Annotated in this window: 52 protein-coding genes and 1 pseudogene (1 of these 53 only partly in view); 30 read left to right on the top strand and 23 right to left on the bottom strand. The window is 72.4% G+C overall.

The window, feature by feature from the left end; genetic code table 11:
- Both ACZ5TL_RS07395 and ACZ5TL_RS07390 read right to left on the bottom strand, forming a co-directional pair.
- Positions 1-691, bottom strand: partial view of a metal ABC transporter ATP-binding protein gene (locus tag ACZ5TL_RS07395; protein WP_468588411.1) — the 5' portion only. The gene continues 158 nt to the left of window position 1, outside the view; the window shows 691 of its 849 coding nt (coding positions 1-691); its start codon is at positions 689-691; its stop codon lies beyond the left edge, outside the window.
- Positions 688-1,608, bottom strand: coding sequence for a metal ABC transporter solute-binding protein, Zn/Mn family (locus tag ACZ5TL_RS07390; RefSeq protein ID WP_468588410.1), 921 nt, complete (start codon positions 1,606-1,608; stop codon positions 688-690). The genes ACZ5TL_RS07395 and ACZ5TL_RS07390 overlap by 4 nt, the downstream gene beginning before the upstream one ends.
- Before the next feature lie 188 nt (positions 1,609-1,796).
- Between ACZ5TL_RS07390 and ACZ5TL_RS07385 the strand changes: the two genes are divergently transcribed.
- The 3 genes from ACZ5TL_RS07385 to ACZ5TL_RS07375 are packed head-to-tail and all read left to right on the top strand — an operon-like array spanning position 1,797 to position 3,875.
- Entirely contained in the window at positions 1,797-2,477 is a 681-nt protein-coding gene (locus ACZ5TL_RS07385) for a helix-turn-helix transcriptional regulator (RefSeq protein ID WP_468588409.1), read from the top strand.
- A complete protein-coding gene (locus ACZ5TL_RS07380) occupies positions 2,474-3,472 on the top strand; it encodes a pyridoxal-phosphate dependent enzyme (protein ID WP_468588408.1) in 999 nt (332 codons plus the stop codon). The genes ACZ5TL_RS07385 and ACZ5TL_RS07380 overlap by 4 nt, the downstream gene beginning before the upstream one ends.
- A gap of 43 nt (positions 3,473-3,515) precedes the next feature.
- On the top strand, positions 3,516-3,875 hold the full coding sequence (locus ACZ5TL_RS07375) for a cupin domain-containing protein (protein WP_468588407.1): 360 nt from the start codon (positions 3,516-3,518) through the stop codon (positions 3,873-3,875).
- Positions 3,876-4,348: 473 nt separating this feature from the next.
- Here the strand turns inward: ACZ5TL_RS07375 and ACZ5TL_RS07370 are convergent, their stop codons facing one another.
- The 6 genes from ACZ5TL_RS07370 to rhaI form a co-directional block, all read right to left on the bottom strand.
- The gene (locus ACZ5TL_RS07370; protein WP_468588406.1) at positions 4,349-4,996 is read right to left on the bottom strand and encodes a LutC/YkgG family protein; all 648 of its coding nucleotides are present in this window, start codon (positions 4,994-4,996) and stop codon (positions 4,349-4,351) included.
- Positions 4,993-6,480: a LutB/LldF family L-lactate oxidation iron-sulfur protein gene (locus ACZ5TL_RS07365; protein WP_468588405.1), complete on the bottom strand. Its 1,488-nt coding sequence runs from the start codon at positions 6,478-6,480 to the stop codon at positions 4,993-4,995. Before ACZ5TL_RS07365 ends, ACZ5TL_RS07370 begins: the two co-directional genes overlap by 4 nt.
- Complete coding sequence (locus ACZ5TL_RS07360) at positions 6,477-7,232, bottom strand: (Fe-S)-binding protein (protein ID WP_468588404.1); 756 nt, start codon at positions 7,230-7,232, stop codon at positions 6,477-6,479. The genes ACZ5TL_RS07365 and ACZ5TL_RS07360 overlap by 4 nt, the downstream gene beginning before the upstream one ends.
- A 139-nt stretch (positions 7,233-7,371) precedes the next feature.
- A complete protein-coding gene (locus ACZ5TL_RS07355; protein ID WP_468588403.1) occupies positions 7,372-8,820 on the bottom strand; it encodes a rhamnulokinase in 1,449 nt (482 codons plus the stop codon).
- Positions 8,817-10,856, bottom strand: coding sequence for a bifunctional aldolase/short-chain dehydrogenase (locus ACZ5TL_RS07350; RefSeq protein WP_468588402.1), 2,040 nt, complete (start codon positions 10,854-10,856; stop codon positions 8,817-8,819). The genes ACZ5TL_RS07355 and ACZ5TL_RS07350 overlap by 4 nt, the downstream gene beginning before the upstream one ends.
- Positions 10,857-10,993: 137 nt before the next feature.
- Positions 10,994-12,154: an L-rhamnose isomerase gene (gene rhaI, locus ACZ5TL_RS07345; protein WP_468588401.1), complete on the bottom strand. Its 1,161-nt coding sequence runs from the start codon at positions 12,152-12,154 to the stop codon at positions 10,994-10,996.
- Positions 12,155-12,415: 261 nt separating this feature from the next.
- Here rhaI and ACZ5TL_RS07340 point away from each other — a divergent pair, with 261 nt between their 5' ends.
- From ACZ5TL_RS07340 to ACZ5TL_RS07290, 11 genes are all read left to right on the top strand, one after another.
- Positions 12,416-13,933, top strand: coding sequence for a sugar ABC transporter ATP-binding protein (locus ACZ5TL_RS07340; protein ID WP_468588400.1), 1,518 nt, complete (start codon positions 12,416-12,418; stop codon positions 13,931-13,933).
- On the top strand, positions 13,930-14,970 hold the full coding sequence (locus ACZ5TL_RS07335) for an ABC transporter permease (protein ID WP_468588399.1): 1,041 nt from the start codon (positions 13,930-13,932) through the stop codon (positions 14,968-14,970). Before ACZ5TL_RS07340 ends, ACZ5TL_RS07335 begins: the two co-directional genes overlap by 4 nt.
- Positions 14,963-15,973, top strand: coding sequence for an ABC transporter permease (locus ACZ5TL_RS07330; RefSeq protein ID WP_468588398.1), 1,011 nt, complete (start codon positions 14,963-14,965; stop codon positions 15,971-15,973). Before ACZ5TL_RS07335 ends, ACZ5TL_RS07330 begins: the two co-directional genes overlap by 8 nt.
- A gap of 30 nt (positions 15,974-16,003) precedes the next feature.
- Complete coding sequence (gene rhaS / locus ACZ5TL_RS07325; RefSeq protein ID WP_468588397.1) at positions 16,004-17,089, top strand: rhamnose ABC transporter substrate-binding protein; 1,086 nt, start codon at positions 16,004-16,006, stop codon at positions 17,087-17,089.
- A 74-nt stretch (positions 17,090-17,163) separates the two neighbouring features.
- Positions 17,164-17,484 (top strand): L-rhamnose mutarotase, encoded by a 321-nt coding sequence (locus ACZ5TL_RS07320; RefSeq protein ID WP_468588396.1) that lies wholly within the window; start codon positions 17,164-17,166, stop codon positions 17,482-17,484.
- A gap of 162 nt (positions 17,485-17,646) precedes the next feature.
- Positions 17,647-19,077 (top strand): BNR repeat-containing protein, encoded by a 1,431-nt coding sequence (locus tag ACZ5TL_RS07315; protein ID WP_468588395.1) that lies wholly within the window; start codon positions 17,647-17,649, stop codon positions 19,075-19,077.
- Positions 19,078-19,167: 90 nt separating this feature from the next.
- Positions 19,168-20,193: a LacI family DNA-binding transcriptional regulator gene (locus ACZ5TL_RS07310; RefSeq protein ID WP_468588394.1), complete on the top strand. Its 1,026-nt coding sequence runs from the start codon at positions 19,168-19,170 to the stop codon at positions 20,191-20,193.
- A 107-nt stretch (positions 20,194-20,300) separates the two neighbouring features.
- Complete coding sequence (locus tag ACZ5TL_RS07305; RefSeq protein ID WP_468588393.1) at positions 20,301-21,602, top strand: alpha/beta fold hydrolase; 1,302 nt, start codon at positions 20,301-20,303, stop codon at positions 21,600-21,602.
- A gap of 50 nt (positions 21,603-21,652) precedes the next feature.
- On the top strand, positions 21,653-22,387 hold the full coding sequence (locus ACZ5TL_RS07300) for a PIG-L deacetylase family protein (protein ID WP_468588392.1): 735 nt from the start codon (positions 21,653-21,655) through the stop codon (positions 22,385-22,387).
- 20 nt (positions 22,388-22,407) lie between these two features.
- Positions 22,408-22,569: a hypothetical protein gene (locus ACZ5TL_RS07295; RefSeq protein ID WP_468588391.1), complete on the top strand. Its 162-nt coding sequence runs from the start codon at positions 22,408-22,410 to the stop codon at positions 22,567-22,569.
- A gap of 110 nt (positions 22,570-22,679) precedes the next feature.
- The gene (locus ACZ5TL_RS07290) at positions 22,680-23,522 is read left to right on the top strand and encodes a pentapeptide repeat-containing protein (protein WP_468588577.1); all 843 of its coding nucleotides are present in this window, start codon (positions 22,680-22,682) and stop codon (positions 23,520-23,522) included.
- A gap of 147 nt (positions 23,523-23,669) precedes the next feature.
- On the opposite strand, the gene ACZ5TL_RS07285 is transcribed toward ACZ5TL_RS07290, so the two are convergent.
- Positions 23,670-25,163, bottom strand: coding sequence for a cytochrome P450 (locus ACZ5TL_RS07285; RefSeq protein ID WP_468588390.1), 1,494 nt, complete (start codon positions 25,161-25,163; stop codon positions 23,670-23,672).
- A gap of 109 nt (positions 25,164-25,272) precedes the next feature.
- Between ACZ5TL_RS07285 and ACZ5TL_RS07280 the strand changes: the two genes are divergently transcribed.
- Complete coding sequence (locus ACZ5TL_RS07280) at positions 25,273-25,881, top strand: TetR/AcrR family transcriptional regulator (RefSeq protein WP_468588389.1); 609 nt, start codon at positions 25,273-25,275, stop codon at positions 25,879-25,881.
- Between the two features lie 85 nt (positions 25,882-25,966).
- A complete protein-coding gene (locus tag ACZ5TL_RS07275) occupies positions 25,967-26,695 on the top strand; it encodes a DUF2470 domain-containing protein (RefSeq protein WP_468588388.1) in 729 nt (242 codons plus the stop codon).
- Here ACZ5TL_RS07275 and ACZ5TL_RS07270 read toward each other — a convergent pair.
- The 4 genes from ACZ5TL_RS07270 to ACZ5TL_RS07255 all read right to left on the bottom strand — a co-directional run bounded on the left by ACZ5TL_RS07270 (position 26,663) and on the right by ACZ5TL_RS07255 (position 31,028).
- The gene (locus ACZ5TL_RS07270) at positions 26,663-27,853 is read right to left on the bottom strand and encodes a lactonase family protein (protein ID WP_468588387.1); all 1,191 of its coding nucleotides are present in this window, start codon (positions 27,851-27,853) and stop codon (positions 26,663-26,665) included. The genes ACZ5TL_RS07275 and ACZ5TL_RS07270 overlap by 33 nt on opposite strands.
- 110 nt (positions 27,854-27,963) lie before the next feature.
- Entirely contained in the window at positions 27,964-29,109 is a 1,146-nt protein-coding gene (locus ACZ5TL_RS07265) for a hypothetical protein (protein ID WP_468588386.1), read from the bottom strand.
- A gap of 45 nt (positions 29,110-29,154) precedes the next feature.
- Positions 29,155-30,408 (bottom strand): FUSC family protein, encoded by a 1,254-nt coding sequence (locus tag ACZ5TL_RS07260; RefSeq protein ID WP_468588385.1) that lies wholly within the window; start codon positions 30,406-30,408, stop codon positions 29,155-29,157.
- A gap of 125 nt (positions 30,409-30,533) precedes the next feature.
- A complete protein-coding gene (locus ACZ5TL_RS07255) occupies positions 30,534-31,028 on the bottom strand; it encodes an FBP domain-containing protein (protein ID WP_468588384.1) in 495 nt (164 codons plus the stop codon).
- Positions 31,029-31,112: 84 nt separating this feature from the next.
- On the opposite strand from ACZ5TL_RS07255, the gene ACZ5TL_RS07250 reads away from it, so the two are divergent.
- Positions 31,113-32,027, top strand: coding sequence for a DUF3626 domain-containing protein (locus ACZ5TL_RS07250; protein WP_468588383.1), 915 nt, complete (start codon positions 31,113-31,115; stop codon positions 32,025-32,027).
- On the opposite strand, the gene ACZ5TL_RS07245 is transcribed toward ACZ5TL_RS07250, so the two are convergent.
- Positions 31,967-32,587 carry a PAS domain S-box protein gene (locus ACZ5TL_RS07245; RefSeq protein WP_468588576.1) on the bottom strand — a complete coding sequence of 207 codons (621 nt, stop codon included), beginning with the start codon at positions 32,585-32,587 and terminating at the stop codon, positions 31,967-31,969. The two genes, ACZ5TL_RS07250 and ACZ5TL_RS07245, sit on opposite strands and share 61 nt — an antisense overlap.
- A 184-nt stretch (positions 32,588-32,771) precedes the next feature.
- Between ACZ5TL_RS07245 and ACZ5TL_RS07240 the strand changes: the two genes are divergently transcribed.
- From ACZ5TL_RS07240 to ACZ5TL_RS07230, 3 genes are all read left to right on the top strand, one after another.
- Complete coding sequence (locus ACZ5TL_RS07240) at positions 32,772-35,960, top strand: bifunctional cytochrome P450/NADPH--P450 reductase (RefSeq protein WP_468588382.1); 3,189 nt, start codon at positions 32,772-32,774, stop codon at positions 35,958-35,960.
- Positions 35,961-35,990: 30 nt separating this feature from the next.
- Entirely contained in the window at positions 35,991-36,965 is a 975-nt protein-coding gene (locus tag ACZ5TL_RS07235; protein ID WP_468588381.1) for a phosphotransferase family protein, read from the top strand.
- 225 nt (positions 36,966-37,190) lie between these two features.
- Complete coding sequence (locus tag ACZ5TL_RS07230) at positions 37,191-37,454, top strand: hypothetical protein (RefSeq protein ID WP_468588380.1); 264 nt, start codon at positions 37,191-37,193, stop codon at positions 37,452-37,454.
- Positions 37,455-37,600: 146 nt separating this feature from the next.
- Here ACZ5TL_RS07230 and ACZ5TL_RS07225 read toward each other — a convergent pair whose 3' ends face one another.
- The 4 genes from ACZ5TL_RS07225 to ACZ5TL_RS07210 all read right to left on the bottom strand — a co-directional run bounded on the left by ACZ5TL_RS07225 (position 37,601) and on the right by ACZ5TL_RS07210 (position 42,086).
- Entirely contained in the window at positions 37,601-38,629 is a 1,029-nt protein-coding gene (locus ACZ5TL_RS07225) for an SDR family oxidoreductase (RefSeq protein ID WP_468588379.1), read from the bottom strand.
- A 301-nt stretch (positions 38,630-38,930) separates the two neighbouring features.
- Positions 38,931-40,046: an FUSC family protein gene (locus tag ACZ5TL_RS07220; RefSeq protein ID WP_468588575.1), complete on the bottom strand. Its 1,116-nt coding sequence runs from the start codon at positions 40,044-40,046 to the stop codon at positions 38,931-38,933.
- A 271-nt stretch (positions 40,047-40,317) separates the two neighbouring features.
- Complete coding sequence (locus tag ACZ5TL_RS07215) at positions 40,318-40,983, bottom strand: HAD family hydrolase (protein ID WP_468588378.1); 666 nt, start codon at positions 40,981-40,983, stop codon at positions 40,318-40,320.
- A 62-nt stretch (positions 40,984-41,045) separates the two neighbouring features.
- The gene (locus ACZ5TL_RS07210) at positions 41,046-42,086 is read right to left on the bottom strand and encodes a PHP domain-containing protein (RefSeq protein ID WP_468588377.1); all 1,041 of its coding nucleotides are present in this window, start codon (positions 42,084-42,086) and stop codon (positions 41,046-41,048) included.
- A gap of 123 nt (positions 42,087-42,209) precedes the next feature.
- On the opposite strand from ACZ5TL_RS07210, the gene ACZ5TL_RS07205 reads away from it, so the two are divergent.
- Together ACZ5TL_RS07205 and ACZ5TL_RS07200 are read left to right on the top strand one after the other, a co-directional pair.
- Positions 42,210-43,019 (top strand): SDR family oxidoreductase, encoded by an 810-nt coding sequence (locus ACZ5TL_RS07205; RefSeq protein ID WP_468588376.1) that lies wholly within the window; start codon positions 42,210-42,212, stop codon positions 43,017-43,019.
- A 194-nt stretch (positions 43,020-43,213) separates the two neighbouring features.
- Positions 43,214-43,450, top strand: a complete 237-nt coding sequence (locus ACZ5TL_RS07200) for a hypothetical protein (protein WP_468588375.1) — start codon at positions 43,214-43,216, stop codon at positions 43,448-43,450.
- Positions 43,451-43,941: 491 nt separating this feature from the next.
- On the opposite strand, the gene ACZ5TL_RS07195 is transcribed toward ACZ5TL_RS07200, so the two are convergent.
- From ACZ5TL_RS07195 to ACZ5TL_RS07180, 4 genes are all read right to left on the bottom strand, one after another.
- Positions 43,942-44,481, bottom strand: a complete 540-nt coding sequence (locus tag ACZ5TL_RS07195; RefSeq protein WP_468588374.1) for a VanZ family protein — start codon at positions 44,479-44,481, stop codon at positions 43,942-43,944.
- A gap of 165 nt (positions 44,482-44,646) precedes the next feature.
- The gene (locus ACZ5TL_RS07190; protein ID WP_468588373.1) at positions 44,647-45,309 is read right to left on the bottom strand and encodes a DUF4230 domain-containing protein; all 663 of its coding nucleotides are present in this window, start codon (positions 45,307-45,309) and stop codon (positions 44,647-44,649) included.
- Between the two features lie 105 nt (positions 45,310-45,414).
- Positions 45,415-45,792 (bottom strand): anti-sigma factor antagonist, encoded by a 378-nt coding sequence (locus tag ACZ5TL_RS07185; protein WP_468588372.1) that lies wholly within the window; start codon positions 45,790-45,792, stop codon positions 45,415-45,417.
- A 224-nt stretch (positions 45,793-46,016) separates the two neighbouring features.
- A complete protein-coding gene (locus tag ACZ5TL_RS07180; RefSeq protein WP_468588371.1) occupies positions 46,017-46,454 on the bottom strand; it encodes a MarR family winged helix-turn-helix transcriptional regulator in 438 nt (145 codons plus the stop codon).
- Positions 46,455-46,572: 118 nt separating this feature from the next.
- Between ACZ5TL_RS07180 and ACZ5TL_RS07175 the strand changes: the two genes are divergently transcribed.
- Together ACZ5TL_RS07175 and ACZ5TL_RS07170 are read left to right on the top strand one after the other, a co-directional pair.
- Positions 46,573-48,027 (top strand): aldehyde dehydrogenase family protein, encoded by a 1,455-nt coding sequence (locus ACZ5TL_RS07175; protein ID WP_468588370.1) that lies wholly within the window; start codon positions 46,573-46,575, stop codon positions 48,025-48,027.
- 22 nt (positions 48,028-48,049) lie between these two features.
- Entirely contained in the window at positions 48,050-49,156 is a 1,107-nt protein-coding gene (locus ACZ5TL_RS07170) for an NAD(P)-dependent alcohol dehydrogenase (protein ID WP_468588369.1), read from the top strand.
- Positions 49,157-49,175: 19 nt separating this feature from the next.
- Here the strand turns inward: ACZ5TL_RS07170 and ACZ5TL_RS07165 are convergent, their stop codons facing one another.
- Positions 49,176-50,126, bottom strand: coding sequence for an NADP-dependent oxidoreductase (locus tag ACZ5TL_RS07165; protein ID WP_468588368.1), 951 nt, complete (start codon positions 50,124-50,126; stop codon positions 49,176-49,178).
- Positions 50,127-50,182: 56 nt separating this feature from the next.
- Between ACZ5TL_RS07165 and ACZ5TL_RS07160 the strand changes: the two are divergent.
- The 6 genes and pseudogenes from ACZ5TL_RS07160 to ACZ5TL_RS07135 form a co-directional block, all read left to right on the top strand.
- Positions 50,183-50,289: pseudogene (locus ACZ5TL_RS07160) on the top strand (AraC family transcriptional regulator); the annotation flags it as partial.
- A gap of 251 nt (positions 50,290-50,540) precedes the next feature.
- A complete protein-coding gene (locus ACZ5TL_RS07155; protein ID WP_468588367.1) occupies positions 50,541-52,280 on the top strand; it encodes an ATP-binding protein in 1,740 nt (579 codons plus the stop codon).
- Between the two features lie 5 nt (positions 52,281-52,285).
- Complete coding sequence (locus ACZ5TL_RS07150; RefSeq protein ID WP_097222428.1) at positions 52,286-52,696, top strand: roadblock/LC7 domain-containing protein; 411 nt, start codon at positions 52,286-52,288, stop codon at positions 52,694-52,696.
- On the top strand, positions 52,693-53,064 hold the full coding sequence (locus tag ACZ5TL_RS07145; protein ID WP_078650896.1) for a DUF742 domain-containing protein: 372 nt from the start codon (positions 52,693-52,695) through the stop codon (positions 53,062-53,064). Before ACZ5TL_RS07150 ends, ACZ5TL_RS07145 begins: the two co-directional genes overlap by 4 nt.
- Entirely contained in the window at positions 53,045-53,650 is a 606-nt protein-coding gene (locus ACZ5TL_RS07140) for a GTP-binding protein (RefSeq protein ID WP_468588366.1), read from the top strand. Before ACZ5TL_RS07145 ends, ACZ5TL_RS07140 begins: the two co-directional genes overlap by 20 nt.
- The gene (locus ACZ5TL_RS07135; protein WP_468588365.1) at positions 53,647-54,897 is read left to right on the top strand and encodes a cytochrome P450; all 1,251 of its coding nucleotides are present in this window, start codon (positions 53,647-53,649) and stop codon (positions 54,895-54,897) included. The genes ACZ5TL_RS07140 and ACZ5TL_RS07135 overlap by 4 nt, the downstream gene beginning before the upstream one ends.
- Positions 54,898-54,981 lie beyond the last annotated feature (84 nt).

The raw sequence follows: 54,981 nt of genomic DNA, 5'->3' as shown, positions 1-54,981 counted from the left end.
CCTCGGGGGTGCCGGTCCGGTGGCCGCCACGGGCCAGGTACAGCACCCGGTCGGCCAGCCCGAGCACCGGGTTGATCTCGTGCGTCACGAACACCACCGCCGTGCCGTGGGAGCGGCGCCGGGCGTCGATCAACTCGGTGACGGCCCGCTGGTGGTTCAGGTCGAGCGACAGCAGCGGCTCGTCGCACAGCAGGACGCGTGGGTCGGTCGCGAGAGCCTGCCCGATGCGCACGCGCTGCCGCTCACCGCCGGACAGCATCCCGAGCGGGACGTCGGCGTAGGACAGGGCCCCGACCGATGCGAGGATCTCGGCCACCCGGCGGCGGGCCCCGGCAGCGCGCAGCCGCGGGCCGAAGCGGTGCCCGTCGATGCCGAACCGCACCAGGTCCCGGGCGCGCAGCATGGCCTGCGCGGACAGCGCCGCCTGCTGCGGGACGTAGCCGATGTGCCGGGCGGCCTCGCGTGCCGGCCGGCCGAGGACCGTCAGGGTGCCGGCGGACAGCGGCCGACGGCCCAGCAGCGCCCGGACGAAACTGGTCTTGCCGGCCCCGTTCGGGCCCAGCACGGCCAGGAACTCCCCGGGCCGCACGTCGAGGTCGAGGCCGCTCCACACCTCGCGGTCGCCGTAGGACAGGGCCGCTCCGCGCAGACTGACGACGGGCGCCGCGTCCCGCCGGGGTGCCGGGGTCACTTGGCCAGCGCGCTCGCGAGCGCGTCGACGTTGGCGGTCATCCAGCCGAGGTAGTCCGTGCCCTCCGGCAGGGTCTCGGTGACGGGTACGACGGGGATACCGGCCGCCTTGGCCGCTGCCTCGGTCTTCTCGGACTGCGGGCCGGAGGTCTGCTCGTTGTAGACGAGCACCTCGACCTTCCGGTCGCTGAACAGCGCCAGGTTCTCCCGGAGGACGCGCGGGGAGACGTCGTCGCCCTCCTCGACGGCCTCGCTGATCGCCGGGGGCGTCCTGTCGACCAGGCCGCAGGCCTCGGTCATGTACAGCGGCACGGGCTCGGTGATCGCCACTCCCTCGCCGCCGTGCTCCTTGCTGATCCGCGCCTCCTTCGCCTCCAGCGGCGCGAGCTTCGCCTTGAAGGCGGCGGCGTTCTTCCTGAAGGCGGCCGCGTGACCCGGGTCGGCCCGCGCGAGGGCCGCGGATATCCGGTCGGCGACCTTGGCGACGGTGGGGAAGTCGTACCAGACGTGCTCGTTCAGTTCGCCGCCCTCGGGCGCGGTCCTGCCGGACACCTCGACGGCGTCGATCACCTGGGCCGAGTCGTCGTGGTGGGCCTTCAGCATGCGGTCGACGAAGTCGTCGTAGCCGCCGCCGTTCTCGACGACGACCTTCGCCCTGGACAGGGCCAGCTGGTTCTGCGGGTCGGCCTCGTAGGAGTGCGGGTCCTGGTCGGGGTCGCTGATGAGCGAGGTGACGTCCACCCTGTCGCCGCCCACGCGCCGGACGATGTCGCCGTAGACGTCCGTGGAGGCGACCACGGACACCCTGGCCGAGGCGCTCGTGCCGTCGGCGGCGTCCGACGAGCTGCCGCAGCCCGCCAGCATGGCCAGTGACGCGCTGGTCAGCAGCGCCAGGCGGCGGGACGTGGACAGGGACATGGCTCCTCCAGGACGGATGCTCAGGGGGTTGCTGGCAGCCGTCACGCTAGATGGGAATGAATGTCACGTGCGGGTTCTGGCCGAAGTCATGTGGAAACCATTGCCAGTTGTTGGGATGCTCTGGACTGTCTATCCAATCGTTGGACATGTGGTCTAAAGTGAAGGTGGGCGAAGTGAGAGGAGGCGGGATGACGGCAGAGCTGGACGCCGAACGGAACGCGATCCTCGCCGCGCTGGTGCCGGTCGTGGACGGGATCGCCGCGACCTTCGGACCGGTCTGCGAGGTCGTGCTGCACGACTACCGGAACCCGGAGAAGTCCGTGGTCGCCGTGGCCGGTTCCGTGACCGGGCGCTCGGTGGGCGGCGCGATGAGCGAGATCGGCATGCGCGTCCTCGCCGGCGGCGACGGGGCGGCCGACGAACTCAACTACGTCACCCGCACCCGGAACGGCACACGGGTGAAGTCCTCCACGATGGTGCTCCGGGACTCCCAGGGAGCCGTCTTCGGCGCCCTCTGCGTCAACGTCGACGTCGGCGCCGTCGACCAGGCGCACCGGCTGCTCGGTGCGCTCGCCGGGGCCGGCGCCGCCCCCGCGGAGCCGCCGACCACCACCTTCGGCAACGACATCGACTCCGTGGTCGACGCCCTCGTCGACGCCCACCAGTCAAAACAGCGGGGGAGCTGGGCGGAACTCGACCGCGCGGAGCGCCTGGAGCTGTTCGGCGGACTGGACACCCGCGGCGTCTTCGCCGTGCGCGGCGCCGTCGAGCAGGTCGCCGCCCGGCTCGGCATCTCCCGCGCATCCGCCTACAACTACCTGTCCCAGGCCAGGACCGCCCATGACACTCCCACCGGAGGATCCGCGTGACGACCACCACCCCGCCGGTCACCCCCGACGACGTCCGGGACGCCGCAGCCCGCCTCAAGGGCGTCGCCCACCGCACGCCCGTACTGCGCTCGCGTACGCTCGACGCGCTCGTCGGCGCCGAGGTCCACCTCAAGTGCGAGAACTTCCAGCGCATGGGCGCCTTCAAGTTCCGCGGCGCCTACAACGCCGCCTCCCGCCTCACCCCCGAGCAGCTGTCCCACGGTATCGCCGCCTACTCCTCCGGCAACCACGCCCAGGCCGTCGCCCTGGCCGCCCGCGAGCTCGGCACCACCGCGGTGATCGTCATGCCCGAGGACGCCCCGTCGTCGAAGCGGGCGGCCACCGCCGGCTACGGCGCCGAGATCGTCACGTACGACCGTTACACCGGCGACCGTGTCGCCATCGCCGAGGCCCTGGCCGCCGAGCGCGGTCTGACGGTCATCCCGCCCTACGAGCACCCGCACGTCATCGCCGGGCAGGGCACGGCCGCCCTCGAACTCCTCGAGGAAGCGGGGGAGCTGGGGGCTCTGCTGACGCCGGTCGGCGGCGGCGGGCTGATGGCGGGCAGCGCCACGGTGGCCAAGGACCTGCACCCGGACATCCGGATGACCGGCGTCGAGCCGGAGGCCGGGGACGACACCAGGCGCTCCCTGGCGGAGGGGCGGCGCGTCAGCATCCCGGTCCCGCACACCATCGCCGACGGCCAGGCCCTGCACACGCCCGGCGAGCTGACCTTCTCGATGAACCGCACCCTCCTCGACGACGTCGCCCTGGTCTCCGACGACGAGATCCGGGACGCGATGCGGTTCGCCTTCGAACGCCTGAAGATCGTCGTCGAGCCGAGCGGCGCCACCCCGCTGGCGGCCCTGCTCACCGGCCGCACGGGCCCTCTCCCGGAGCGCGTCGGTGTGATCATCTCCGGCGGCAACATCGATGCCGAGCGCTTCGCCGGGCTCTGCGGCCACACCGCCCCCGGAATGGCGCCGCCCGCCTGACGGACGGACGATGGAAGGAGACCCCTTACCGAGGAGGAGCGTCATGCTTGAAGTGAAGACGCTCGACAAGCCGGACGAGCGGCGCGACTATCCCCAAGGCCACCTGGAAGCCGTCCACATGACGGGACTGGACTTCGCCGTGGCCGCGTTCGAACCGGGCTGGCGCTGGTCCGAGTCCGTGGCCCCCATCGCCGGGACCGACAGCTGCCGGATCCACCACAACGGCTACGTCGTCTCGGGCCGTATGCACATCCGCATGGACGACGGCGCGGAAAGCGAGGTGGGACCCGGCGACGTGTTCGTCTGCTCGCCCGGGCACGACGCCTGGGTGGTCGGAGACGAACCGTGCGTGGTGTACGACTTCGCGGGCAGCATGGCCAAGGAGTACGCCAAGAAGGAGTAGGGGCAGTACCGGTGGGAAGGACTGGCCGGTCACCCGCGCGCCGGCGGCGTGTCACACGGTGACGACCACCTTCGCCCGCGTGTGTTCCTCCAGGAACCGGATCACCTCGGCGGGCCAGGCACCGGCCTGCCGACGTCCCTGGACTCCAGCGTGTCCGCCGAGCCGTACCGGTCCTGCACCACTGCCTTCATGGGACCCCCTCCGTTATCGGCGAGCGTAGGGAACCTCCTCCCCCGGGGCATCGGGGGCAACCCTGATTTTCCCCGGGGTCGCCCTTGCCGGCCGCACGTCCACGGCCGGGGGTGTCGCCCCCAGGCCCTCGCCGGCGTCGCCTCCGGTGCCTTCGAGGTGCTGGCCGACGGCATCACGCGGCAGGCCGAGACCGGGTTGGCGGCCGACCCGGCCGTCCTCTGCCGGGTCGCGCGACACGGGAAGCCCCTAGTGAAAGGACCCCTGAGCCGGCGCTCCGCCCGTCAGGCCTCTCCCACCAGGATCACCTCCAGCGTGCGCGGACCGTGTACCCCCTCGACCCGGTCCAGCTCGATGTCGCTGGTCGCCGACGGCCCGGAGATCCAGGTCAACGGGCGCGCCGGGTCGAGGCGTTCAAGCCCCTGCGGTACGGACGACACGACCTGGCCGGGAACCCGGACGACGCAGATGTGATGGTCCGGGACGAGGGTGATCCGGCGCCGCCCCTGGTCGGGTGAGCCGTCCAGCACGATCGTCCCGGTCTCCGCGATCGCGACCGCACAGCCCGTCACCACACTGTCCACCCGGTCGAGTTCGTGCGGCGTGCTCTCCGCCCGGTCCGCCACCCGTGTCACACCGGTCGCCGCCAGCCACCCCTCGTCCAGCCCGGGAGGCACCAGCACCGAGGCCGACCCCCGCTTCTCCAGCAGCGCCGCGATCAGCCCGGCCAGCCCGTCGGCGTCCGTGCGGTGCACGACCGCCCGGTAGTCCACCAGGTTCCCGGCGAGCAGATCCACCGTCTCCGGGGCACCGAGGTCCCCGTGCTGTCGCAGATAGTCGCGCGGAACCGCCTGCTCGTACGGCGGGTCGTCCCGCGGTACGTCCGCCAGCGCGCGCCGCACCCGGCCCAGGACCCGTTCCCTGCTGTTCACTCGGCACCGTCCTTCCCGCCGCGCGTGCGCTGCCACCAGTCCCGGAACGGCTCGGCCGGCACCGGCGGCAGGTCCCGCGACCCGCTCCACGCCCTGCCCGGACCCGGCAGCGTCCGGGGATGGAAGCGGCGGGTCCGGGAGGCCGCGCGCTGGCCGGTGCGCAGCGCGCCCGGGTGGGTGAACGCCCAGCGCGCCGCGCGCATCGCGGCCCGCTCGGCGGCATGCCCCTTCGCGGGCCGCAGCACCACCTTGTTGCCCTCCCGGGTGACCTCGCCGCCCTCGACGACCCGCTCCCGCAGATGCACCAGCACCTCGGGGATGTCGATGGCGACCGGGCACACCTCGTAGCACGCCCCGCACAGCGAGGACGCGTATGGCAGCGAGGCGTCGATCTCGCTGTCCGTGCCCCGCAGTTGGGGGCTGAGGATCGCGCCGATCGGGCCCGGGTACACCGAGCCGTAGGCGTGGCCGCCGGCCCGCTCGTACACCGGGCACACGTTGAGGCACGCCGAGCAGCGGATGCAGCGCAGTGCCTGCCGGCCGACCTCGTCGGCGAGGGTGTCGGTGCGCCCGTTGTCCAGCAGCACCAGGTGGAAGGTGCTCGGCCCGTCAGCCGTCTCGGAGTCCGTCGTGCCGGTCCACGTCGACGTGTACGGGTTCATGCGCTCGGCCGTCGAGGAGCGGGGGAGGGTCTGCAGGAACACCTCCAGGTCCTGCCAGGTGGGGACGATCTTCTCGATGCCGACGACCGAGATCAGCGTCTCGGGCAGGGTCAGGCACATCCGCCCGTTGCCCTCGGACTCCACGACCACCAGGGTGCCCGTCTCGGCGACCATGAAGTTGGCGCCGGAGACACCGACCTTGGCGCGCAGGAACTTCTCCCGCAGGTGCAGCCGGGCCGCCTCGGCGAGGTCGGCCGGCGTGTCGGTGAGGCCCTCGGGGGCGGGGCGGCCCCATGCGCTCATCTCGCGGGCGAAGATGTCCCGGATCTCGCCGCGGTTGCGGTGGATGGCCGGCACCAGGATGTGCGAGGGGCGGTCCTTGCCCAACTGCACGATCAGCTCGGCGAGATCGGTCTCGTAGGCGTGGATGCCCTCGGCCTCCAGTGCCTCGTTGAGTCCGATCTCCTGCGTGGCCATCGACTTGACCTTGACGACCTCCGACTCGCCGGTCATCTTCACGAGCTGGGTGACGATCTCGTTGGCCTCGGCCGCGTCGGCCGCCCAGTGCACGACGCCGCCCGCGGCCGTGACCGACTCCTCCAACTGCACGAGATAGCGGTCCAGATGGCGCAGCGTGTGGTCCTTGATGCGCTTGCCCGCCTCGCGCAGCTCGCCCCAGTCGGACACCTCGGTCACGGCCTTGGCCCGCTTGGCGCGGATGGTGTGTGTGGCGTGCCGCAGATTGCCGCGCAGGGTCTCGTTGCCGACGGCCTCCCGCGCGGCCTGTGGAAACGTCGGCATGCCGACGAACGTCCCGCTCATACGGCCGGTTCCTCCTCCGTGCTCGCCAGGATCTCCGCGATGTGCACCGGCCGCATGGCGGTCCGCAGCCGGGTCATCGTCCCGCCGATGTGCATCAGGCAGGAGTTGTCGGCCGCGCACAGCACCTCGGCGCCCGTCGACTCGGCGTTGCGCACCTTGTCGGTGCCCATGGCCGCCGAGACGTCGGCGTTCTTCAGCGCGAAGGTGCCGCCGAACCCGCAGCACTCGTCGGCCCCCGGCAGCTCGGCCAGCTCCAGCCCCTTCACCGCCCGCAGCAGCCGCCGCGGCCGCTCGCCGAGCCCGAGTCCGCGCAGCCCGTGGCAGGTCGGGTGGTAGGTCACCCGGTGCGGGTAGTACGCCCCGACGTCCGTCATGCCCAGCACGTCCACCAGGAACTCCGTGAGCTCGTACGTCTTCGGCACGACCGGCGCCAGCGTGGCCGCGAGGGTGTCCCCGCGCCCCTCGGCCCGGGCCCGCTCGCCCATCCGCGGATACAGCTCCCGCACCATCGCTCCGCAGGACCCGGACGGCGTCACGATCGCCTCGTACTCGCCAAAGACATCGGAGAAATGCCGGGCGAGCGGCTCGGCCTCGTGACGGTATCCGGTGTTGTAGTGGGCCTGGCCGCAGCAGGTCTGCGCCATCGGGAAGTCGACGTCGACGCCCAGCCTGGTCAGCAGTTTCACCACGGCGCGCCCGGTGTCCGGATACAGCGTGTCGTTGACGCAGGTCAGGAACAGGGCGACACGCATCGCGGCTCCTTGTGGTTGGTCATCGGATGAGTGCTGGAGGTACCGCCCACACGCGTCCAGCGTAGAGGGGGAGTGGTCCGGGCACACGGCCTGGGGCAGAGCCCGTCAGGTCCGGGCACACGGCCCGGGGGAAACCCTGTCAGGTCCCGGCTAGCCGGTCCTGCGCGGCGCGCCACCGCCCGGTCCCGCCCCGCGGCTCGTACCGCGTCAGCGGCTGGGTCCGGACCAGCAGCCCCCGCATGCCCGCGAGGTCGCCGACCAGCCCGTGTGCCCGCGCCTGTACGAGCACGTTCCCCAGGGCGGCCGCCTCGGTCGGACCGGCCACCACCGGCAGCCCGCACGCGTCGGCGGTCAGCTGGCACAGCAGGGCGTTGCGCGTACCGCCGCCCACCACATGCACCGCGTCGACCGCCTGCCCGGCGAGGCGCTGGGCGTCCTGGACCGCCCTGCGGTGCGCGAGGGCGAGGGAGTCGAGGATGCAGCGGGTCACCTCGGCCGGCGACTCGGGCACGGGCTGCCCCGACTCCCGGCACGCCTCGGCGATCCGCTCCGGCATCCGGCCCGGCGCGAGGAACGCGGCGTCGCCCGCGTCCACGACCGAGCGCAGCGCCTCCACCCTGGACGCCTCCAGCAGGAGTGCGCCCAGGTCAGGGTCGCCCCAGGCCCGCACGCACTCCTGGAGCAGCCAGAGCCCCATGATGTTGCGCAGATACCGGACCGTGCCGTCCAGGCCCAGCTCGTTGGTGAAGTTGGCCGCCCGGCTCTCCTCGGTCAGCACCGGCGCCTGGAGCTCCAGACCGGCCAGGGACCAGGTGCCGGTGCAGATGTAGGCGAACCGCTCGCCCGACGCCGGGACCGCGGCGACCGCCGAGGCGGTGTCGTGTGAGCCGACCGTCGTCACCGGCACCGGGCCGGTGAGCCCGGTCTCCTCCAGCACCTCGCCGCGCAGCAGCCCCGCGGGATCACCGGGGTGCCTGAGCGGTGCGAACAGGTCAAGGTCGATGCCGAGCCGGGAGGCGATGTCGTGCGACCAGTCGCGGGTCCGCGGGTCGATCAGCTGGGTCGTGGAGGCGTTGGTGAGCTCCGTGCCCTGCTCTCCGGTCAGCCAGTACGCCAGCAGGTCCGGCATCAGCAACAGCCGCTTCGCCTGGGCCAGCTGGGCCGTGGAACGAGCCGCCGTCAGCTGGTACAGGGTGTTGAACGGCGCGTACTGCAACCCGGTCGCGGCGTACAGCTCCTGAGCGGGCACGGTCGCCCACACCTTGTCCGCGACACCTTCGGTCCGGGAGTCCCGGTAGTGCACGGGGTTGCCGAGCAGCGCCCCGTCCGCGTCGAGCAGGCCGTAGTCCACGGCCCAGCTGTCGATGCCGACGGAGTCGACCCGCCCGGCCGCCTGCAGCCCGTCCAGCACTCCGCGGTACAGCCCGAGCACGTCCCAGCGCAGCCCTTCCGGCACGCGCACCGGCCGGTTCGGGAAGCGGTGGATCTCGGTCAGCTCCAGGGAGTCCGGGCCGACGCGGCCGGCCATGACGCGCCCGCTGGACGCGCCGAGGTCGACCCCCGCGTACGTCTTCACGGCCGCGCTCATCGCAGGAAGGCGGCCGCGACGCCGGCGTCGACCGGGATGTGCAGCCCGGTCGTGTGGGTCAGGTCCCCGCCGGTCAGCGCGAACACGGCGCCCGCGACGTGCTCGGGAAGCACCTCGCGCTTGAGGATGGTCCGCTGGGCGTAGAACTCACCCAGCTTCTCCTCCTCGACCCCGTACACGGCGGCCCGCTTGGCTCCCCACCCGCCGGCGAAGATCCCCGACCCGCGCACGACACCGTCCGGGTTGACCCCGTTGACCCGGATCCCGTGCTCGCCCAGCTCGGCGGCGAGCAGCCGCACCTGGTGGGCCTGGTCGGCCTTGGTGGCCGAGTAGGCGATGTTGTTGGGGCCGGCGAACACGGCGTTCTTCGAGGCGATGTAGACGATGTCACCGCCGAGCTCCTGGGCGATCATTACCCGCGCCGCCTCCCGCGACACCAGGAAGGACCCGCGCGCCATGATGTCGTGCTGCAGATCCCAGTCCTTGGCGGAGGTCTCCAGCAGCGGCTTGGAGATCGAGATCCCCGCGTTGTTGACGACGAGATCCACTCCGCCGAAGGCCAGCACGGCAGCCCGGAACGCCTCGGCGATCTGCTCCTCGGACGTGACGTCCACCGTCACCGCGACGGCCTTGTCGGGCCCGCCCAGCTCCTCGGCGACGGCCTGGGCGTTGCCGGCGTCGAGGTCGGCGACGACCACACACGCCCCCTCCGCCACGAGCCGGTGCGCGATGGCCTTCCCGATGCCGCTGCCGGCACCGGTCACCAGCGCCACCCGGGTCGCCAGTGCCCTGGGCTTCGGCATCCGCTGGAGCTTGGCCTCCTCCAGCGCCCAGTACTCGATCCGGAACTTCTCGGACTCCTCGATCGGCGCGTAGCTGGACACCGCCTCGGCGCCGCGCATCACATTGACGGCGTTGACGTAGAACTCGCCGGCGACCCGCGCGGTCTGCTTGTCCTTGCCGAACGAGAACATGCCCACGCCCGGCACCAGCACGATCGCCGGATCGGCGCCCCGCATGGCCGGGGAGCCGGGCTCGGCGTGCCGCCGGTAGTAGGCGGCGTACTCCTCGCGGTACTCGGCGTGCAGCTCCTTGAGGCGGGCGATCGCCTCGTCGAGCGGCGCGCTCGGCGGCAGGTCCAGCACCAGCGGCCGGACCTTGGTCCGCAGGAAGTGGTCCGGGCAGGATGTCCCCAGCGCGGCGAGCCGCGGATGCTCCGCACGCGCCAGGAAGTCGAGGACGACCTCGGAGTCGTCGAAGTGCCCGACCTGAGGCCGGTCCCGGGAGGCGAGGGCACGTACATACGGCGCGAGGGCGGCGGCCCGCTCCCGCCGCTCACCGGCGCCCAGCGGCGCATACCCCTCGACGACCGGCCCGAACGGCTCGGTCTTCCCCCGCTCGGCGAGGAACCGCTCGGCGGTCCGGATGATGTGCAGCGAGTTCCGCTCGCACTCCTCGGAGGTGTCGCCCCAGGCGGTGATGCCGTGCCCGCCGAGAACGCATCCGATGGCCTGCGGATTGGCCTTCTGCACGGCCGCGATGTCCAGCCCCAGCTGGAAGCCCGGCCGCCGCCACGGCACCCACACCACACTGTCCCCGAAACACTCGGCGGTCAGCTTCTCCCCGTCGGCGGCACAGGCGAGCGCGATCCCGGAGTCGGGATGCAGGTGGTCGACATGCGCGGCCTCGACGAGCCCGTGCATGGCGGTGTCGATGGAGGGAGCGGCTCCGCCCTTGCCGTGCAGGCAGTAGTCGAAGGCGGCGACCATCTCGTCCTCGCGCTCGACGCCCGGGTACACGTCGACGAGCGCCCGCATCCGGTCCAGCCGCAGCACGGCCAGCCCGGCCTCGGTGAGCGTCCCGAGATCACCGCCCGACCCCTTGACCCACATCAGCTCGACGTCGCCGCCGGTCACGGGGTCGGTCTCGGTGCCCTTGGCGGAGGCGTTGCCGCCGGCGTAGTTGGTGTTGCGGGGGTCGGAGCCGAGCCGGTGCGACCGGGCGAGCAGGGCCGCAGCTTCGGGATGGGTAGCCATGCCAGTTCCTTTTCAGAAGAGAGTGGGATGAGGTGCCTTCTCGGGGGCGCGGGGCGGCGCTGATCAGCGGCTCCGCCGCGGGGCGCGATCCGCCGCATACGACCCGCACGCACCAGACAACGGAACTCGGCGGACGCTCACGCCCCCCAGCCGGCCTGTTCCCCGCCGACCCGCTCGGCCACGATCTGCTCGGCCCACCCGGACCGCCGGTACGCGGCGATGGGGTCGGGGTCCAGCCCCATCTCCTCCCGGACCTCCCGCAGCAGCGGCCGCACGTCCGTGTTGTACGCGTCCATCAGCACGGCATTGGCCTCCAGCACGTCACCGCCGCGCTGCGCCGCGTTCAGCGCGTCGCCGTCGACCAGCAGTGCCTTCGCCGTGGCCTCCTGCACGTTCATCACCGACCGGATGATCGCCGGGATCTTCGCCTCGATGTTGTGGCACTGGTCGAGCATGAAAGCGACCTCCGGTGAGAACCCACCGCCCCGGATCACCTCGTACATGATCCGGAACAGCTGGAACGGATCCGCGGCCCCGACCATGAGGTCGTCGTCCGCGTAGAACCGCGAGTTGAAGTCGAACCCTCCGAGCTTCTCCTCGCGCAGCAGCGTCGCCACGATGAACTCGATGTTGGTCCCCGGCGCGTGATGCCCCGTGTCGACCACGACCTGGGCCTTCGGCCCGAGCTTCAGGCAGTGTGCGTAGGCGGTGCCCCAGTCCGGCACGTCGGTCGTGTAGAACGCCGGCTCGAAGAACTTGTACTCCAGCAGCATCCGCTGCCCGTCCCCGAGCCGCTCGTAGACCTCGGCCAGCCCCTCGGCCAGCCGGTCCTGCCGGCCCCGGATGTCGTCCTGCCCGGGATAGTTCGTCCCGTCGGCGAACCACAGCTTCAGATCACCGGATCCGGTCGCATCCATGATGTCGACGCACTCCAGCAGGTGGTCGACGGCCTTCCGGCGCACGGAAGCCTCCGGATGACAGATGCTCCCGAGCTTGTAGTCGTCGTCCTGGAAGGTGTTGGAGTTGATCGCGCCCAGCTTCACGCCGCGCTGCTCCGCGTGCTTGGCCAGTGCCGCGTAGTCGTCGACCTTGTCCCACGGAATGTGCAGGGCCACCGTCGGGGCGACCCCGGTGAACTCGTGCACCTTCGCCGCGTCGTCCAGCTTCTCCTGCGGGGTGCGGGGAACGCCCTGCTGCGCGAACACCTTGAACCGTGTCCCCGAGTTCCCGTAGGCCCACGACGGCGTCTCGACGGCCTGTGTCTTGAGAGCGGCCTTCGCCGCGGCGAGCTCGGTCACGTCAGGCTCCTGTGACATCGGGTCGTAACGACCATCGAATGAAACGATTCAGGACGCGAAGCTATGGGTCCCCCGAAGGGGTGTCAACCCCTCCAACCATGAAGGCTTCCCGTGACTCACGCGTGACCTTCTGTCCTCGAAACTTTTTCGACCGGAACCCATTGACGTGACATGCGCACCGCGCCTAACGTCCCGGCAACCCAGTTGAAACCTTTCACGACGCCGGGAGGGCCGTCCCGCCGGCGTCGTCGAGGAGCCCCCATGACCCACCCGTCCACCACGGGTCCGGCCCCGGTTCTGGCGCTGAGGGACGTCTCCAAGTCCTTCGGCGCCGTCCGGGCACTGCGGGACGTCTCCCTGGAGCTGTTTCCCGGGGAGGTGCACGCGCTCGCCGGTGAGAACGGCGCCGGCAAGTCCACCCTCATCAAGACGCTCGCCGGAGTGCACCGGCCGGACGCCGGCCACGTGCTGCTCGACGGTGCGCCCGTCGCCTTCCACGGCCCCGGCGACGCCCGCGACGCCGGCATCGCCGTGATCTACCAGGAGCCCACGCTCTTCCCCGACCTGTCGATCGCCGAGAACATCTACATGGGCCGCCAGCCCCGGCGCGCCCTCGGCCGGATCGACCACAAGGCCACGCACAACGCGACCGCCGCCCTCATGGAGCGCCTCGGAGTCGAACTCGACCCCGGCCGGCCCGCCCGCGGGCTGTCCATCGCCGACCAGCAGATCGTCGAGATCGCCAAAGCCCTCTCCTTCGACGCCCGCGTCCTGATCATGGATGAGCCGACCGCCGCGCTCACCGGCAGCGAGGTCGCCCGCCTCTTCGGCGTCGTCCGCACCCTGCGCGAGCAGGGCGCCGCCGTGCTGTTCATCTCCCACCGGCTGGAGGAGATCTTCGAGGTCTGCCAGCGGGTCACCACCCTGCGCGACGGCGCCTGGATCGCCAGCGAGCCGCTCGCGGGCATGACCGAGGACGACCTCGTGCGCCGCATGGTCGGCCGCGACCTCGACGAGCTGTACCCCAAGCAGGACGTGACGCCGGGCGAGGTCGCCCTGAGTGTGCGCCGGCTGACCCGCGAGGGTGTGTTCACCGACGTCTCCTTCGAGGTCCGGCACGGCGAGATCGTCGGCCTCGCGGGACTCGTCGGCGCCGGACGCACCGAGGTCGCCCGAGCGGTCTTCGGCATCGACCGCTGGGACGCCGGCGAGGTCTCCGTCCACGGCAGGCCCCTGGTCAACGGAGCGCCCTCCACCGCCATGGCCGCCGGCCTCGCCCTGGTCCCCGAGGACCGGCGCGCCCAGGGGCTGGTGATGGACATGTCCATCGAGCGGAACATCGGCCTCACCGGGCTGCGCACGACGGTGAAGGCCGGGCTCATGGACCGCGGCGCCGAGCGCAGCCGCTCCCTCGACTGGGCCGTCAGGCTCCAGGTCAAGTACGCCCGGATCGCCGACACCGTCAACACGCTCTCCGGCGGCAACCAGCAGAAGGTCGTACTCGCCAAGTGGCTCGCCACCGGCCCGAAGGTGCTGATCGTCGACGAGCCGACCCGGGGCATCGACGTCGGCACCAAGGCCGAGGTGCACCGGCTGCTGTCGCAACTGGCCGCCGACGGGGTGGCCGTCCTGATGATCTCCTCCGACCTGCCCGAGATCCTCGGCATGGCCGACCGCGTGCTGGTGATGCACGAGGGCCGCCTCACGGCCGAGATCCCACGTTCCGACGCGACCGAGGAAACCGTGATGGCCGCAGCCACGGGGAGGGCCGCCGCATGACGGTCGTGACCCCACAAGAGGCCCCCGTGGCCGACGTGCCCAAGTCGAGCGGCACCCGCCTGGCCGACCGCGTCTTCAAGATGCGCGAACTCGCCATCCTGGCCGTCTTCCTAATCATGATCGGCGTCACCCAGGCCGGCAACAGCGAGTTCCTGTCCGAGCAGGGCATCAAGGACCTGCTGCTGAACGCGACGATCCTCGTGCTCGTCGCCACCGGCCAGTCCCTCGTCGTCATCACCCGCAACGTCGACCTGTCCGTCGGTTCCACGCTCGGCATCAGCGCCTTCGCCGCGGGCCTCTACCTCCAGGACGGCGGCAATCCGGTCGTCGCGATCGCCCTGGCGGTGCTGCTCGGCATGGGCTTCGGACTGCTCAACGGACTGCTCGTCAGCCTCGGCCAGGTGCCCGCGCTCGTCGTCACCCTCGGCACGCTCTACATCATCCGCGGCATCGACTCCATCTGGGTCGGCTCCCGCCAGATCACCGCGGCCGATCTCCCCGGCGGCTTCGTCGACTTCGGCTCCGGCGGCATCTCGGCGGTGCCGTACCTGGCGCTGGTCGCCCTGGCGGTCCTCATCGCCACCGCCTACTACCTCAAGCAGTTCGCCAGTGGCCGCGAGCTCTACGCACTGGGCTCCAACCCCGAGGCCGCCCGCCTCGCCGGCATCCCCGTGCGCAAGCGGATCCTCGCCGCGTACACCTTCTGCGGCGCCCTCGCAGGACTCGCCGGCGCGATGTACCTCGCCCGGTTCGGCAACGTCGACTCCGGTACCGGCTACGGCTATGAACTGACCGTCGTCAGCGCGGTGGTGGTCGGCGGCGTGGTCTTCACCGGCGGCTCCGGCAGCGTCTACGGCGCGGCACTCGGCGCACTGCTGCTGACCTCGATCAACAGTGTGCTGCCCGCCCTCGGCGTCAGCTCCGTCTGGGTGCTCGCCATCAACGGCATCCTGCTCATCCTCGCCATCGCGGTCGACCGGATCGTCGCGCTGCGCGTGGCCTCCGCCCTGAAGAAGAGGAACGCCCGCCATGGCTGACATCTCCCCGAGCCGAGCGGTCCGCTGGTCCGCCCTGAAGAGGTGGGATTCCGCCGTCGGCGCCCTGCTGATCGTGGTCCTGCTGTTCTCCTTCGGCTTCGTCGACGGATTCGGCAACGCGTTCAACCTGTCGTTCCTCATCGGCAGCACGCTGCCGATCGCGCTGATCGCCCTGCCGATGACCCTGCTGGTCGTCTCCGGGGAGATCGACCTGTCGGTGGCCTCGACGGCGGGCCTGTCCGGTGCCGTGATGGGCGCCCTGTGGAACCAGGGCATGGCCATCGAGACGATCATCCCGATCTGCCTGCTGCTCGGTGTCGTGTGCGGGCTGGTCAACGGCCTGCTGGTGACCAGGCTGGGGCTGCCGTCCCTCGCCGTCACCATCGGCACGCTCGCCGCCTACCGGGGGATCGCGCAGATCGTGCTCGGCTCCGACGCGGTGACCGACTTCCCCACCCCGTACCTGGACTTCGCGGCAGGACGCATCGGCGACACGTTCATCCCGTACGCCTTCCTCCCGTTCCTCGTCCTCCTCGCCATCGCCGTGGTCGCGCTGCACGCCACCCCGTTCGGGCGGTCGCTGTTCGCGATCGGGGCGAGTGAGGAGGCGGCGCGGTTCGCCGGTATCCGCGTCAAGCGGCAGAAGCTGCTCCTGTTCACGCTGACCGGCCTGATGGCCTCACTCACCGGCGTCTTCTGGGCGCTGCACTACGCCAGCGCCCGCTACGACAACGCCACCGGCCTCGAACTGTCCGTCGTGGCCGCCGTACTGCTCGGCGGTATCGACTTCGACGGCGGCAAGGGCACGCTCGGCGGCGCCATCGCCGGGGTGTTCCTGCTGGGGGCGCTGCAGAACGTCATGAGCCTCCAGGACGTCTCCGCCCAGTCGCAGATCGTCGTCACCGGCGTTCTGCTCGTCCTCTCCGTGCTCGGCCCCCGGGTCGCACGGCAGATCTCCGTAGCGAGGGCGGGCCGCAGAGCCGCCTCGACTCCGGCCTCGTAACCCAGCCCCTCCTCGTAAAGGACCATCGTCATGCGTAAGTCAACCCTCCGCCGCAGCTGCGCGGCACTCGCCACCGCCACCTCCCTCGCCCTGGCGCTCACCGCCTGCGGTGGCGGCACCACCAAGAAGGACGTGCAGAACGAGGGCGGTTCCGCCGCCGCGGCCGGCAAGGCCGACCCGAACGCCGAGCTGAAGAAGGGCCTCACCGTCGGGTTCCTGCCCAAGCAGGTCAACAACCCGTACTTCACCACCGCCGACAAGGGCGGCGAGAAGGCCCTGAAGGAGCTCGGCTCCACCTACAAGGAGGTCGGTCCGTCCAGCGCCACCGACACCTCCGGCCAGGTCTCCTACGTCAACACGCTCACCCAGCAGCAGGTCGACGCGATGGCCGTGTCCGCGCAGGACCCGGGCGCCCTGTGCACCGCGCTCAAGCAGGCCATGAAGAACGGCATCAAGGTCGTCACCTACGACTCGGACACCACCGCCGACTGCCGCAACGCCTTCGTCTCGCAGGCCTCCGCCGAGGACCTGGGCCGTACCGAGGTGCAGCTGCTCGCCAAGCAGATCGACTACAAGGGCGAGATCGCGATCCTGTCCGCCGCGCAGACCGCGACGAACCAGAACACCTGGATCGACTTCATGAAGGACGAGCTGAAGAAGCCCGAGTACAAGAACATGAAGCTGGTGAAGGTCGCCTACGGCAACGACGACGCCCAGCAGTCCTTCCAGCAGACCCAGGGCCTGCTCCAGGAGTACCCGAACCTGAAGGGGATCATCTCCCCGACCACCGTCGGCATCAAGGCCGCCGCCCAGTACCTGTCGGGCTCCAAGTACAAGGGCAAGGTCAAGCTGACCGGCCTGGGCACCCCCAACGACATGCGCAAGTACGTCAAGAACGGCACCGTCGAGGCCTTCGAGCTGTGGGACCCGGCGAAGCTCGGCGAGCTGGCCGCCCGGACCGCCGTCGCCCTGTCCTCCGGGCAGATCACCGGCAAGGAGGGCGAGACCTTCAAGGCCGGCTCCATGGGCGAGTACACCATCGGCAAGGACGGCGTCATCAGCCTCGGCAAGCCGACCGTGTTCGACGCCGAGAACATCGACCAGTTCAACTTCTGATCCCCGCGGGCCGATCCCCGCGGGCCGATCCCCGCGTTCCGATCACCGCGTTCCGATCACCGAAAGGGCTGTTGATGCAGCGCGTGTGCTTCCTGCTGAAGGTCCGGGCGGACCGCCTCGACGAGTACCGCGAGCGGCACGCCGCCGTGTGGCCCGAGATGCTCCAGGCGCTCTCGGACACCGGCTGGCACAACTACTCGCTCTTCCTGCGCGAGGACGGACTGCTCGTCGGCTATCTCGAGACCGAGGACTTCGCGGCCGCCCAGGCCGGAATGGAAGACACCGACGTCAACGCCCGCTGGCAGGCTGAGATGGCGCCGTTCTTCGAGTCGCTGGACGGCGCCAGACCCGACGAGGCCATGAAGCCACTCACCGAGGTGTTCCACCTCGCCTGATCCCCAGCTCGCCTGATCCCCCCAGGCTCGGGACACCCCGGTTCGCATTCCCCCCGCTTCGCGCGTCACCCCAGACTTGAGGATGACCCGCTCGATCGAATCCCTTTCCCACCCCTGCCCACCCCTCACCCCCCGCCTCACACGACAATGGAGTCCCCTGAGATGAAGAGACGCACACTGCTGGGCGCCGCCCTCGCCGGTGCCGTGGTGACCCCCGCCCTCGGTTCCGGCACCGCCCGGGCCGCGGACCCGGGCCCCTCGGTCACCCTGACCGGCAGCACTCTGCTCGACTCCCAGGCCATCTTCTTCGTCTCCTACGACGGTCTGGTCAACAACAACGCGTTCCAGAAGAACGGCCTGCTGACCTACAAGGGCTACCAGTACGCCGTCTGGTACACCGCCGACCGCAACGCCGTCGTCGGCCGCCGCAAGTTCCCATCGAGCACCTGGCAGACGGTCAAGGTCGGCCACACCCTGCGGTACAACGACTCCCACAACGTCATTTCCATGGGCGTCTCCGAGGTCGACGGCCGGCTGCACCTCAACATGGACTCCCACAGCGACGGCTTCACCTACGTCAAGTCGGTGGCCGGCCTCATGGACAACCCGGACGGGATGAGCTGGACCGCGAGCCGCTTCGGCGCTCCCCAGTCCACCCTCGACGGGCTCGCGCTCACCTCGCAGTTCACCTACCCGCAGTTCATCTCGACACCCGAGGGCAGGCTCCAGCTGAGCTACCGCGTGGCCGTCTCCGGCAACGGCCGCAACGCGCTGGCCGAGTACGACGGCACGTCCTGGAGGAACCTCGGCGAGTGGAGCAGCTCCACCGGCACCTACAGCAGCGAGCACGGCTCCTCGACGGCCCGCAACATGTACCTGCACGGCATCGACTACGACAAGAACGGGCGCCTGCACTCCTTCTTCACCTGGCGCGAGCAGAACGGCGCCGTGATGTGCAACAGGGGCGGCATCACCAACCACGACACTGGCTACGTCTACTCGGACGACCGCGGCCGTACCTGGCGCAACAACGCGGGCACCGTCGTCGGCACCACCGGCACCTCCGACCGGGTCTCCGTCACCGACGCCGGGCTGGTCGTGGACCCGCTCAACCCGGACCACTCGCTGATGAACCAGGAGGCCCAGTTCACCGACTCGGCAGGCCTGCCGCACGCGATCATCAGCTACGTCCCCGGCCGCTTCGGCCAGTGCACGACGAACTACGTCGCCAACCGCACCGCCAACGGCCGTGCCTTCCACGTCCGCAAGAACTCCTCCGGCGCCTGGCAGAAGACCGAGATACCGGTCCCGCTCAACTCCAGCCAGCGCACCAAGCTCATCCTCGACAAGTACGACAACGCGTACGCGATCTTCCCCTTCTGCCGGATCGCCGGAGCCTCCAAGGCGTCCGGGTACACCGACTGGAGGGTCCTGTACGACGGCGTCGCCGCCGGGCTGAACGCCTTCGGCGAGGTCGTGATCGACGAGATGCGGATCGCGCAGGACAACTTCCTGTCGGTCATGTACCAGGAGAAGTCCAGCGGTACCACGCCCTCGGCGCTCCGCTCGCTGAACTTCCGGCTGCCCGCCTGACCACGACCGGTTTCCGGGGCGGCGTGCCGGTAGGGTGATGCCGCCCCGGCCGCCGCCCCCCACTCGACTCCCTCTGGAGGTCCCTGCCCGATGGCCCAGTCGGTGGGTATCAAGGACGTCGCCCGCGTCGCCGGAGTCTCCGTCGGCACGGTCTCGAACGTGATCAACCGCCCGGACACGGTCGCCACCGAGACCCGGGCCCGCGTACTGTCCGCGATAGACCGGCTCGGCTACGTCCGCAGCGAGTCCGCCCGCCAGCTGCGCGCGGGCCGCAGCCGCATCATGGGGCTGCTCGTCCTCGACATGGGCAACCCCTTCTTCGTCGACGTGGCGCGCGGCGCCGAGCGCGCCGCACGCCAGGCCGGACTCGGTGTGATGGTCTGCAACAGCGCCCAGAACCCGGACGAGGAGGCCGAGTACCTGTCGCTCTTCGCTGAGCAGCGCGTCCGGGGCGTGCTGCTCACCCCCGCCGACGCGACCGGCCGCAACATCGAGGCGTTCCGCAGGCACGGCATCCCGTTCGTCCTGGTCGACCGGGTCGCCGAGGGGACCACCGAGTGCTCGGTCTCCGTCGACGACGTGGCGGGCGGCGCCCTCGCGGTACGCCATCTCGTCGACGCCGGGCACCGCTCCCTCGCCTACGTCAGCGGGCCGCCGGGCCTGAACCAGGTACGCGACCGCCGTACCGGCGCCCTCGAAGCGCTGGCTGAGGCCGGGCTCGGACCCGACGCGCTGCGCGAGCTGCCCACCGAACGGCTCGACGTCGCCGCCGGCCGGGACGCCGGCGCCCGCCTGCTCGGCCTCGCCGACCGGCCGACCGCCGTGTTCTGCGCCAACGACCTGCTCGCCCTCGGCGTCCTGCAGGCCATGTACGCGGCGGGCGTCGGCGTCCCCGACGACCTCGCCATCGTCGGCTACGACGACATCGAGTTCGCCGCCGCCGCGGCCGTGCCGCTCACCTCGGTCAGACAGCCCGCCGTCACCATGGGCGCCATGGCGGCCGACCTTCTCCTGGAGGAGACGGAGGAGGAGGGCCCGGCCCGGCCGCACGAGCACCGGCGGGTTGTGCTCCAGCCCGAGCTGGTGGTCCGCCGCTCCAGTCTGTCCGCACGCTGAGGCTGAACGGCCGTTCAGCAAGGTTTCATGATCGAAGGGCTCACCCGCGGGCGTTCCCTGTGATGGACTGGGACGCGGCCGACCATCCGTCCGTCCCGGGAGCCCTGTTGACCTTCAGCTACCGCCAGCCCGGAGTCGTCCTCACCGACCGCCGCTTCACCGTCCCCCTCGACCCCGCCCGCCCCGAGGGCGAGACGATCGAGCTGTACGCCCGCGAGGTCGTCGCGAGCGACAAGGCGCACCAGGACCTGCCGTGGCTGCTCTATCTCCAGGGCGGACCCGGCTTCGGCGCGGACCGCTCCATCGGCCGGCCCGGCTGGCTCGGCAGGGCCCTGAAGGAGTACCGCGTCCTGCTCCTCGACCAGCGCGGTACCGGCCACAGCACACCCGCCAACCGCCAGACCCTCCCGCTGCGCGGCGGCCCCGCCGACCAGGCCGACTACCTCACGCACTTCCGCGCCGACTCGATCGTCCGCGACTGCGAGGCCCTCCGCGCCGAGGTCACCGGCGGCGCCCCCTGGACCGTCCTCGGTCAGAGCTTCGGCGGCTTCTGCGCGACCAGCTACCTGTCCCTCGCCCCCGAGGGCTTGGCCACCGCCGTCATCACCGGCGGGCTGCCCGCCGTCGACGCCCACGCCGACGACGTCTACCGGGCCGCCTTCCCGCGCATCGAACGCAAGGTCACCGCTCACTACGCTCGCTACCCGCAGGACGCCGAACGCGCTCGCCGCATCGCCGACCACCTGCTCACGCACGACGTGGTCCTGCCGAACGGCCACCGGCTCACCGTCGAGGCGTTCCAGTCCCTCGGCATCGTCCTCGGCACCGGCGACGGTACCCACCGCCTGCACTACCTCCTGGAGAACGCCTTCGTCCGCACCCCGCAGGGCTTCGCGCTCTCCGACGCGTTCCAGGAGCAGGCGCAGGCCATGCTCTCCTACGCCCGCCACCCGCTGTACGCCCTCGTCCATGAGTCGATCTACGGCCAGGACGAACGGCCCACCGCCTGGTCCGCCGAGCGGGTCCGAGCCGAGTTCCCGCAGTTCGACGCCGCCAAGGCCCTCGCGGGTGACGAGCCCCTCCTGTTCACGGGAGAATCGATTCACCCCTGGATGTTCGACTGCGACCCGGCCCTGCGACCCCTGCGCGAGAGTGCCGACCTGCTCGCCGCCCGCACCGACTGGACCCCCCTGTACGACCCGGCCCGCCTCGCCGCCAACGAGGTGCCGGTCGTGGCGGCCGTCTACCACGACGACATGTACGTCGACACGGCCCACTCCCTGCGCACCGCCCGCACGATCCGCGGCCTGCGCACCTGGATCACGGACGAGTTCGAGCACGACGGCATCCGCACCGGCGGCTCCCGCGTCCTCGACCGGCTGCTGGCACTCGTGCGGGGCGAGGCCTGATGCCGTGCTGGACGCCCGGTGACGCGGGTGGCGCGGATTAGTCTGCCGGCATGACGACCACTCAGCTCCAGCCCATGCCCGGTGACTGGCGACGCGCCCTCGCGGTCGTGGCGCACCCGGACGACCTCGAGTACGGCTGCTCGGCGGCGATCGCGACCTGGACCGACGAGGGCCGCGAGGTCGCCTACGTCCTCGCCACCAGGGGCGAGGCGGGCATCGACACGATCGAACCCGAGCGGTGCGGGCCGCTGCGGGAGCGGGAGCAGCGGGCGAGCGCGGCGGTGGTGGGCGTCTCGGAGGTGGAGTTCCTCGACCACAGGGACGGCGTCGTCGAGTACGGCACCGCCCTGCGCCGTGACATCGCCGCCGCGATCCGCCGCCACCGGCCCGAGCTGCTCATCACGCTCAACCACCGGGACACCTGGGGCGGCGTCGCCTGGAACACCCCGGACCACGTGGCCGTCGGCCGGGCCACGCTCGACGCGGCCGGCGACGCCGGCAACCGGTGGATCTTCCCGGAACTCGTCGAGCGGGGCCTCGAACCCTGGGACGGCGTGCGCTGGGTCGCCGTCGCCGGTTCCAGCACCCCCACGCACGCCGTAGACGCGACACCCGGCATGGAGCGCGCGGTGCGCTCCCTGCTGGAACACCGCACCTACATCGAGGTCCTGACCGACGAAGAGCCGGAGACCTACGTCCGCGGCTTCCTGACCCGGCACGCCGAGACCACGGGGGAGCGGTTCGGGGGCAGGCCGGCGGTGGCGTTCGAGCTGTTCGGCAGATGACACGGATGACGGGGGAGACCATGACAGGCAGCGAGGAACCGGCCGATCGGTTCGAGGAGCACCGAGGCCGGCTGGAAGCCGTCATGGACGTCACGATCACCGGCGGCCGGATCGCTGGCATGTACGTCCTGGCCGACCCCGAGCGGCTGGGGCGCCCGGAGGTGCCCGGGCTCGCGGGCTGATGCGGGCCGCGGTGACCGGCGGGCCGGCGGTGCGGCGCGGGTCCACGGCCCGCCCCGCCCGGCGGAGGTGGTCCGCAGTCGGACATCTCATCGGTGAGTTGTCGTTTCGTATGCTGAACGGCATGCGAGATCACCACGCCGCGCGAGCGGAACTGCGCGGCGACTGCGAGCGATGCTTCGGGCTGTGCTGCGTCGCCCTGCCCTTCGCGGCCTCGTCCGACTTCGCGGTCGACAAGGACGCCGGCACACCCTGCCGCAACCTCCGGGCCGACCACCGCTGCGGCATCCACGCCCGGCTGCGGCAGAAAGGGTTCACCGGCTGCACGGTCTACGACTGCTTCGGCGCGGGACAGCAGGTCTCGCAGGTCACCTTCGGCGGGCAGGACTGGCGGACCGGGCCGCCGGAGCAGGCCCGCCGCATGTTCGACGTGTTCCCGGTCGTCCGCCAGCTGCACGAGCTGCTCTGGTACCTGACCGAGGCGCTCGCCCTGCCCGCGGCCCGCCCGGTCCACGCCGATCTGCGCAAGGCGCTGGAGAAGACCGGTGAGCTCACCGGCCTGAGCGCAGGGGAACTCGCCGGGCTGGACGTGGCGGCCCACCGCCAGGAGGTCAACGTCCTGCTGCTGCGGACCAGCGAGCTGGCCCGGGCCGGCACCCGGGGCCGCGGGAAGGACCGCCGGGGCGCGGACCTGATGGGCGCCCGCCTCAAGGGCGCCGACCTGCGCGGTGCCAGCCTGCGCGGCGCGTACCTCATCGCCGCAGACCTCACCGGCGCGGACCTGCGGGGCGCGGACCTGATCGGCGCCGACCTGCGCGACGCGGACCTCACCGACGCCGACCTGACCGGGGCATTCTTCCTCACCCAGCCGCAGCTGAACGCGGCCCGGGGGAGTGCCGGCACCCGCCTCCCCGAGTCACTGACCCGCCCCGGGCACTGGACGGCTCAGGCCTGAGGACGCGATCCGGTGCCCGGGCGCGAGTCGCCGTTCCCGGGCAGTGGGCGGCGCAGGTCTGAGCCGTCCAGTGCCCGGGCTGAGTGATCCGTCCCGGCCGGGCGCTGGGCAGGGGGAAGGTTCCGGGGCGCCACCCGTTTTCCCGGCTCACTCACCCGCCCTGGGCACCGGGCAGCGCCGGTCTGACGCCTGCTCGCGGACCGGAGACCGGCGTTCCGGGTGCAGTCGCAGGCCCTCCGGCATCAGCGTCAGCCGCTCCGTCACGCGCAGCCGGTAGGCCGGGTCGGAGCGCAGCTCGTAGCGGCGCAGCAGCAGGCCGAGCACCAGCGTCGCCTCGTGCAGGGCGAACTGGCGCCCGATGCACGCCCGTGCCCCCGTCCCGAACGGCTTGTAGGTGTGCGGGGCGCGGGACCGTACCGCCTGCGCCTCGAAGCGGTCCGGGTCGAACCGCTCGGCGTCCGCGCCCCACACCTCGGGGTCCCGGTGCAGCATCGGCGTCAGCACCAGCGCCCATGCCCCGCGCCGCATGGGATGCTCCCCGGCCAGCACGGTGTCCTCCCGGGCCTCCCGGGAGAAGGCGGGCGCGGTGGGCCACAGCCGCAGTGACTCGTCCAGCACCCGGCGTACGTAGCGCAGTCGGGCCACCTGCTCGTACGCCGGTTCCGCCGTGCCGCCCCACACCCGGTCCACCTCGGCGCGGGCCCGGGCCGCGACCTCGGGGTGGCGGGAGAGGTAGTGCAGGGCGAAGGAGAGCGCGCCGGACGTCGTCTCGTGGCCGGCGACGAGGAAGGTGATGACCTGACGGCGGACATTCCGCGGCTCCAGCCGCTCCCCGGTCTCGGAGTGGGCCGTCTCCAGCATCCGGTCGAGCAGGTCCCCGTCGCCGCCGGTGGCGCGCCGGGCCCGGATCAGCTCGTCGACCGTGCGGTTGAGGTGGGCGATGTCGGCCGCGTTGCGCCGGCTCGCACTCCGCAGCAGCAGCGGAGCCAGCGGGAAGGGCACGGTGTTGAGCCGCTGCGCGTAGGTGAGCGTGCCGACCATCGCGGTCACGAAGGGGTGGGGCCGGCCGTGTTCGAACGACCCGAAGTCGTGCCCGAAGCCGGTGCGCGCGATGGTCTCCAGCGTCAGCTTGGTCATGTCGCCGGGCACGTCCACGGCCTGGCCCGTCGCCGCCGCCCGGTCCCAGTGCTCCGTCAGGCGCCGCGCGACGGACAGCATCATCGGGTGGTAGCCGGCCATGGCCTCGCGGCTGAACCCCGGGGCGAGCACGTCGTGCGCCAGCTGCCAGTTGGGCTCGTGGTTGTACGCCGTGAACAGGCCGTCCCCGGCGACCGGCCGCAGATTGGCGATGCCGAGCCCCACGTGCTTGGCGAACCGTGACTCGTCCGCGAGGTCGGCCGCGTGCCGGGCACCCCAGACGAACACGAACTCCTTGCCGAAGGCCTTCCGCCGGAACACCGGCCCCAGTTGGCGGGCACAGCGCAGCGAGTCCTGCAGAGGAGTGCGCCGGTCCACGCCCACCACGTCACCGAGCAGCGGGACCCGGCGCGGCGGGTGCGGGATGCGCTCCAGCTCCGGCCAGCCCAGCTCGGCACTCCGGAACCCCTTGGACTGCCCGGCCCGTATCGGCGTCTCCGTCATGACGCGATCTCCCTTGATCCGGCGGCGGGTTCGCACGTGTTGTACGTGGGTTCAATAGGGCGTATCAGTCTGGTCCCGTTGTTGAACCGGCGTCAAGTAAAGTGCGGGCATGGCCGCGAACCAGGGCGGGCGCACGCGCCGCCGGCTCAGCACCGAGGAGCGCCGGGAGCAGCTCCTGTCGGTCGGGGCGCGGCTGTTCTCGGAGAGCCCGTACGACGACGTGTGGATCGAGCAGGTCGCCGAGATCGCCGGGGTGTCGCGCGGTCTGCTCTACCACTACTTCCCGGCCAAGCGGGACTTCTTCGCGGCGGTCGTCGAGCGCGAGAGCGAGCGCATGCTGCGCATGACGTCGGCGGTGCCCGGCGTGCCGGTGCGCGAGCAACTCGAGGACGGGCTCGACACGTTCCTCGGGTACGTACAGGCCCATGCCCACGGCTACCGCGCCTTCCACCGCGCCGACGCGGCCGGGGACCAGGCGGTGCGGCGCGTCTACCAACGGGCCCTGGCCGCCCAGGAGCGGCAGATCCTCGCCGCGCTCGCCGCGGACCCCGAGTTCGGGCCGTCCTTCGAGGCGCGGCCGGAGGTGCGGCTGGCCGTGCGCGGCTGGCTGGCGTTCACCACGGCCGTCTGCCTGGAGTGGCTGCGTGACACGGAGTTGGACCGGGACCAGGTGCGCGCGTTGTGCGCCCGCGCTCTGCTGGGTGTCCTCACGCCCTGAAAGGCCTCGCAAGGATCGGGTGACCTGGTTGGCGTGCACTCCGATCTCCGATAGGTTAGGTGAGGCTTACCTAAGGAGGTCTGGGATGGGTGACGACAGCCACAGCTGGACGGCGGCCCCCGCCGCCGCGGAGCAGGCGCGCTCGGTGCTCGCCGCCGCGTGGTCCTGCTCGGTGACCGCGGAGGGCGCGCGGGAGGAACTGGTCGGCGCGCACACGGTCGCCGAGGACGGCCGGGTGCTCGTGGAGGTGCCCGAGGACAGCGCCCTGCTTGCGGCCGCCGTCTGCGCGCCCCGCGGCGAGCCGTCGGCGGTGCTGGAGTTCGCCGACGTGGCACCCGTCCCCGTCCGCAACCGGATCCGCGCCCGGCTGTGGCTCGCGGGCTGGTTCGCCGTAGAGGAGGGCCGGCTGGCCTTCACGCCCACGCGCGTGGTGCTGTGCCAGCCGTCCGGTGCCGTGGTCGTGGACCTCGCCGACTTCACCGCCGCCGCGCCCGACCCGCTCACCACGGCCGAGGCCAGGCTGCTGACCCACCTCGCCGACTGCCACGCCGACGCGGTCGAGCGCCTCACCCGGCTCGTCGACCCCGACAGCCTGCACGCCGTGGTCCGCGTCCAGCCGCTCGCCGTCGACCGGCACGGGCTGACCCTGCGCATCGAACGCGCCCGCACCCACGGCGACGTACGCCTCCCGTTCCACGCGCCCGCCGACGACGTCGCGCAGCTCACCGAGCGCATGCACGTCCTGCTCGGCCAGGCGGCCGCCGCCTCCTGCCCCCGGGCCCTACAGCGGCAGCGCACAGACGGCGACCGGTGACGGGAACGGCTCTCCGGCGCGCCGCAGTTCGCCGTTCTCCTCGTCCACGTGGAAGACGGTGACGGTGGACGACTTCTGGTTCGCGGCGAACAGCAGCGTGCCCTCCGGCGAGAAGGCGATCTGGCGCGGGAAGTCCCCGCCCACGGGCACGGTGCCGAGCAGCCTGAGCCGGGCGCCGTCCGCCTCGACGGCGTAGCGCGTCAGGCTGTTGTGACCGCGGTTGGCGAGAAAGGCGTACCGGCCGTTCGCGGTCACCAGGATCTGCGCCGGGTAGCTGGTGCCCGAACCGGTACCCGTGGACTGCGCCTCGCCGACGGCGACGCGGCCGGACGCGGGGTCGTACGAGCAGACCGCCACCGTGTTGCCGACCTCGTTCGCGAGGTAGGCGTACCGGCCGCCGGGGTGGAACGTCAGATGGCGCGGCCCGGCGCCCGGCCGGGTCCGCGCCCGCGCGATCTCGGTGAGCGTGCCGGCCTTCTCGTCGAGCCGGTACGTGTAGACCGTGTCCGTCCCCAGGTCGACGGCGAGGACATGGCCACCGTCGGGGCTGGTGATGATCTGGTGGGCGTGCGGCCCCTCCTGGCCCGGGCCGGGCGGCGGGCTGGAGTGCCGCACGAGGCCGGTGCGCTCCCCGAGCGCCCCCGAGGCGTCGATCGGATGCACGGCCACGCTGCCCGAGCCGTAGTGCGCGCTGAACAGCCAGCGCCCGCCCGGATGCACCGACAGATGGCAGGGAGCCGCGCCCCCGCTGCTCCGGCTGCCCAGCACCTTCCGGTCGGCCAGGCGGACGGCGGTCACGGCGCCGTCCTCCCGCTCGTTCACCGCGTAGAGCGTGCGGCGGTCCGGGTGGACCGCGAGGTACGACGGGTCGCCGACGCCCGTGATCGTGCCCGTGCCGGTCATCCGGCCCGTCGCCGCGTCGTACGTCGCCAGGCCGATGCCCTTGCCGCCGCCCTCGACGGACGTGTAGGTGCCGAGGTGGACGGTGCGGGGCCCGGAGGGGCGCCGGGCCTCGCGGGACGGGCTCGTACCCGCCTCGGGAGCAGCCGTCGGAGTCGTCGCGGGCGCGGGTGCGTCGTCGCAGGCCGGCAGCGCCGCCGCGGCGGCCCCGCCGGCCAGTGCGCCGGCGAACCGGCGCCTGCTCCAGCCACTGTCCATGGGTCGTCCCTCAGGTCGTCGCTCGTCCCCGTCGCGACAGCCACCTTGGCGTGGATCACCCGCCGGGTGCAACAACGGCACCGGGCGTTGCGCGAGGCGCGGTCCGCCGCTCACCAGTCCCCGTCCTCGACCGGCTCGCCCGGCGCGTCCTTGAGCCGTCGCACCTGCCCGGGCGCGGGCTGCTGCCAGGGGTCGTGGTCGTCCCCGAGCCAGTCGCCGACGGGCTTGACGGCCTGGAGGGCATCCGTGGCGGCCAGGTCCTCGGCGTCCTGGTCGTAGTAGTCGAACCAGGGCAGGCCCGCGCGGGTGTACGCGGCCCGGTCCACCGGTGACGGCGGCGCGGCCTCACCGGTGATGCGGCGCCACTCCGGCGGCGTCACCAGGTGCACGAACACCCGACCCGCGGGCCGCTCCGCCCAGTCCGTCAGCGGCCGGTCGTCCTCGTAGACCTCCTGCCGCATGGAGCCGCCGACACCCAGGCCCATCGCGGCGGGCGCGCGGGGCGGGCTCGCCGGGGCGGCGCCGGCGGCGGGCGCGGGGGCCGCCCCGGGCGCGGGCGGAGCCGCCACGGGCATCGCGGCACCGAAGCCGCCGGACGCGGGCGGAGCCGCCATGGGCATCGCGGCGCCGAAACCACCTGGCGCGGCGCCACCCGGCCCGCCCCCCATAGCGGCGCTCGGCGGCGGCATCGACCGGGCACGCTCCGCTCGCTGCCGCTCCTGAGCACGCCACCGCCCCAGCTCCCGGTCGTTCAGCGCGAAGGACTGCAGCTGTACGCCGCCCCATACCTCCTCGCCCGTGACCTGGCCCTCGACGGTGGCGCCCAGACCGAGCGGGACGGCCACGAACTGACGCACCGTGCCCGTGCCGGAGTTGATGCCGTCCAGCCAGGGCTGCCGGGGGAGTACCACGTAGTTCTGCGGGTCACGGGCCAGGGCGTCGCTCCAGGGCCGGCCCGAGACCGCGCACACCTTGCCGACGCCGACCTGAAGCGCGGCCGGTTCCGAGGTGCCCGCGAAGTTCATCCACATCGCCTCGCGCAGATACACCGGCAGCATCACACCGCCCCGGGCCCGCCACGCCTCAGGCACCCTGTCCGCGTAGTCCGCGACGCGCCGGACCGGGAACTCGCCCAGCCCCGGGGGCAGCGGATGGGTGCCCGTCTCCGGCAGGCGCAGGGTGCGGATGAACCGCACGGCCGCACCGCCCGGCAGCCGCAGAGTGTTCCCGTCGATCCGCACGGTGGTGTCGGCCATCGGCCCGCTCCCTCGCCCCGGGGCCGGCCCCCTGCCGGCGCTCCCTCAGCGAGAACGCCCGCCGAGCCCCGTCCGGTTCCGCCACAACTGCTCCTGCACGCCCAGACGCTCACGCACGCGGGTCAGCCGCGGCATCCGGGCGCGCTGTTCCGCCGACACCCGGTCCAGCTCCTCGAACAGGCGCTTGGTGCGGTATTCGGTGTCGAGCTCGTCGAGAATCCGGTTGACCTCCGTGAGGACGGCGCCGAGGAGCTGCCAGTGCCGGGTCTCGCGGTCGGCTTCCTCACGCAGCAGCAGGGCCAGCTTGTCGCGGGTGCCGGCCGCGGCGCGCAGTTCAGCGGCGAGACGTTCCTCCGCCGACTCGGCGCTCACGCTGAGATCGGTGGTCACCAGCACCGAGAAACTCACCACGGCATCGGCGATCTGTGACAGCAGTTGTTCCAGCGCGGCGCCCGTCTCGGCCTCGAACAGCCGCTTCGGCTCCCGCTCCTTCGCGAGGTCGGTGAGGGAGCGCGCGAGCACGCGCAGGACGACCGTGCAGATCTCCAGCGTGTCCAGACCGGTGCGCAGCACCACCCGGTGCAGCAGGCCCTCGCGCACCCGCGGGTTGAGCCTCAGGCTGTCCTCGGCCTGCCGGAGGGCGGCGTCCACCTCGACGATGTCGTGGTCCAGGCGCCGCGCCTCGTGCAGTTGCTCCGCCGCCCGGTCCACGGGCGTGCCCCCGGCGGCCTGTTCGCCTATCCGCAGCATCAGCTGCCGCAGCCGGCGAGCCAGGCCCTCGATCGACTCGCCCGCCTCCTCCACCCACACCGGCGGAGCGAGCAGCAGATTGCAGCCGAGCCCGACGACCGCGCCGATCAGCGTCTCCACCACCCGGGCCCAGGCGGTGTCCCCGACCGTGGTGACGCCGAGGACGAGCATCGCGCTGATCGCCACCTCGGGTACGTACTCCTCCACCCTCACCAGCCGCCCCACGGCCAGCGAGGCCACCAGCAACAACGCCAGGCTCCACCAGGTCAGACCCACCAGCAGGCTGAACGCGATGGCGACCAGCACCCCGGTCACCACGGCGTTCACCCGCCGGAAGCCGTTGGTGAGGGTGGCGTACAGCGTCACCTGAACGACCAGCAGCGCCGTCAGGGGAGCGGTGAGGGGGGCCGGCTCGGGGCTCAGCCGCAGCGCGATGACGTACGCGATCGTCGCCGCGGTCGCGGACCGCAGCGTCTGGACGACCACGGGGTCCCGCCGCTTCCTCACGATCCGTGTGGCACGGGCCGTCCATTCACGTACCTCTGGCATCCTCGGGCTGCTCCCCTTTCCCTGGCACAGCGGACTCCCCTGGCACAGAGAATTCCCCTGACACAGCGAACACGTCCATGAAGGACGTTAATGCCGGGGGAAAACGCGGGCGACCGAGGGGGCCTTCAGGCGTGGAGCTTGTCGAGGAAGGCGGCCAGATGGCCCGTGGTCCGCTCGATCTGCTCCTGGAGAGTGAGGCTCTCCTCGAAGCGGCCCCCGGACTCCGGCACCTTCCTCCCGCGTACGTACAGGGAGCAGGCGAGGTCGGTGCACATGTACGCGCCGACCGAGTTGCCCTCGCGGCCCGCCGCCCCCGCCTTGGGCGCGGTCATCAGCGACACACCGCCCCGCGGGTGCGTCGTCAGGCACAGCGAGCACATGCTGCGATGCAGGAATCCGCGCCGCGCGGCCTGGAACCGCATCGCCACGCCGACGAGGCGCCCTTGGTGCTCGGTCACCAGATAGCTCCGGTCGGGCGCTCCGGGGTCCCGCCACCCCAGGAAGTCGAGATCGTCCCAGGGCCGCTCGGCGAGGTCCCGGGGAACGGCCAGACGCTTGGCCTCGCCCTTCGAGCAGTTGACAAAGGAGTTGCGGATGTCCTGCTCGGTGAGTGATCTCATGGGAGGGCTCCTGGTCGTCGTTTCCGTAACCTAGGGGCCCTAGGTTTCTGGTACAGGTTAGACATCGGCGACGAGGGGGAGCCAGTGGATTTCGGTGAGGTCGTCTCCGCGCGTGCCCGGGCGGCACTGCGCCATGTGGCGGGCCGCTCGGCAGGACCCGCCGTCGACCCGAGCCTGCGCATCACGCTGAACTTCCATCCGGACCGTACGGTGCGCGGCCGGCCGATCCTCACGGCGCTGGCCCAGGACGGCGCCTACCACTCGCAGTTCGTCACCGGCACGGGCAACGGCGGCCTCACCGCCCACCCCGGAGGAGACCGGTGGCGCTGGGAGAGCCGGATCTTCGGCGGGGCGTACGACACCGGGGCCGGGCACGAGAGGCCCGTGTACGGAGCTCTGGACTTCCGCAGGCAAGTGGTCGGCGCGGCACCTCGCTTCGGCTCCTCCCACTTCCGGCTGCGGGCCGCGACCCTGGCCCGCGCCACCTTCTGTTACCCCGACAGCGCCGCGGAACCGGCCGACTTCGGCGTCGCGGCCGGGATGTCGCTGATCGCACGCGCCGAGGCGGACGAGCAGGACGCCCTGAACGACTACGTCGAGGCCCATGTGCACGGCGGCGTCGACCTCGCCCGGGACGTGGAGGCGCTCGTGCTGGACGCCTGCTACCGCGGCACGCCCGTCGAGGCGGCGGCCCGGTCGCTGCCGTGCCCCCTTGAGTGGCACCCCGGCTACCGGCTGACGGTGGCCCAGCTGCGCCGCCACGCGCACTACCGCGGCCCCGAGTACGCCGAGCTGGGCGCCCGGATCGCCCGGGACGGCCTGGTCGATCCCCGGGCCGTCGGCGACGCCGCGCGCACCGGCCGCTATGAGCTGCAGGACCTCAAGATGGTCTGGCACACCCTCGCCCGCTTCGGCGCTCCGGAGGGAGCCGGCACGGCCTACTCCGGGCCCGGGGTCTCCGGCGGCCACACTCCGGGCATCAGCACCCCCAGCGCGTAGGCGCGGGCCACCAGCTCCGTGCGGTTGGCGGCCTTCCAGCGGGACGACAGCCGGCGCAGGTGGTAGGTCACGCCGTCGGTGGTGAGGCCGGTCTCGCGGGCCGCCCTGGCCGTGGTGGCGCCGGCGGCCAGCAGGGCCAGGATGCGGGCCTCCGTCGCGGAGACCCGGGGCTCTGCGGCGGGCGGGGCGGGGGAGGGGTGGTCCCGTTCGCCGTCCACCCGGAGCATCACCAGCAGGGCCGGCGTGTCCTGAACCGTGTCGCTCACCGGGTCCGCCGTCAGCTCCCCGTGCCGCTCCCTGCCACCGGGCGCCCGCCAGCGCACCGCGACCTGGTACCGCGAGCGGTGGCGCAGCCGCAGGGCCTCGGCGATCCGCTCCACCTGCGTCGCCTCTCGCGGGCTGAACAGGTCCAGTACGTCCCGGCCCCGCAACTGCCCCGGGGCCGTGCCGCACTCCGCGGCCATCGCCGGGTTGGCCAGCAGCACCGCCCCGTACACGTCGCACACCGCGACCGGCATCGCGACCCGGTCGAAGAGGAGCAGGGCGCGGTTGCGCCACATCACGGCCTCCAGCCGGGCCGGATCCACGAGCACCTCCTGCCATGCCGTGCCGTGCCGCTCCCGCGCAAGAGCGGCGCACCTCCTTGTGCTACACAATCATGCAGGGCCGCGGCGCCGCCCGCCGTGCCTGGTGGATCACGCTGGAACGCAGTACTTCCGTACCGCGAAAGGCAGTTGCCGCGTCATGACCCCCACACCCCAGCCCTCCCCGGCCGCAGACGGCTTCCCCGGTGTCCCCGTCGCCGACATCTCCGCCAGCGGACCCGGCGGTGCGCCCGTCCAGCAGGCCATGGACCTGATGCGCGAGCACGGGCCCGTGTTCACGCGGCGGCTGTACGGGCGCGACACCCTGTTCGTGGGCGACCTGGACCTCGTGGCCGACCTCGCGGACGAGCAGCGGTTCGCCAAGCACATCGGGCCCGGTCTGGAGAACGTCCGCGAGTTCGCCGCCGACGGCCTGTTCACCGCCTACAACGACGAGCCCAACTGGGCCAAGGCGCACGACATCCTCATGCCCGCCTTCGCGCTGGGCTCGATGCGCACCTACCACCCCGTGATGCTGAAGGTGGCCCGCCGGCTCATCGACTCCTGGGACCGCGACGCCCGCGCCGGGCAGCCGGTGAACGTCCCCGACGACATGACCCGCATGACGCTCGACACCATCGGCCTCGCCGGATTCGGCTACGACTTCGGCTCCTTCGAACGGGCCGAGCCGCACCCCTTCGTCGAGTCCATGGTCCGCTGCCTGGAGTGGAGCATGACCCGCCTCGCCCGCGTGCCTGGCCAGGACCGCTCGGCGCAGGACGCGGCCTTCCGGGACGACTCCGCGTACCTCGCCCGGGTCGTCGACGACGTCATCGCCGCTCGCACCGGCACCGACCAGAGCGACGCCGACGACCTGCTCGGACTGATGCTCACCGCCGAGCACCCCGCCGACGGCACCACGCTCGACACCGCCAACATCCGCAACCAGGTCATCACCTTCCTGATCGCCGGGCACGAGACCACCTCCGGCGCCATGTCCTTCGCCCTGTACTACCTCGCCAAGCACCCCACCGCGCTCCAGCTGGTGCGGCGCGAGGCCGACGCGCTGTGGGGCGACCAGGCCGACCCCGAGCCCACGTACGACGAGATCGGCCGGCTCACCTACACCCGCCAGGTCCTCAACGAGGCGCTCCGGCTCTGGCCCACGGCCGCCGTGTTCGCCCGGCAGGCCCGCGAGGACACCCTGCTCGGCGGCCGCATCCCGCTGCGCGCCGGGCAGTCCGCCCTGGTCCTCACGCCGATGCTGCACCGGCAGCCCGTCTGGGGCGACAACCCCGAGCTGTTCGACCCCTCCCGCTTCACGGCCGAGGCCGAGGCGGAGCGGCCGGTGCACGCCTTCAAGCCCTTCGGCACCGGCGAACGCGCCTGCATCGGACGGCAGTTCGCGCTGCACGAAGCGACCATGCTGCTGGCCATGCTCGTCCACCGCTACCGGCTGCGCGACCACGCCGGCTACCGGCTCACGGTCAAGGAGACCCTCACCCTCAAGCCCGAGGGCTTCACCCTCGCGCTCACTCCGCGCACCCCCGCCGACCGCCTCCACACCCCGCTGCCCGGCGCCGCCCCGGCCCATGACGCCCGGTCGGCCGAACCGCGGGACCTCCCCGCCCGCGTCCGCCCCGGCACCTCCGCCCTGTTCCTGCACGGCAGCAACTACGGCACCTGCCGCGACATCGCCGCCCAGCTCGCCGACGAGGCCGCCGCCATCGGCTGTGAGACCCGGGTGGCACCCCTGGACGCCTACGCCGACGGCCTGCCCACCGACCGGCCCGTGATCATCACGGCCGCCTCCTACAACGGCCGCCCCACCGACGACGCCACCGCCTTCGCGGCCCGGCTGGAGGAGACCGGCGACCGGTCCGGCGTGACGTACGCCGTCCTCGGCGTCGGCGACCGCAACTGGGCCGCCACCTACCAGCACGTCCCCATCCGCGTCGACGAGCGGCTCGCCGAGTCCGGCGCCACCCGGCTGCTGGACCGCGCCGCCGCCGACGCCTCCGGAGACCTCACCGGCGCCGTCCGGGAGTTCACGGCAGCCCTGCGCACCGCGCTCCTGGAGCGCTACGGCGACCCGGACGCCACGACCCCGGACGCCGGGCCCACCACCGCCTACGCGGTCCGCACCCTGACCGGCGGCCCGCTGGACGCCCTCGCCGAGCGGCACGAGCTCGTCCCCATGCGGGTGACCGAGGCGTACGACCTCACCGCACCGGGCTACGCGCGCCGCAAGCGGTTCGTCCGCGTCGCCCTCCCCGAAGGCGTCACCTACCGCACGGCCGACCACCTCACGGTGCTGCCCGCCAACGCCCCGGACCTCGTCGCCCGCGCCGCCACCGCGCTCGGCGCCGACCTCGACACGGTCCTGGACATCCGCGCCACCCGCCCGCGCCGCGACGGCATCGCCGTGGACCGCCCCGTGACGGTACGGCGGCTCCTCACCCACCATGTGGAGCTGCAGGAGCGCCCGAGCGGTGGGCAGCTTGCCGCGCTCGCCGCGGCCAACCCGTGCCCGCCGGAGCGCGCGGCTCTGGCCGCCCTCACCGACGACCCGCGCACCCTCGTGGAGATCCTGGAGGACCACCCGGCACTGCGCGGCGCGCTGGACTGGCCGCGGCTCCTCGACCTCCTCACCCCGCTGCGCCCGCGCCACTACTCCATCTCCTCCTCGCCCGCCGCCGACCCCGGCCACGCGGACCTGATGGTCTCGCTGCTCCAGGCCCCGGCCCGCTCCGGCAGGGGCGTCTACCGGGGCACCGGCTCCGGCCACCTCAACGCCGTCGAACCCGGCGACACGGTGTACGCGCGCGTGCAGTCGTGCCGCGAGGCGTTCCGCATCGACGCCACCGGACCGGCGCCGGTCGTCATGGTCGCGGCGGGCACCGGCCTCGCCCCGTTCCGCGGCGCCATCGCCGATCGCGTGGCCGCCCTCGCGTCGGGCACCGGACTCGCCCCGGCCGTCTGCTACTTCGGCTGCGACGGGCCCGGCGCGGACTTCCTGCACGCAGAGGAACTGCGCGCCGCCGAGACCACGGGGGCCGTCTCCCTCCGCCCCGCCTTCAGCGAGGAGCCCGAGGGCGAGGTGCGCTTCGTGCAGCACCGGATCGCCGCCGAGGCGGCGGAGATCTGGGACCTGCTGGAGGGCGGGGCCCGCGTCTACGTCTGCGGCGACGGTTCCCGCATGGCCCCCGGCGTGCGGGAGGCGTTCCGTACGCTGTTCCGCAAGCACGCACCGGCCGACGAAGGCACGGACGAGACCGCTGCCGAGCAGTGGCTCGACGGGCTGATCGCGGACGGGCGTTACGTCGAGGACGTGTACGCCGCCGGCTGACCGCGGCGGCAGGAGAGGGGTGGGCACACAGTGGTGGACTCCTGGGAACGGGCCCGGCACATCCTGGCGGAGGCGGGCCTGGACCCCGGCAGCCTCGCCCACCTCGCCCCGCTGACCGGCGGCACGTACAACACCGTCGAGGAACTCCGCCTCACCGACGGCAACCGCTACGTGCTCAAGATCCCGCCCCCCGCCGCCACGCCCGGCCTCCGGCACGAGCGCCGGCTGCTCGTCTCGGAGGCCGAGTTCTACCGCTCGGCCGCCCGCGTCGCGGTCCCCGCACCGCGGACGGTGTCCCTGAGCGACGACCACCTGCTGATGACGGCCTGCCCGGGCGCCCCGTGGGACGGCACGCTCACCGACCCGGAACACACCGCACTGCGCACGGAGCTGGGCCGCCAGGTGGCCCGGCTGCACGCCGTGACCGGCCCCGGCCACGGCTACCCCTCAGGCGCCCTCGGCCCGCTCGCCCCCGACTGGCGGACCGCGTTCACGACCATGTTCGACGCCGTCCTCGACGACGCCCGGCGCTACGGGGCATGGCTGCCCCGCCCCGCCGACGCGGTGGCCCGTGCCGCCGCGTCCGGGTACGACGCCCTCGACGAGGTCATCGAGCCGCGCCTGGTGCACTTCGACCTGTGGCGCGGCAACATCCTCGTCGACCGCCCGGCCGGAGAGGCCCGCATCGGCGGCCTCATCGACGGGGAGCGCATGTTCTGGGGCGACCCCCTGGCCGACTTCGTCTCCCTGGCGCTGCTCGGGGACATCAGGAAGGACGAGGCGTTCCTGGCCGGCTACCGCGAGGCCGGCGGCCGGGCCCGCTTCGACACCCCGGCCCGCCTCCGGCTCGCCCTGTACCGCGCCTACCTGTACCTGATCATGCTCACCGAGACGGTTCCGCGCCGGGCCGGCGAGGAGCAGGAGCGCTGGGTGCGGGAGACGGCCGCCCCGGAACTCGTCGCCGCCCTGGACGAAATCGAGGAGACTGCCTCACCCCGTCGTTAGCTCACACCGGCTCCGGCGCGAGCCTGCTACGTCCTGCGCGCTGCGCCGCCCGGCGGGAAGACGACCGTCGGCCTGGGCCGGTTCGGGCCCTACGCCGTCACGGTCCGCGCGGTGATCCCGCTCCCGCCTGGCGCGCGGCGCTCGGGGAACGGGCACCGCGCTGAGGTTTCGCGGATCACCGCGGAGGTACTCGCGTGTCGTCCGGACGAGCGAAGGGAGTACGCCGTGACCGATCACCGGCTCGACGCACCCGGCGAGAACGGTGAGCCTGTCCCGCGTGACATGCCGGACCAGCAGGCCAGCACCGGCGAGGACCCGTGGGAGGTCGCACCGCGCTTCACGGGCACCGGGAAGGGCGAGGGCGACGAGCCCGACGAAGCGGCCGACGACGTCCCCGACACCGACGAGGCGGGGACGGGCCGGCAAGGGGCACCGAGCTCGGGAACGGCACAGACCGAAGACCCGGTGCCGGACGAGCCCTCCGACTGAGGAGGGCATCCCACCGAGGGCCGCAGCCGACTGTGGGGGTCGGCTGCGGCCCTCGGCCATGACAGCGGCCAGTGCTCCGACGAAGACGAAGGAACGACGAAGGAACGACGCAGGGACCGGCCGCCCGCTCAGCTCACACCGCGTGCTCAGCCCACCTTGCGTCCCCGCATCGGCTCCGTCCGCGCGCCCCCGCCCTGGTGCAGGCCCCGCAGGAACTCCTCCAGAACCTCGGTCGCCGTGTGTTCCGGCTCCCAGCCGAGTTCCGTACGGGCCCGTGCGGAGTCCATCAGGGGCAGCCGCAGCACCGCGTCGAACAGGTGGGGTGAGGCGGGCACCAGGTGCAGGCCCCAGGCTGCCGCGATCGCCGACCGGGCCGCCGTGCGCGGCAGCCGCACCGGGCGCGCGCCGAGCATCTCGCCCAGCAGCCGCGCGTCGACCGCGGGCTCGGCGGCCAGGTTGAAGGCGCCCCGGGCGCCGGAGCGAACGGCCAGCCGGTAGGCCTCGGCGGCGTCGTCCGTGTGCAGGGCCTGCACCCGCAGCCCGGGGATGTCGGGCAGGAAGGGCAGCAGCTCCGGGCGTGCCAGCGGGCCGGGCAGGAAGCGGCCGCCGAAGATGCGGCGCTGTTCGCTCGCGGACTCCCACTTGAAGAGGAACGCGGGCCGCATCCGCACCACACGCGTGGCGGGATGGTCCCGCTCGAACGTGTCCAGCGCGCGTTCCAGGTAGGCCTTCTCCCGGCAGTACGCGGCGTCCGGCCAGCCGTGCGTCGGCCACGACTCGTCCACCGCCTCGTCCTTCGGGCCCGGCGAGTACGCGCCGACCGACGAGGCGTGCACCAGCGCCGGTACCCCGGCTTCCGCCACCGCCTCGAACACCCGCATGCTGCCCAGCACATTGGTGCGCCAGGTCGCCGCCGGGTCGTGGGTCGGCTGGAACGCCCAGGCCAGATGGATGACCGCGTCGGCGTCCGTGAACCGCTCGGTCAGGCCGGACTCTTCGGAGGTCAGGTCGACCGCCGCCCAGTCCGTCTTCGGCGGCGACCAGTCGGGGATCCGCCGGGCCAGGCCCAGCACGGAGGCGATCTCCGGATCCTCGGAGAGGAGACGCACCACACTGGTGCCCACGTTGCCGGTGGCGCCCGTGACGACGACGCGTATGCCTGTTCCGCTGCTCACCTCTGGCTCCTCTCGGCCGTGTGCTTCCGCGAGAGCTGACCGAGTACCCGGGCGAGGCGGACTGCATCAGGACAGAAGGAAGCCCCGGCCGGACGGGGGAATCGCGGCCGGGGCGGCAAAGGGGTGGGCACGGAGGGCGGTCGCCTCTCGGCGAAGGGCTCCACAGGGCTTCAGCCGAACGATCGTCCCTGTGGGCGAATGGTGAGGCCCGGGGACACTGTCCCCTCCGCACCCACGAGTTGTTCAACGGGGAACCACTTCTGTGTGTTCCTCACCCGGACACCCCGTCCGGTGAGGTACGTCACTGTTCCCGGAGTTCCTGCTCCTTGTCGGCCGGGACGGTCTCCGCCCACAGGTTCTCCGCCTGGAGCAGCAGCGTGCCCAGGACCGCCGTGTGCGCGGCTCCTTCCCCGGCGTGCCGGAGCAGCTTGTCCTGCAGTTCCTCGTGCAGGTCCCGCATCGCCTTCTCGGTCTCGTCGTCCGGACGGCCCTCCGGGCTGCCCTCGCGCAGGTTGTCCGCCTCCAGGTGGCAGGCGTCCCCGATCAGCTGCAGCAGCCGCCCGTACGAGCGCAGCGCCGCGGCCTCGGGCGGGGCGGGCGTCCGTCTGTCGTCCACGGACACCGCCAGGGCCCGCGTGAGAGCGGTGACATGCCCGGTGACCCGGACGAACCGCTCGTCCTCCTCCACCGGCGGCAGGGTGGCCCCGTGCGGTACGCGGTGCAGGGCGCGCAGCGGGCCGGAGGTCAGACGCAGGCTCTCCTGGCTCCACCGGCGCGCCGAATGCAGGACTTCCAGTCGGTGGTCCAGTGCGGCCGAGGCGCTGAGCCAGCCGGCTGCGGTCTGCGCGTCCCACTCGCCCTCGCGCAGGTCGCCGGCGATGGTGTGCAGGACGTCACCCACCTCCCGGGCGAGCGCCTCCATGTTCTCCCGCACGTCCCGCAGATGGATCGGCGGCAGGACCAGCGCGTTCACGGCCACGCCGATGACGGCGCCGAGCGCGGCCTGCCCCACTCGGTGACCGACGCCGGACATGCTCACCGATCCCGCGGCGATGGTGAACAGAGCGGTGGTCGCCGCGTAGATCCCCTGGTCACCGAAGCGGGGCCAGTTCGCCAGCAGCATCAGCACCGGCACGGACAGGGCGAGCGCGCCCGTGGTGTCGCCGGTGATCGCCTGCGCGGCCGAGGCCAGCAGGGTGCCGACGCAGATCGCGCCGAACTGCCGGGCGCCCTGCACCAGCGAGCTGTAGACGGTGGCCTGCACCAGCACGAGTGCCACCCACGGCGCCATCAGCGCGAGCGGGTCCCCCATCCAGACGCCGCCCACCAGCCAGGCGATCACCGCCGCCGCGGCGGCCTTCAGCGACTGGACGACCAGATCCCGTTCCCGCCCGGGCCCCCGCCAGGCCGCTCGCATCGCGTCCAGGGCGGCCCGTGTCTCCCGCCGTACGGCGTCCACCGGCTGCACGGCACGGATTCCGTGCTCCAGGTTCCGTATCCGTCCCGGGGCCTTCGCATCTCCCCGGGGCCGCGGATCCGAGGCCGGGGCGGTGCCGTCCGCCGTCCGGCCGTCCGCCGTCGTGCCTTGGTCCCTCCGTCGGCGAAAGGCGCCCGCCGTCCGCCGCACCGCACTCGTTACACGCGTCATGCGCTGCGGGTATCCCCGTGACCGGGGGTTTCACGTCGTCTCATGCCAGCGGGCTTTCCCCGAGCGAGGAAAGCAGATGCGCGGGATCGGCGTAGACCGCGTCCGCGCCGGACTTCTCCAGGTCCGTGCGCGGGATGCCGCCGCACAGGACGCCCACACAGCGCACCCCGGCCCTGGTGCCCGCGCGCATGTCCCACACCGTGTCGCCGACGAACACCGCCCGCTCCGCCGGCACCCCGGCCAGTTCCAGGGCGTGCTCGACGGGCTCGGGCGCGGGCTTGCCCTGGTCGACGTCGTCGGCGCTCGCCGTGGCGGCGATGGCGTCGTCCGCGTCGATCGCCCGGCGCAGCGCGCTCAGCTCGGCGCCGCCGGCGGAGGTGGCCAGGACCACCGTCCAGCCGTCCCGGTGCAGTCGCCGCAGCAGCGCCCCGGCCTCCGGCAGTGCGTGCAGCCGGTCGAAGTACTGTCCGTACAGCGCCTTGTGCCCGGCGCTGATGGCGGCGTCCTGCTCCGTGTCGCGGTCCTCGCCCAGCAGATGGGCGACCAGGTCGGTCGACGGCAGGCCCACGGCCCGGTGCACGGCGTGCATCGGCACCTGGTGACCCGCCTGGCGGAAGGCCTCCCACCACGCCACGACATGCAGATGGTTGGTGTCGACCAGCGTGCCGTCGACGTCGAACACGGCCGCCCGTTCGGCGCGATCCATAGGTGTGGTCCCTTTCCTCTCCGGCCGCGCGAGTGCCACGTCCGGCCGCGCGAGTACCCACGTCAGCCGCTCGCCACGCCCGACGGCAACTGTCGCTCACGGGTCCAGGCCAGCAGCTCGTCCAGGGACCACGTGGTCACCACCCGCTCGGACGGCACCCCGCACTCCTCGGCCCGCGTGCACCCGTTGAGCTGCCAGTCCAGCTGCCCCGGAGCATGCGCGTCGGTGTCGACGGAGAACAGCACCCCCGCGTCCACGGCCCGGCGCAGCAGCCGCCGGGGCGGGTCGAGCCGCTCCGGCCTGCTGTTGATCTCCAGGGCCGTGCCGGTCTCCGCCAGCGCCTCGAACACCGCGTCCGCGTCGAACTCCGACTCCGGCCGCTCCCGTCCGGTCACCAGCCGCCCCGTGCAGTGCCCGAGTACGTCCGAGTGCGGATCACGAACGGCGGCCACCATCCGCCGGGTCATCGACCGGGTGTCCATCCGCAGCTTGGAGTGCACCGACACCACCACGACGTCGAGCCGGTCCAGCAGCTCCGGCTCCTGGTCGAGCGAGCCGTCCTCGAGGATGTCGCACTCGATGCCGGTCAGCAGCCGGAACGGAGCCCAGGTCTCGTTCAGCTCCGCGACCACGTCCAGCTGTTCCCGCAGCCGCTCGGCCGACAGCCCGCGGGCCACCGTCAGCCGCGGCGAGTGGTCGGTCAGCGCCGCCCACTCGTGGCCCAGCGCCGCCGCGGCCCGGCCCATCTCCTCGATCGGGCTGCCGCCGTCGGACCAGTCGGAGTGCAGATGGCAGTCCCCGCGCAGCAGCCCGCGCAGTTTCTCCCCGCCCCGCACGGCCGGCCGCTGCTCCGCCTCGCCCTCCAGCTTCGACAGATAGCCGGGCACCTGGCCTGCCAGCGCCTCCCGTACCACCTGCGCGGTCTTCGGCCCGACCCCCTTGAGCCCTTCCAGCGAACCGTCCGCCGCCCGCCGGCTCACCTCGTCCCCGCCCAGTTCCCTCAGCACCCGCGCCGCCGTACGGAAGGCGCGCACGCGGTACGTCGGTGCCAGGGACCGCTCCAGCAGGAAGGCGATCCGCTCCAGTGCCTCGACGGGGTCCATCGCCACCTCCACCTCAAGGGTTCCCCAGCGCCCGGCGGGCCGCACGACGGGCGGACGGTTTGCCCCGCATCCCCCCGGGTACTGCGATGCCTCGTCCCGGCCGTGTCGACGAGGAGGCCTGCCATGTCCGCCCCCACCGCGCCCCCCAGCAAGGCCGCTGTGATCACCGGCGCCGACTCCGGCATCGGCAGAGCCACCGCCGTGCGCCTGGCCGAGGCGGGCATGGACGTCGGCATCACCTGGCACAGCGACCAGAAGGGGGCGCAGGAGACGGCCGACGAGGTCCGGGCGCACGGGCGGCGGGCCGAGGTCGCCCGGATGGACCTCACCCGGCTGCCCGACGCCGCCGACACCGTCGACGACCTGTGCGAGCGGCTCGGCCGGATCGACGTGCTGGTCAACAACGCCGGCACCGGCACCATGACGCCCTTCCTCGACCTGGAGCTGTCCGACGTGCGCGAGGTCCTCGACGTGGACCTCGTCGGGCCGTTCCTGTGCGGGCAGAAGGCGGCCCGGCACATGATCCGGCACGGTGACGGGGGCCGGATCATCAACGTGACGTCCGTTCACGAGCACCAGCCGCGCGTGGGCGCCGCGCCGTACTGCGCCGCCAAGGGCGGTCTCGGCCTGCTCACCCAGGTCATGGCGCTCGAACTCGCCGAGCACCGCATCACGGTCAACGCCGTCGCGCCCGGCGAGATCTCCACACCCATGACCGGGCAGGAGGACACAGACCCGCACACCGAGAGCCGTCCCGGCATCCCGCTCGGCCGGCCCGGCGACGCCCGCGAGGTCGCCGCCGTCATCGCCTTCCTCGCCGGCCCGGACGCCAGGTACGTCACGGGCGCCTCCTGGAGCGTCGACGGCGGCATGCTCCGGATGGGCCCACAGGCCGGTTCGCACCTGCCGGGTCACGACTGGCGCCGCCCGTGAGCGGGCCGCGGCGAGACCGCGCCCCAGCTCCCGCGACGAGCCCGGGTTCCGCCGCGTCCGGCTCGGACGGGGCGTGCGCCGCGTTGCCGGGTCCGGGGCGCCCGGCCGTCCGGGCCCGGTCGAGGAGCCGTCCTCGACGCCCGGCCGCTGCCCTGAACCCCACGTTCCGGCCGGTTCCGCTCTACGCTCGATGCATGACCGAAAGCGCGAGCCCGTACATGCCCCACCCGCGGATCATGGTGCTCGGGGTACAGCCGGGCACACCGCCGTTCCGGATCGTGGAGATCGACGGCCAGGTGGTCGGGGAGGCCAGAGCCATCACCGATGTCCTCGCGGCCGCGACCGCGTTCGGCATCACGGTCCACGACCTGGACGACCCGGACGTGGTCCGCTGGGTGGGCGGAGACAAATTCACCTGGACCGTTCACTAGTGCCGCGGCAGGCAAGGTTCGCCCCGTCGCGACGCCCGGCACGCTCCCCCACTGCCCGAAAGGCGTGGGAGGTGCCCCCACTCGCCGCACCGGCCGAAAGCCCAGGTACATCCAGTACGAGGACTTCCGGCCGGCACGCCGAGAGCACGCTCCCCCACCCTCGAACCGCGCTTCGCACGGCTCGGGCGGGAGGCACCCCCACGACGCCGCTCCTTGACGGGCAAACGTTGCCTGCCGCGGCACTGGCCAGTCCGCACGGCCGTGGCCCACGGTCGCCCGACCCTGCCCGGCGCGTCCACGGCACCGGCGTGTTCCCGGCCGACGAGCCGGTCTCCCTCGTCGGTGACCGGCTCGGGCCGGTCTTCATCGCACGCGACAGCTGATAGGTCGCGCCGCCCTCCGCCGCCGTCGGAAGCACGGCACCGCCGCCCCGCCTGGACTCGATCGAGGGGACTGGTGCGGCTGGGCGACGCGGAGTGGGGGCGGGGAGGTCAGCCGTTCGCCGGCGCCTCGCCCGCGCGGTCCTTCCGGGGCTTGCGGGCATGGACCGCGCGGCTCAGGCGGCGGCCCAGGAGCAGGTAACCGATCAGCGCACCCGTCGTGTTGAGGATGACGTCGTCGATGTCGAAGGCCCGGCCGGTGACCAGGGCGCCCTGGGCGAACTCCACCAGGAGCATCACGACCGCGGTCAGGAGCAGGACCCGGAGGATGCCGCGGGTGCGGGGGGCGACGACGGGGACCAGGATGCCGAAGGGGACGCCCAGCAGGATGTTGCCGCCGATCTGCCGGACGGCGTCGCGCAGTTCCGGCTGGTCGAGATAGGCCTTCACGGAGCTGCCCGGCTGCAGGTTGCTGTGGGTCAGCGCCTCCGAGGCGGGCGAGGGCTGCAGGGTCAGCCGTGCCAGGACCACGGCGAAGGCGACCATGAACGTGAAGGCGCACAGCACCGCCAGCAGCCGGACGGGCAGGGGGAGCGGGCGTCGCTCGCTCCCGGACCCGGCGGTCCGGGGACGTGAGGCTGCACCGGCCATTCGGTCCTCCAGTCTTCAACTTCGCTGCCCGGTAAGGAGGTTACCCACGGAAACACCGGCGATGCCGCCGACCGTCCCCACTCTCGGTTGCCCCGTGTTCCATGGGACACTCCCGCCCGGGGCCGCCGCGAGCGCGCTTGCTCCGCCCGGGGTCCTGGGAGCCGATCAACTCCCGTAGGAGACGCGCACTTCCTTGAAGCCGAGGGAACGCAGCAGCCCTTGGAGCATGCCGGTGGTGTTCGACTCGGCGCGCGCGGTCAGTTCGCTCTCCTTCGCCGCGTCGCCGATGTGCCGTACCGCGAGCTTCTGCACGGCCTGCTCGCCGTTGGGATTGTCCGAGAACAGGTCCCCGAGGCGGTCGAAGAGACCGCGCTGCTTGGAGACGGCGTAGGAGCGGTCGGGGTCCAGGGCCGGCTTGCCCAGTTGCGCGTGGGGCAGCCGGAGCGTGGCCGACGTGCGGTCGCCGTTGACCCGCACGTCGTTCTCGCCGACCTTGCCCAGGTCGACGTAGGCGTCGACGGTGCCCGCCCCGACATACAGGGTGCGGGTGCCGCGGATCGCGTCGGGGAGGAGCTTGGCGTCCTTCTCCAGGTCCACGACGACCTGGAAGTTGCCGGAGGCGGCGTCGTACCGGCTGATGTCCTGGATGGACTTCAGCAGCGCGGGGCCGGACCGGTCGCGGGTCTCGGTGCCGAACAGGTCCTTCAGCCCCGGGAGCACGCTCAGCCGGATCCCGGCGAAGAACACGACGAGCACCAGCACGAGCGCGGCCACCACCTTCGCCCAGCCGGGCACGCGCCTGGGGAGGCGTTTGACGGGAGTCGTCATGCGACGGCCCTCCTTCCTACTGTCCGGATGCCCGCCAGGCCCCGTGCCAGACCGCCGAGTTGAGGATTCGACGGCCCCGGCGGAAGCACGCCGGGCGCACACCCGTCACGGGCGGGACGTCGCCTCCGGCTGCTCCAGCGCCGCGTCCAGGGTCGGCTGCGGCGGCAGCAGCCGGGACAGGCCGGTGATCCGCAGGACGCGCAGGGTCAGCGGGTGGGAGCAGACCAGGAGCACGTAACCGTGCCGGCCGAGCACCCGGCTCCGGGCGCGGTGCAGCAGCCGCAGGCCCGAGCAGTCGAAGAACTCGATCCCGCTGAGGTCGATCACCACCCGGGCGGCGGGGCGGCTCGTCTCCCGGTCCAGGTGCGGGGCGATCTCCGAGGCCGCGGCGAGGTCGATCTCGCCACGGAACTCCAGCACCGTGTGCCCCCGTTCCCGGCGGACGCGCAGATGCCGGGTGAGCGGTGCAGGTTCCTGCCGCACGACGAGATCGCCTCCAGCCTGCTCCGTGCGTTCCGTGCGTTCCGTGCGTGGGGGAGGGGCTTCGGCCCTCAAGGCCGTTCCCCGCCCTGCAAGTTACCCTCCAACGAGTGAATTTGAGCATGTTCGATTGACATATGTCTTTGAATTCCTGCCGAGTTGGCCGAGGTTCACGCCGGGGTGTGCGCGGGTGTGAATCCGGGGGCGCGCGGCGAGGGCCGGCGGGGCTACGACAGGGCGTGCCAGGTCTTGGTGAGCGCCTGGCGGAACTGCTCGGTCTGGTGTGCCGTGAGGTCGCGCACCATCCGCTCCTCCAACTCCCGCACGGGCCCGGCGTGCCGGGTGAGCAGCCCGCGGCCGGCGTCGGTGAGCAGGATCAGCAGCTCCCGGCGGTTGCGGGGGTTGCGCTCCCGGCGCACCAGACCGCGGCCCTCCAGAGAGCGGACGAGATCCGCGATGGACTGCGCGGTGACGAAGGAGTCGCGTGCCAGCTGGGCCGCGGACAGTCCGTCGTGCCGCTCCAGCACGGTGAGCGCGGTGTACTGAAGGGCGGTGATCCCGGAGGGTCTTACCAGCTCGTCCAGATGGGAGCGCACGACGAGCTCCACCTGCTTGACCATGTAGAGCAGGGAGGGGGACGTCTTGGCCGCCTGTGTGTCGAGCATGGAATCAGGCTAGACCATTGACAGGAAACCTGCCTGTAAAGAGACTGCGCACAGACAGGAATCCTGTTTGTTGAATGTTAATGCGGTTGGATCTTGGCGACGACGCTGAGGAGTGGCGATGACCACCTTCGAGAACTCACCCGGGCAACTGTTCATAGGGGGCCGGTGGCGAGAGGCGGCCGACGGGGCGCGCGCCGAGGTGGTGGACCCGTCCCGGGGCACGGTCGTCACCACCGTCGCGGAAGCCGGCCCCACCGACGTGGACGCGGCCGTACACGCCGCCCGCGAGGCCTACGACGACGGCGCCTGGTCCGCACTGAGCGGCCGCGAGCGCGGCCGGGTGCTGCACCGCGTCGCCCAGCTGATCCGGGAGAACGCCGACGAACTCGCCGCGCTGGAGAGCCTCGACGTCGGCAAGCCGATCACGCTGTGCGGCGCGGTCGACATCACCAACGCGGCCAACGACTACGAGTACTACGCGGGCCTCGCCCAGAGCCTGGACGGTGCTGTGCGCGACACCCCCATGAACGCCCTCGCCTACACCAGGCGCGAGCCGCTCGGCGTGGTCGCCGCGATCACCCCGTTCAACTTCCCGCTGATCCTGGCCGGCTCCAAGCTCGGCCCGGCCCTCGCGGCCGGCAACACGGTCGTCCACAAGCCCGCCGACGAGACCCCGCTCAGCGCCCTCTACATGGCCCGGCTGTTCCAGGAGGCGGGCGTCCCCGACGGCGTGGTCAACGTCGTGACCGGCACCGGCCCGGTGGCCGGCGAGGCGCTGCTGCGCCACCGCGGTGTCGACAAGGTCGCCTTCACCGGCTCCACCGCGATCGGCCGGCACGTGGCGAGCGTCGCGGGGGAGGCGCTCAAGCCGGTGACCATGGAACTCGGCGGGAACGCCGCCCACATCGTCTTCGAGGACGCCGACCTGGAGAAGGCGGTCGGCGCGGTCATCAAGGGCTTCGTGTTCAACACCGGCCAGTTCTGCATGGGCGGCCCGCGCCTGCTCGTGGCCCGCTCGGTGTACCCGACGCTGCTCGGCATCCTCGCCGAGGCCGTGCCCGGAGTGCCGGTCGGCGACCCGCGCGACCCGGCCACCGTCATCGGCCCGATGGCGGCCGAGAAGCACCTGAAGAAGGTCGAGGAGTACGTCGCCCTCGCCCGCAAGGAGGGCGCCCGCGTCGTCTGCGGCGGCGAGCGGCTCGACCTGGACGGCGGCTACTACTACCGGCCGACCGTCATCGCCGACCTGTCGAACGACTCCCGCGTGATCCAGGAGGAGATCTTCGGGCCGGTCCTCACCGTGCAGCCCTTCGACGACGAGGACGAGGCCGTCGCCCTCGCCAACTCCACGCCGTACGGCCTCGCCGCGGGCGTGCAGACCAACCACCTCGCCCGCGCCCACCGGGTCGCCGGCCGGCTCCAGGCCGGCATCGTCTGGGTCAACGACTGGGCGATGCTCGACCCCGCCGTGCCCTTCGGCGGCGTGAAGGACTCCGGCTACGGCCGCGAGTACGGGCCCGAGGCGCTCGCCGGCTACACCAAGGTCAAGTCCGTCGTCGTCTCGCTCGACTGAACACCGCCAAGGAGTTCTCCCGATGCCCATCACCACCCGTGCCGCGGTCGTCGAGTCCGGCGGCGCGCCCTTCACCCTCTCCGACGTCGTCCTCGACGAGCCCGGTCCGCACGAGGCACTGGTCCGCATGGCCGCCACCGGCCTGTGCCACACCGACCTCGGAGTGGCGAGCGGCGGACTGCCCTTCCCGCTGCCCGGCGTCCTCGGCCACGAGGGCGCGGGCGTCGTCGAGGCCGTCGGCTCCGCAGTCACCGGCGTCGAGCCCGGCGACCACGTCCTGCTCTCCTTCACCTCCTGCGGCGACTGCCGCAACTGCCGCGGCGGGCACCCCGCGTACTGCTCGACCTGGCTGCCGCTGAACCTGATCGGCGGCAGCCGGGCCGACGGCACGAGCACCATCAGCCGCGGGGGAGAGGCCCTGGGCGGCCACTTCTTCGGCCAGTCCTCCTTCGCCGAGCGGGCCCTGGCCGACGAGCGCAGCCTCGTCAAGGTCGACGCGGACGTACCGCTGGAGTCGATCGCCCCGCTGGGCTGCGGGGTGCAGACGGGCGTCGGTGCCGTCTGGAACGTCCTGAAGCCGGACACCGGCAGCACGGTCGTGGTCCTGGGGGCCGGAGCGGTCGGCCTGTCGGCCGTGATGGCGGCGGCCCTCACCCCGGCCACGCGGATCGTCGCCGTCGACCGGGTCGCCGAACGCCTCTCGCTGGCCAGGGAGCTGGGCGCCACCCACACCGTCGACACGAGCGCGACGGACCTCGCCCCGGCCCTCGCCGGGATCACCGGCGGCCAGGGCGCGGACGGTGTCGTGGAGACCACGGGCAACGTCGGCGTCCTGCGCCAGGGCGTCGACGCGCTCGCCGCCCGGGGAGCCCTGGTCGTCGTCGGCGCCCCGCCCTTCGGCACCGAGGTCGCCCTGGACGTGAACGGCCTCCTCGGCGGCAAGCGGATCGTCGGCCTCACGCTAGGCGACAGCGAGACCCAGGCCGTGATCCCGGCCCTGGTCCGCCTGGTGAAGGACGGCCGGCTGCCCCTGCACCGCCTGATCAGCACCTATCCCTTCGGGGACATCGACCGGGCGGTCCAGGACATGCGATCGGGCAAGACGATCAAGCCCGTCCTCACCTTCTGATCCGCCCGGGCCGGCCGGGTCAGTCGTTCAGCAGCACCAGCTTCCCGGTGGTCCGGCCGGTGTCGCCCAGGGCATGGGCCTCGGCGGCCGCGGCCAGCGGGAAGGTCCCGGCGATCGTGGCGCGCAGCTTCCCCGCCTCCACCAGTTCCGCGATCGCCCGCATGCCGCCGCGGTCGGCGTCCACCAGCATGCGCAGGGCCCGGACGCCGAGCCGCTCGGCCTCCTCGTAGAGGTCGTTCGAGCCGCCCGGGAGGATCGACACCACGACACCGCCGGGGCGCAGGACGCGCAAGGAGCGCAGGGCGTTGTCACCGCCGATCGTGTCCAGGACGACGTCGGCGTCCTTAACGGCCTCGGTGAAGTCCCTCTCGCGGTAGTCCACCGCCTCGTCCACACCGATACCGCGCAGGAAGTCGTGCTTGCCGGCGCTCGCGGTGCCGATGACGTACGCGCCGCGCGCCTTGGCGATCTGCACCGCCACGTGGCCGACCCCACCGGCGGCGGCGTGGATCAGCACGCGCTGCCCGGGCCGGACGTCCGCGTGCTCGGTCAGCGCCTGCCAGGCGGTGAGCGAGACCAGGGGGAGTGCGCCCGCCTGGGTGTGGTCGATCCCGGCGGGCTTGTGCGTGAGGGCGCGCACCGGGGCCGTGACGAACTCGCCGTGCGAGCCGTGCCCGAACGGGTAGGGCAGCATGCCGAAGACCTCGTCACCGGGCACGAACGCGGCCACGCCGACGCCGACCGCCTCCACCACGCCCGAGACGTCCCAGCCGAGGACGAAGGGCGGGTCGCCCAGGAATCCGCCGGTGGCGCGGTGCTTCCAGTCGGTCGGGTTGACCCCGGCGGCCCGCACCCGGACCAGCACCTCGTTCGGCCGCGGTACCGGGCGCCCGACTTCCACCTCCTTCAGGACCTCGGGACCGCCGAGGACGTCCTGGCTGATGGTTCGCATCGTGTTCTGAGTGCTCATGGTGATCCAGCGTGCCGGTCAGCGGCCCCGTCCGCCAATGGCAAAATCGCCACCCCGCCGACCGGGTGGGCTTCGCGACCGGTGCTTCCTGCGCCAGCACCTCACCACGGCGATCGGGGTCTCGCCGCAGGCGTACCGGCGTACCTTCCAGACCGCTCGCTGAAGTCCGCGGAGCCCGCGTCCCGCCCAACTCCCCAAGCAGGCAAAGCCATTTGTCGATGTGTTGTCTTCTCTCGGAGAGTGACGGAACCCTCACGTCCGGCGGGGGGCCGAGGTTGATCCCCTGGGGTCCAAACCCGATAAGGTTCCCATCGACGCTGCGAGTTGAGGCGATCGCGTCCAGTCGATTCGCAGTGCGTACTCATGAGTGCGGTCCACACCCCCCTGTTCGATTGTGTGCTTCGAAGGATGCAGATGGAACTCGCCACTCCGCCACCGGCGGCGCGGGCCCCTGTCGCCTGGTACAGCTGGTGGTTGATGCCGCTGGGCTTGGGAGGCGGGACGGTTGCCGCCACGTTCATGAGCTCGGAGCGAATAACCGCCGCCGTCGCCGGTGTCGCGGCGACGGCGGTCAGCGCCGTGTGCGTACGCCTGCTGCTGCGTACCCGGGCACAGCTGCAGCGGTCGGAGGGCTCCTTCCGCACCGCGCAGGCCGAGTACAACCAGCAGTGGCAGCAGCATGTGGCGGGCCTGGAACGGAAGTTCTCCGCCGAACGCGCCACCCTGGAGTCCCAGCTCACCGAGCAGAACGCCGCGTACGAGCGGCGCCTGGCCGACCAGAGCGCCACGTACGAGACGCAGCTCGCCGACCGGTCCCGGGCGTACGAGGAACGGCTGACCGAGCAGGCCACGTCCTACGAGGCCCAGCTCGCCGACCAGGCCGAGGTCTGGCAGGAGCAGCTCTCCCACCAGCTCGCCGCGGTCGCCCGGCTCGCCGACGAGCAGTTGTCCGAGGCGATGGAGAGGCTGCGCTCCGGCGACGCCATCGACGACGTCCTGCCGACGGTCAACCAGTGCGCCAAGGTCAGCTCCGACCTCCAGTCCGCGCTGCGCAAGGTGCTGCGCACCGCCCTGATCGGCCTGGAGGCGGAGTTCGACCGCTCCACCTCCGCGGAGCAGGCCGTCATCAGCATCGGTAACCGCATCCACGTCCTGACCAGCAAGCTCCGCGGCCGACTGCACGAGATGCAGGGCGAGCACGGCAGGCTGCCCGCCGTCGCCCGGGGCCTGATGGAGCTCGACCAGGAGATCGGCCCCGCCGACTGTCTCGCCGCCAGCATCGGCGTGCTCGGCGGCTCGGACCGGCCCGGCCGGCAGTGGCAGGAGCCGCAGCGGCTGCTGAGCGTGGTGCGCGGCGGTGTCGGCCGGATCAAGGACTTCCACCGCGTCCAGGTGCGCCACCTGCCCGAACTCGGCGTCGACGGCGGCCTGGTGGACCACCTGACGCTGATCTTCGCCCACCTCCTGGACAACGCGGCCCGCTACTCGCCGCCCACCGAGCCGGTGCTCATCTCCGGCAAGGAGGTCCCCAACGGCGTCGGCATCGAGATCCAGGACTCCGGCAAGGGCCTGAGCGAGGAGAAGAAGCGCGAGGCCGAGCACGCCCTCGCGGGCACCGCGCCCGGCGCGGGCCTCGGTGGCATCACCGAGGACGCGAGCATCGGTCTGCGCGTCGTCGGCGCCCTCGCCCGCCGCTATGGCATCCGTGTCACCTTCGCGGACTCGCCGTGGCTCGGTACCTCCGTGGTGGTCGTGGTCCCGCACAAGTACTTCAGCCCGCTGCCCACGGCCGCGACCGCCCAGGTCACGGCCACCCCGGCCGCGCCCGCCCCGGAGGTCCGCACCGCCGCGGCCGCCCCGGCCCGTGAGACGGAGACCGGACCGGCACCGGCCGCGCCGGACGGCGCCGTGGACACCACGCCCGGCGGACTGCCCCGGCGCCGCAGCAAGCGGAGCGAGCCGGACGGGCCGAAGCAGTCCGGGCCGACCGACCGGACCACGGTCGCCCCCGTCCCGCCGGACGCCTCCTTCTCCGGTCTCGCCGCCTTCGCCACCGCCGGACGCGACGCCGCGGAGGCCTCATGGACGGCCGACGACCACGAGAACCCCGCCGGACGCGAGTTCCCCGAGCACCGCACCGAAGAGAGCGACTAGTCCTCATGACGCAACAAGGAACAGACGTGAGCTGGGCGCTCCGCGATCTCGTCGAGAGCATCCAGGAGATCCGTTTCGCCCTCGTGGCCTCCAGTGACGGCAAGGCCATCACCTCCTACGGCGCCGAAGACCCCGACGACGTCGACCGCTTCGCCGCCGTGGTGGCCGGCCTGCAGGCCCTGGCCCAGCCGGTCGCCGAGCAGTTCCCCACGTACGCCGGGCAGTTGCGCCTGGCGATGATCGAGGTGGACGGCGGGCACCTCTTCGTCGTCCGCGCCGGTGTGGAGACGTACCTCGGTGTCCTCGCCAGGGAAGGTCTCGACCAGGGCCTGCTCGGGCACCAGATGAGGGACCTGGCCCGCAGGATGGGTGAGCTCCTCGGTACCACTCCGCGCCTGGAGGAGCACTCTGGATGAGTGCTCCCCGCAGGCCGTCGGACCCGTCCGGTCTCGAGCGCTACTACGTCCTCACCGGCGGGCGCAGCGGACCGGGCGGTTCGGCGTCGAGCCTCGACGTGGCGACCCTGGTCGTCGCCCGCGCCGCCCCGTTACCGGGCATGCAGCACGAGCACGAGGAGATCCTCCGCCGCTGCCGCGATCCCCTGTCGGTCGCCGAACTCGGCGCTCACCTCGGGCTGCCCTTCAACATTCTCGCCGTGCTGCTGTCGGACCTGCTGGACGCAGGTCGCGTCGAAGCCCGTAACCCCATCCCGGCACACGACGCCGGCCGCGGGCCCGACCTCGCGCTCCTTGAGGAGGTACTCAGTGGACTTGAAAGGCTTTGACCAACCCGGAGGGCGGGCGGCCGGGGACACCCGCTCGGTGAAGGTGATGATCGCCGGCGGGTTCGGCACCGGGAAGACCACCATGGTCCGCTCGGTCAGCGACATCAAGCCGCTGACGACCGAGGAGACCCTCACCCAGGCCAGCGTCGACGTCGACCACCTCATCGGCGTCGCCGACAAGACGCAGACCACCGTCAGCCTGGACTTCGGCAAGATCGGCATCAACGAGAGCCTGGTGCTGTACCTGTTCGGCACACCAGGGCAGGAACGGTTCTGGTTCCTGTGGAACGGGCTGTTCAAGGGGGCGCTCGGCGCGATCGTCCTGGTGGACACCCGCCGCCTGGAGTCCAGTTTCCGGGCCATCGAGGAGATGGAGCGGCAGCAGGTCCCCTTCGTCGTCGCCCTGAACGTCTTTCCCGACTCCCGGAACTACCCGGCCGAGGAGATCCGGGATGCCCTGGACATCCCGGAGAACACCCCGGTCGTGGCCTTCGACGCCCGCGACCGGGCCTCCAGCCGGGACGTCCTCGTCGCCCTGATCCACCATCTGAAGGAACGCTCGGCCGTGGCCCTGGAGCCCCGATGAACGACGCAACCGAAAACCCGCTCCAGGCCATGCGCGGCTGCCCCGTAGCCCACCACGGCAGCGACCTGACCCGGCTGTACGGGCCGGAGGCCGCGACCGATCCGGAGGGCATCTACGAGCGGCTGCGCAAGGAACACGGCTCGGTCGCGCCGGTTCTGCTCGAAGGCGACGTGTTCGCCTGGCTGGTCCTCGGCTACCGCGACAACCGGCGGGTGCTCGACAACCCCCGCCAGTTCAGCCGGGACGCCCGCATCTGGCGGGACTGGGCCGAGGGGCGGGTCGAGGAGACCTCGCCGCTGATTCCGATGATCGGCTGGCGGCCCGACTGCGTCTCCCAGGACGGCGAGCCGCACCGCAGGCTGCGCGCCGCCGTCACCGACGGGCTGCAGGCGGCCGCGGCCCGGGGTATCCGGCGCCACGCGACGCACTTCGCGAACAAGCAGATCGACGCGTTCGCGGACACCGGACGCGCCGACCTCGTGGCGGACTACGCCGAGTACCTGCCGATGCTCGTCCTCTCCCGCATCCTCGGGCTCCCCGAGGCGGAGGGCCGCGACCTGGTCGAGTCCTGCGCCCACGTCCTCAAGGGCGGTGAGGACGCCCTCGCGCACAACGAGCGCATCATGGGGATCCTCGGCGAACTGGCCGAGCGCAAGCGGAGCGAGCCCGGCGGGGACTTCACCACCGCCCTGCTGGGACACGCGGCCGGCCTCGACGAGGACGAGGTGGTCAGCCATCTGCGTCTGGTGCTGATCGCCGCGCACACCACGACCAGCAACCTGCTGGCGCGGGTCCTGCAACTGGTCCTCACCGACACCGCCCGGCTCTCCGGACTGATCAGCGGCCAGCTGAACATCTCCGCCGTGGTGGAGGAAGTCATGTGGAACTGCCCGCCGCTGGCGGTGCTGCCGGGCCGGTTCGCCGCCAGCGACCTGGAACTCGGCGGCCACCGGATCGAGGAGGGCGACCTGCTGGTGCTGGGCCTCGCGGCGGGCAACGCCGACCCCGAGGTCCGTCCGGACACCGGCGTCTCGGTCCAGGGCAACCAGGCGCACCTGGCGTTCAGTTCGGGGCCGCACGAGTGCCCCGGGCAGGGTATCGGCCAGTCCGTCATCGAGATCGCCGTGGACGTTCTGCTGCACCGCCTGCCGGGCCTGACCCTGGCGGTCCCCCCGGAGGAGCTCACCTCGACCGCCTCCACCTGGGAGTCCCGGCTGGACAGCCTGCCGGTGCGGTTCGCCGTATAGGCGAAGTGCGGTGGGGGGGGGGGGGGGGGGGGGGGGGGGGGGGGGGGAGGGGGGAGGGAGGGGGGGGGGGGGGGGGGGGAGGGG

It is taken from the genome of Streptomyces sp. NPDC033136, assembly GCF_055578235.1.
This window is presented reverse-complemented; position numbering and strand designations above follow the sequence as displayed.

What these genes read in the sequence shown, in the direction of transcription:
- ACZ5TL_RS07170 (WP_468588369.1), top strand. Translation starts at nt 48,050, where the DNA reads ATGCCCATCACCACCCGTGCCGCGGTCGTCGAGTCCGGCGGCGCGCCC.
- ACZ5TL_RS07275 (WP_468588388.1), top strand. Translation starts at nt 25,967, where the DNA reads ATGGGTGACGACAGCCACAGCTGGACGGCGGCCCCCGCCGCCGCGGAG.
- ACZ5TL_RS07155 (WP_468588367.1), top strand. Translation starts at nt 50,541, where the DNA reads ATGGAACTCGCCACTCCGCCACCGGCGGCGCGGGCCCCTGTCGCCTGG.
- ACZ5TL_RS07175 (WP_468588370.1), top strand. Translation starts at nt 46,573, where the DNA reads ATGACCACCTTCGAGAACTCACCCGGGCAACTGTTCATAGGGGGCCGG.
- ACZ5TL_RS07350 (WP_468588402.1), bottom strand. Translation starts at nt 10,856, where the DNA reads ATGGCTACCCATCCCGAAGCTGCGGCCCTGCTCGCCCGGTCGCACCGG.
- ACZ5TL_RS07180 (WP_468588371.1), bottom strand. Translation starts at nt 46,454, where the DNA reads ATGCTCGACACACAGGCGGCCAAGACGTCCCCCTCCCTGCTCTACATG.
- ACZ5TL_RS07295 (WP_468588391.1), top strand. Translation starts at nt 22,408, where the DNA reads ATGACAGGCAGCGAGGAACCGGCCGATCGGTTCGAGGAGCACCGAGGC.
- ACZ5TL_RS07285 (WP_468588390.1), bottom strand. Translation starts at nt 25,163, where the DNA reads ATGACGGAGACGCCGATACGGGCCGGGCAGTCCAAGGGGTTCCGGAGT.
- ACZ5TL_RS07240 (WP_468588382.1), top strand. Translation starts at nt 32,772, where the DNA reads ATGACCCCCACACCCCAGCCCTCCCCGGCCGCAGACGGCTTCCCCGGT.
- ACZ5TL_RS07385 (WP_468588409.1), top strand. Translation starts at nt 1,797, where the DNA reads ATGACGGCAGAGCTGGACGCCGAACGGAACGCGATCCTCGCCGCGCTG.
- ACZ5TL_RS07340 (WP_468588400.1), top strand. Translation starts at nt 12,416, where the DNA reads ATGACCCACCCGTCCACCACGGGTCCGGCCCCGGTTCTGGCGCTGAGG.
- ACZ5TL_RS07315 (WP_468588395.1), top strand. Translation starts at nt 17,647, where the DNA reads ATGAAGAGACGCACACTGCTGGGCGCCGCCCTCGCCGGTGCCGTGGTG.
- ACZ5TL_RS07375 (WP_468588407.1), top strand. Translation starts at nt 3,516, where the DNA reads ATGCTTGAAGTGAAGACGCTCGACAAGCCGGACGAGCGGCGCGACTAT.
- ACZ5TL_RS07135 (WP_468588365.1), top strand. Translation starts at nt 53,647, where the DNA reads ATGAACGACGCAACCGAAAACCCGCTCCAGGCCATGCGCGGCTGCCCC.
- rhaS (WP_468588397.1), top strand. Translation starts at nt 16,004, where the DNA reads ATGCGTAAGTCAACCCTCCGCCGCAGCTGCGCGGCACTCGCCACCGCC.
- ACZ5TL_RS07320 (WP_468588396.1), top strand. Translation starts at nt 17,164, where the DNA reads ATGCAGCGCGTGTGCTTCCTGCTGAAGGTCCGGGCGGACCGCCTCGAC.
- ACZ5TL_RS07220 (WP_468588575.1), bottom strand. Translation starts at nt 40,046, where the DNA reads ATGCGAGCGGCCTGGCGGGGGCCCGGGCGGGAACGGGATCTGGTCGTC.
- ACZ5TL_RS07290 (WP_468588577.1), top strand. Translation starts at nt 22,680, where the DNA reads ATGCTGAACGGCATGCGAGATCACCACGCCGCGCGAGCGGAACTGCGC.
- ACZ5TL_RS07300 (WP_468588392.1), top strand. Translation starts at nt 21,653, where the DNA reads ATGACGACCACTCAGCTCCAGCCCATGCCCGGTGACTGGCGACGCGCC.
- ACZ5TL_RS07260 (WP_468588385.1), bottom strand. Translation starts at nt 30,408, where the DNA reads ATGCCAGAGGTACGTGAATGGACGGCCCGTGCCACACGGATCGTGAGG.
- ACZ5TL_RS07355 (WP_468588403.1), bottom strand. Translation starts at nt 8,820, where the DNA reads ATGAGCGCGGCCGTGAAGACGTACGCGGGGGTCGACCTCGGCGCGTCC.
- ACZ5TL_RS07360 (WP_468588404.1), bottom strand. Translation starts at nt 7,232, where the DNA reads ATGCGTGTCGCCCTGTTCCTGACCTGCGTCAACGACACGCTGTATCCG.
- ACZ5TL_RS07390 (WP_468588410.1), bottom strand. Translation starts at nt 1,608, where the DNA reads ATGTCCCTGTCCACGTCCCGCCGCCTGGCGCTGCTGACCAGCGCGTCA.
- ACZ5TL_RS07280 (WP_468588389.1), top strand. Translation starts at nt 25,273, where the DNA reads ATGGCCGCGAACCAGGGCGGGCGCACGCGCCGCCGGCTCAGCACCGAG.
- ACZ5TL_RS07335 (WP_468588399.1), top strand. Translation starts at nt 13,930, where the DNA reads ATGACGGTCGTGACCCCACAAGAGGCCCCCGTGGCCGACGTGCCCAAG.
- ACZ5TL_RS07150 (WP_097222428.1), top strand. Translation starts at nt 52,286, where the DNA reads ATGACGCAACAAGGAACAGACGTGAGCTGGGCGCTCCGCGATCTCGTC.
- ACZ5TL_RS07210 (WP_468588377.1), bottom strand. Translation starts at nt 42,086, where the DNA reads ATGGACCCCGTCGAGGCACTGGAGCGGATCGCCTTCCTGCTGGAGCGG.
- ACZ5TL_RS07165 (WP_468588368.1), bottom strand. Translation starts at nt 50,126, where the DNA reads ATGAGCACTCAGAACACGATGCGAACCATCAGCCAGGACGTCCTCGGC.
- ACZ5TL_RS07310 (WP_468588394.1), top strand. Translation starts at nt 19,168, where the DNA reads ATGGCCCAGTCGGTGGGTATCAAGGACGTCGCCCGCGTCGCCGGAGTC.
- ACZ5TL_RS07245 (WP_468588576.1), bottom strand. Translation starts at nt 32,587, where the DNA reads ATGTGGCGCAACCGCGCCCTGCTCCTCTTCGACCGGGTCGCGATGCCG.
- ACZ5TL_RS07365 (WP_468588405.1), bottom strand. Translation starts at nt 6,480, where the DNA reads ATGAGCGGGACGTTCGTCGGCATGCCGACGTTTCCACAGGCCGCGCGG.
- ACZ5TL_RS07195 (WP_468588374.1), bottom strand. Translation starts at nt 44,481, where the DNA reads ATGGCCGGTGCAGCCTCACGTCCCCGGACCGCCGGGTCCGGGAGCGAG.
- ACZ5TL_RS07330 (WP_468588398.1), top strand. Translation starts at nt 14,963, where the DNA reads ATGGCTGACATCTCCCCGAGCCGAGCGGTCCGCTGGTCCGCCCTGAAG.
- ACZ5TL_RS07145 (WP_078650896.1), top strand. Translation starts at nt 52,693, where the DNA reads ATGAGTGCTCCCCGCAGGCCGTCGGACCCGTCCGGTCTCGAGCGCTAC.
- ACZ5TL_RS07200 (WP_468588375.1), top strand. Translation starts at nt 43,214, where the DNA reads ATGACCGAAAGCGCGAGCCCGTACATGCCCCACCCGCGGATCATGGTG.
- ACZ5TL_RS07255 (WP_468588384.1), bottom strand. Translation starts at nt 31,028, where the DNA reads ATGAGATCACTCACCGAGCAGGACATCCGCAACTCCTTTGTCAACTGC.
- ACZ5TL_RS07205 (WP_468588376.1), top strand. Translation starts at nt 42,210, where the DNA reads ATGTCCGCCCCCACCGCGCCCCCCAGCAAGGCCGCTGTGATCACCGGC.
- ACZ5TL_RS07270 (WP_468588387.1), bottom strand. Translation starts at nt 27,853, where the DNA reads ATGGACAGTGGCTGGAGCAGGCGCCGGTTCGCCGGCGCACTGGCCGGC.
- ACZ5TL_RS07265 (WP_468588386.1), bottom strand. Translation starts at nt 29,109, where the DNA reads ATGGCCGACACCACCGTGCGGATCGACGGGAACACTCTGCGGCTGCCG.
- ACZ5TL_RS07190 (WP_468588373.1), bottom strand. Translation starts at nt 45,309, where the DNA reads ATGACGACTCCCGTCAAACGCCTCCCCAGGCGCGTGCCCGGCTGGGCG.
- ACZ5TL_RS07215 (WP_468588378.1), bottom strand. Translation starts at nt 40,983, where the DNA reads ATGGATCGCGCCGAACGGGCGGCCGTGTTCGACGTCGACGGCACGCTG.